This window comes from Bradyrhizobium sp. AS23.2 (assembly GCF_001908185.1).
GTDB lineage: Bacteria > Pseudomonadota > Alphaproteobacteria > Rhizobiales > Xanthobacteraceae > Bradyrhizobium.
In genome coordinates, this window is sequence record NZ_LGHM01000005.1 from 1 (window position 1) to 57,671 (window position 57,671).

47 protein-coding genes and 2 pseudogenes (1 of these 49 running past the window's edge) are annotated in these 57,671 nt (G+C 64.6%); 25 read left to right on the forward strand and 24 right to left on the reverse strand.

Features of this window, described 5'->3' with window-relative positions; all coding sequences use genetic code 11:
- From AC630_RS00405 to AC630_RS00435, 7 genes are all read left to right on the forward strand, one after another.
- The coding region (locus AC630_RS00405) for a cytochrome c-type biogenesis CcmF C-terminal domain-containing protein (RefSeq protein WP_283808373.1) at positions 1–653 on the forward strand (653 nt) is incomplete at its 5' end.
- A 4-nt stretch (positions 654–657) separates the two neighbouring features.
- Positions 658–1,140: a cytochrome c-type biogenesis protein gene (locus AC630_RS00410; RefSeq protein ID WP_074116542.1), complete on the forward strand. Its 483-nt coding sequence runs from the start codon at positions 658–660 to the stop codon at positions 1,138–1,140.
- A gap of 144 nt (positions 1,141–1,284) precedes the next feature.
- Positions 1,285–2,628 (forward strand): methyl-accepting chemotaxis protein, encoded by a 1,344-nt coding sequence (locus AC630_RS00415; protein ID WP_074116543.1) that lies wholly within the window; start codon positions 1,285–1,287, stop codon positions 2,626–2,628.
- Positions 2,629–2,849: 221 nt separating this feature from the next.
- Positions 2,850–4,427 carry a Do family serine endopeptidase gene (locus AC630_RS00420; protein ID WP_074116544.1) on the forward strand — a complete coding sequence of 526 codons (1,578 nt, stop codon included), beginning with the start codon at positions 2,850–2,852 and terminating at the stop codon, positions 4,425–4,427.
- 276 nt (positions 4,428–4,703) lie between these two features.
- Complete coding sequence (locus tag AC630_RS00425) at positions 4,704–5,384, forward strand: response regulator transcription factor (protein ID WP_074116584.1); 681 nt, start codon at positions 4,704–4,706, stop codon at positions 5,382–5,384.
- Positions 5,368–6,828: a sensor histidine kinase gene (locus tag AC630_RS00430; protein ID WP_074116545.1), complete on the forward strand. Its 1,461-nt coding sequence runs from the start codon at positions 5,368–5,370 to the stop codon at positions 6,826–6,828. The genes AC630_RS00425 and AC630_RS00430 overlap by 17 nt, the downstream gene beginning before the upstream one ends.
- Complete coding sequence (locus AC630_RS00435; RefSeq protein WP_074116546.1) at positions 6,825–9,794, forward strand: bifunctional [glutamine synthetase] adenylyltransferase/[glutamine synthetase]-adenylyl-L-tyrosine phosphorylase; 2,970 nt, start codon at positions 6,825–6,827, stop codon at positions 9,792–9,794. The genes AC630_RS00430 and AC630_RS00435 overlap by 4 nt, the downstream gene beginning before the upstream one ends.
- Here the strand turns inward: AC630_RS00435 and AC630_RS00440 are convergent.
- The 5 genes from AC630_RS00440 to AC630_RS00460 are packed head-to-tail and all read right to left on the reverse strand — an operon-like array spanning position 9,769 to position 15,740.
- Complete coding sequence (locus AC630_RS00440; protein WP_074116547.1) at positions 9,769–10,002, reverse strand: formate dehydrogenase subunit delta; 234 nt, start codon at positions 10,000–10,002, stop codon at positions 9,769–9,771. The genes AC630_RS00435 and AC630_RS00440 overlap by 26 nt on opposite strands.
- Positions 9,992–10,822 (reverse strand): formate dehydrogenase accessory sulfurtransferase FdhD, encoded by an 831-nt coding sequence (gene fdhD / locus AC630_RS00445; protein ID WP_074116548.1) that lies wholly within the window; start codon positions 10,820–10,822, stop codon positions 9,992–9,994. Before fdhD ends, AC630_RS00440 begins: the two co-directional genes overlap by 11 nt.
- Before the next feature lie 4 nt (positions 10,823–10,826).
- Complete coding sequence (gene fdhF / locus AC630_RS00450; RefSeq protein WP_074116549.1) at positions 10,827–13,700, reverse strand: formate dehydrogenase subunit alpha; 2,874 nt, start codon at positions 13,698–13,700, stop codon at positions 10,827–10,829.
- Between the two features lie 10 nt (positions 13,701–13,710).
- Positions 13,711–15,267 carry a formate dehydrogenase beta subunit gene (locus tag AC630_RS00455; protein ID WP_074116550.1) on the reverse strand — a complete coding sequence of 519 codons (1,557 nt, stop codon included), beginning with the start codon at positions 15,265–15,267 and terminating at the stop codon, positions 13,711–13,713.
- The gene (locus AC630_RS00460; protein ID WP_074116551.1) at positions 15,264–15,740 is read right to left on the reverse strand and encodes a formate dehydrogenase subunit gamma; all 477 of its coding nucleotides are present in this window, start codon (positions 15,738–15,740) and stop codon (positions 15,264–15,266) included. Before AC630_RS00460 ends, AC630_RS00455 begins: the two co-directional genes overlap by 4 nt.
- Positions 15,741–15,966: 226 nt before the next feature.
- Between AC630_RS00460 and AC630_RS00465 the strand changes: the two genes are divergently transcribed.
- Positions 15,967–16,860 (forward strand): LysR family transcriptional regulator, encoded by an 894-nt coding sequence (locus AC630_RS00465; protein WP_074116552.1) that lies wholly within the window; start codon positions 15,967–15,969, stop codon positions 16,858–16,860.
- A 3-nt stretch (positions 16,861–16,863) separates the two neighbouring features.
- On the opposite strand, the gene AC630_RS00470 is transcribed toward AC630_RS00465, so the two are convergent.
- The 8 genes and pseudogenes from AC630_RS00470 to AC630_RS00505 all read right to left on the reverse strand — a co-directional run bounded on the left by AC630_RS00470 (position 16,864) and on the right by AC630_RS00505 (position 26,528).
- Positions 16,864–19,194, reverse strand: a complete 2,331-nt coding sequence (locus AC630_RS00470) for a PAS domain-containing sensor histidine kinase (RefSeq protein WP_074116553.1) — start codon at positions 19,192–19,194, stop codon at positions 16,864–16,866.
- A gap of 225 nt (positions 19,195–19,419) precedes the next feature.
- Positions 19,420–20,794: pseudogene (locus AC630_RS00475) on the reverse strand (cation-efflux pump).
- A gap of 227 nt (positions 20,795–21,021) precedes the next feature.
- Positions 21,022–21,990, reverse strand: a complete 969-nt coding sequence (locus AC630_RS00480; RefSeq protein WP_074116554.1) for a zinc-binding dehydrogenase — start codon at positions 21,988–21,990, stop codon at positions 21,022–21,024.
- Positions 21,991–22,015: 25 nt separating this feature from the next.
- Positions 22,016–23,012 (reverse strand): annotated as a pseudogene (locus AC630_RS00485) (NAD(P)H-dependent flavin oxidoreductase).
- Between the two features lie 623 nt (positions 23,013–23,635).
- Positions 23,636–24,286 carry a hypothetical protein gene (locus AC630_RS00490; protein ID WP_074116555.1) on the reverse strand — a complete coding sequence of 217 codons (651 nt, stop codon included), beginning with the start codon at positions 24,284–24,286 and terminating at the stop codon, positions 23,636–23,638.
- A gap of 59 nt (positions 24,287–24,345) precedes the next feature.
- Positions 24,346–24,543, reverse strand: a complete 198-nt coding sequence (locus AC630_RS00495; RefSeq protein WP_074116556.1) for a hypothetical protein — start codon at positions 24,541–24,543, stop codon at positions 24,346–24,348.
- 171 nt (positions 24,544–24,714) lie between these two features.
- Positions 24,715–25,470, reverse strand: coding sequence for a hypothetical protein (locus tag AC630_RS00500; RefSeq protein ID WP_245330210.1), 756 nt, complete (start codon positions 25,468–25,470; stop codon positions 24,715–24,717).
- A 59-nt stretch (positions 25,471–25,529) separates the two neighbouring features.
- Entirely contained in the window at positions 25,530–26,528 is a 999-nt protein-coding gene (locus AC630_RS00505; RefSeq protein WP_245330211.1) for a coiled-coil domain-containing protein, read from the reverse strand.
- 106 nt (positions 26,529–26,634) lie between these two features.
- Here AC630_RS00505 and AC630_RS46630 point away from each other — a divergent pair, with 106 nt between their 5' ends.
- Entirely contained in the window at positions 26,635–26,868 is a 234-nt protein-coding gene (locus AC630_RS46630; RefSeq protein ID WP_245330212.1) for a hypothetical protein, read from the forward strand.
- 446 nt (positions 26,869–27,314) lie between these two features.
- Here AC630_RS46630 and AC630_RS00510 read toward each other — a convergent pair whose 3' ends face one another.
- From AC630_RS00510 to AC630_RS45125, 6 genes are all read right to left on the reverse strand, one after another.
- Positions 27,315–28,103, reverse strand: coding sequence for a fumarylacetoacetate hydrolase family protein (locus tag AC630_RS00510; RefSeq protein WP_143197714.1), 789 nt, complete (start codon positions 28,101–28,103; stop codon positions 27,315–27,317).
- Positions 28,100–29,119, reverse strand: coding sequence for a 2-dehydropantoate 2-reductase (locus AC630_RS00515; RefSeq protein WP_074116559.1), 1,020 nt, complete (start codon positions 29,117–29,119; stop codon positions 28,100–28,102). The genes AC630_RS00510 and AC630_RS00515 overlap by 4 nt, the downstream gene beginning before the upstream one ends.
- A gap of 101 nt (positions 29,120–29,220) precedes the next feature.
- Positions 29,221–29,646 (reverse strand): CBS domain-containing protein, encoded by a 426-nt coding sequence (locus AC630_RS00520; RefSeq protein ID WP_074116585.1) that lies wholly within the window; start codon positions 29,644–29,646, stop codon positions 29,221–29,223.
- Positions 29,647–29,822: 176 nt separating this feature from the next.
- The gene (gene oxlT, locus AC630_RS00525) at positions 29,823–31,145 is read right to left on the reverse strand and encodes an oxalate/formate MFS antiporter (RefSeq protein ID WP_074116560.1); all 1,323 of its coding nucleotides are present in this window, start codon (positions 31,143–31,145) and stop codon (positions 29,823–29,825) included.
- Positions 31,146–31,406: 261 nt separating this feature from the next.
- On the reverse strand, positions 31,407–32,693 hold the full coding sequence (oxlT, locus tag AC630_RS00530; protein ID WP_074116561.1) for an oxalate/formate MFS antiporter: 1,287 nt from the start codon (positions 32,691–32,693) through the stop codon (positions 31,407–31,409).
- A gap of 255 nt (positions 32,694–32,948) precedes the next feature.
- A complete protein-coding gene (locus AC630_RS45125) occupies positions 32,949–33,086 on the reverse strand; it encodes a hypothetical protein (RefSeq protein WP_167561105.1) in 138 nt (45 codons plus the stop codon).
- Between the two features lie 376 nt (positions 33,087–33,462).
- Between AC630_RS45125 and AC630_RS00535 the strand changes: the two genes are divergently transcribed.
- Complete coding sequence (locus AC630_RS00535; RefSeq protein WP_074116562.1) at positions 33,463–34,794, forward strand: Hsp70 family protein; 1,332 nt, start codon at positions 33,463–33,465, stop codon at positions 34,792–34,794.
- 35 nt (positions 34,795–34,829) lie between these two features.
- Here the strand turns inward: AC630_RS00535 and AC630_RS00540 are convergent, their stop codons facing one another.
- On the reverse strand, positions 34,830–35,636 hold the full coding sequence (locus tag AC630_RS00540; RefSeq protein WP_245330213.1) for a GntR family transcriptional regulator: 807 nt from the start codon (positions 35,634–35,636) through the stop codon (positions 34,830–34,832).
- A gap of 191 nt (positions 35,637–35,827) precedes the next feature.
- Between AC630_RS00540 and AC630_RS00545 the strand changes: the two genes are divergently transcribed.
- From AC630_RS00545 to AC630_RS00565, 6 genes are read left to right on the forward strand one after another with little or no spacing between them, the layout of a single operon-like run.
- The gene (locus AC630_RS00545) at positions 35,828–36,763 is read left to right on the forward strand and encodes a hydroxymethylglutaryl-CoA lyase (RefSeq protein ID WP_074116563.1); all 936 of its coding nucleotides are present in this window, start codon (positions 35,828–35,830) and stop codon (positions 36,761–36,763) included.
- Positions 36,760–37,974, forward strand: a complete 1,215-nt coding sequence (locus AC630_RS00550) for a CaiB/BaiF CoA transferase family protein (RefSeq protein WP_083636083.1) — start codon at positions 36,760–36,762, stop codon at positions 37,972–37,974. The genes AC630_RS00545 and AC630_RS00550 overlap by 4 nt, the downstream gene beginning before the upstream one ends.
- 40 nt (positions 37,975–38,014) lie before the next feature.
- Positions 38,015–39,058, forward strand: a complete 1,044-nt coding sequence (locus AC630_RS00555; protein WP_074116588.1) for an ABC transporter substrate-binding protein — start codon at positions 38,015–38,017, stop codon at positions 39,056–39,058.
- Positions 39,058–39,309, forward strand: coding sequence for an ATP-binding cassette domain-containing protein (locus AC630_RS47710; RefSeq protein WP_283808374.1), 252 nt, complete (start codon positions 39,058–39,060; stop codon positions 39,307–39,309). The genes AC630_RS00555 and AC630_RS47710 overlap by 1 nt, the downstream gene beginning before the upstream one ends.
- 22 nt (positions 39,310–39,331) lie before the next feature.
- Positions 39,332–39,892 (forward strand): ABC transporter ATP-binding protein, encoded by a 561-nt coding sequence (locus AC630_RS00560; protein WP_283808375.1) that lies wholly within the window; start codon positions 39,332–39,334, stop codon positions 39,890–39,892.
- Positions 39,893–39,894: 2 nt separating this feature from the next.
- Positions 39,895–40,746 (forward strand): ABC transporter permease, encoded by an 852-nt coding sequence (locus tag AC630_RS00565; RefSeq protein WP_074116564.1) that lies wholly within the window; start codon positions 39,895–39,897, stop codon positions 40,744–40,746.
- Positions 40,747–40,978: 232 nt separating this feature from the next.
- Here the strand turns inward: AC630_RS00565 and AC630_RS00570 are convergent, their stop codons facing one another.
- Positions 40,979–41,422, reverse strand: coding sequence for an SRPBCC family protein (locus AC630_RS00570; protein WP_074116565.1), 444 nt, complete (start codon positions 41,420–41,422; stop codon positions 40,979–40,981).
- A gap of 228 nt (positions 41,423–41,650) precedes the next feature.
- On the opposite strand from AC630_RS00570, the gene AC630_RS00575 reads away from it, so the two are divergent.
- Complete coding sequence (locus AC630_RS00575; RefSeq protein ID WP_245330214.1) at positions 41,651–42,640, forward strand: alpha/beta hydrolase family protein; 990 nt, start codon at positions 41,651–41,653, stop codon at positions 42,638–42,640.
- 240 nt (positions 42,641–42,880) lie between these two features.
- Here the strand turns inward: AC630_RS00575 and frc are convergent, their stop codons facing one another.
- The 3 genes from frc to AC630_RS00590 form a co-directional block, all read right to left on the reverse strand.
- The gene (gene frc / locus AC630_RS00580) at positions 42,881–44,158 is read right to left on the reverse strand and encodes a formyl-CoA transferase (RefSeq protein WP_074116589.1); all 1,278 of its coding nucleotides are present in this window, start codon (positions 44,156–44,158) and stop codon (positions 42,881–42,883) included.
- Positions 44,159–44,311: 153 nt separating this feature from the next.
- Entirely contained in the window at positions 44,312–46,045 is a 1,734-nt protein-coding gene (oxc, locus tag AC630_RS00585) for an oxalyl-CoA decarboxylase (RefSeq protein ID WP_074116566.1), read from the reverse strand.
- A gap of 74 nt (positions 46,046–46,119) precedes the next feature.
- Positions 46,120–46,815 carry a GntR family transcriptional regulator gene (locus AC630_RS00590; RefSeq protein WP_162250091.1) on the reverse strand — a complete coding sequence of 232 codons (696 nt, stop codon included), beginning with the start codon at positions 46,813–46,815 and terminating at the stop codon, positions 46,120–46,122.
- Positions 46,816–47,163: 348 nt separating this feature from the next.
- Here AC630_RS00590 and AC630_RS00595 point away from each other — a divergent pair, with 348 nt between their 5' ends.
- From AC630_RS00595 to hyi, 8 genes are all read left to right on the forward strand, one after another.
- Positions 47,164–49,293 (forward strand): acetate--CoA ligase family protein, encoded by a 2,130-nt coding sequence (locus AC630_RS00595; RefSeq protein ID WP_074116567.1) that lies wholly within the window; start codon positions 47,164–47,166, stop codon positions 49,291–49,293.
- Positions 49,294–49,508: 215 nt separating this feature from the next.
- On the forward strand, positions 49,509–50,342 hold the full coding sequence (locus AC630_RS00600; RefSeq protein ID WP_074116568.1) for an IclR family transcriptional regulator: 834 nt from the start codon (positions 49,509–49,511) through the stop codon (positions 50,340–50,342).
- A 103-nt stretch (positions 50,343–50,445) separates the two neighbouring features.
- Complete coding sequence (locus AC630_RS00605; RefSeq protein WP_074116569.1) at positions 50,446–51,417, forward strand: Bug family tripartite tricarboxylate transporter substrate binding protein; 972 nt, start codon at positions 50,446–50,448, stop codon at positions 51,415–51,417.
- Positions 51,414–51,899, forward strand: coding sequence for a tripartite tricarboxylate transporter TctB family protein (locus tag AC630_RS00610; protein WP_074116570.1), 486 nt, complete (start codon positions 51,414–51,416; stop codon positions 51,897–51,899). The genes AC630_RS00605 and AC630_RS00610 overlap by 4 nt, the downstream gene beginning before the upstream one ends.
- Complete coding sequence (locus AC630_RS00615; RefSeq protein ID WP_074116571.1) at positions 51,899–53,398, forward strand: tripartite tricarboxylate transporter permease; 1,500 nt, start codon at positions 51,899–51,901, stop codon at positions 53,396–53,398. Before AC630_RS00610 ends, AC630_RS00615 begins: the two co-directional genes overlap by 1 nt.
- A 122-nt stretch (positions 53,399–53,520) precedes the next feature.
- Positions 53,521–55,323, forward strand: coding sequence for an adenine deaminase C-terminal domain-containing protein (locus AC630_RS00620; RefSeq protein WP_074116572.1), 1,803 nt, complete (start codon positions 53,521–53,523; stop codon positions 55,321–55,323).
- 152 nt (positions 55,324–55,475) lie between these two features.
- Positions 55,476–57,266, forward strand: coding sequence for a glyoxylate carboligase (gene gcl, locus AC630_RS00625; RefSeq protein ID WP_074116573.1), 1,791 nt, complete (start codon positions 55,476–55,478; stop codon positions 57,264–57,266).
- 13 nt (positions 57,267–57,279) lie between these two features.
- Positions 57,280–57,671 carry the start of a hydroxypyruvate isomerase gene (gene hyi / locus AC630_RS00630; RefSeq protein WP_074116574.1) on the forward strand. It continues 394 nt past the right edge of the window, so the window shows 392 of its 786 coding nt (coding positions 1–392); the start codon lies at positions 57,280–57,282; the stop codon falls past the right edge of the window.

The following is a 57,671-nucleotide window of genomic DNA, read 5'->3' on the forward strand; positions in this document are numbered from 1 at the left end:
GCGGCGGCAGCGCGCTGGCGCCGATCGCAATCGGACTTGGCATCTTCGTGATCGCCGGCGCCGTCACCGACGTCGTCGAGCGGACGGGTCTGGTCCGTCTGCCGTTCGCAACAGCGCTGCACCGGGCGCGCGGCCTGCCGCGCTCGGCCTGGGGCACGGCGTTCGCACATGCCGGCCTCGGTATCGCGCTGATCGGGATCGTCTGCGAGACCACCTGGAACAGCGAATACATCGCGACGATGAAGCAGAACGACGTCGCCCATGTCGCCGGCTATGATCTGAAGCTCGACGGACTGTTCCAGCGCCAAGGGCCGAACTACCGCGAGATGATCGCCGAATTCAACATCAGCCGCGACGGCGAGCCACTGAGCGTCATGACGCCGTCCAAACGCAGCTTCACCACGCGCGGCTCGTCGACGACCGAGGCCGCTTTGCTGACCCGCGGCGCGAGCCAGCTCTACATTTCCCTCGGCGACGCCACCGCCGACGGTGCTATCGCCGTGCGCATCTATCACAAGCCACTGGTGCTCCTGATCTGGTGGGGACCCGTGCTGATGGCCTTCGGCGGCGTGTTGTCGCTGTCCGACCGGCGTTTGCGCGTTGGCGCGCCGAAACCGGCGCGGGCCAAGCAACGCCTGCAGCCGGCGGAGTGATCCGATGCGTCGGATGATGACCGTGCTTGTCGCACTGATGCTGCTGGCCGGGCCTGCGGCCTACGCCGTGCAGCCCGACGAGATCATGTCGGACCCCGCGAAGGAAGCGCGCGCGAGAGAACTGTCGCGCGAGCTGCGCTGCATGGTCTGCCAGAACCAGTCGATCGACGATTCCGACGCGCCGCTCGCGCGGGATTTGCGGCTCCTGGTGCGCGAGCGTATCGCCGCCGGCGACAGCAATTCGCAGGTGCTCGACTTTCTGGTCGCCCGCTATGGCGAGTTCGTGCTGCTCAAGCCGCGCTTCGAGCGCCAGACCATGCTGCTGTGGCTGCTCGCACCTCTGCTGCTGATCGGCGGCGGCCTGGCGCTGTGGCTGCAGATCCGGCGGCGCTCGCGGAGCGGTGCAGATGTACCAGCTCCGCCGCTTACGCCCGACGAAGAAGCGCGGCTCGCTGCATTGATGTCGGACGAAGCCAAGTCTTCCTAGCGAAGCCAAGTCTTCCTAGCGACGCCAAGCCGTCCTGGCTACGTAATGATACGTAAGCCGCACCACGCAGCTCGGTTCATGCTCTGTTGACCTTTGTCTGGAAGCTTGTCGCGAGATTCGATTCCAGACTTTGAGTCCTCGGCGATGTTCACGAACAGCAATCTGACGATCCGCTTCCTGGTCGGCGCCGTCGTCGCGGCATTATTGTTCCTGCTGGGGATCGGCGGTGGGACCGGCTTCGTCGCGGTGCTCTATCTCAACAACGAGATCACCAGCCTGTCGTCCGACTTCGCCGCGCTGAGCGGCCCTGCGCGCGACCATGCGATCCAGATCTACCAACAGGCGCAGGCCGCGTACTCCTATTTCCTGGTCGCGTGCGGCGTGATCGCGGTGGTCGCCGTCGCGATCTGCCTCACCACCTGGTTTGCCGTGCGCAACGGCATCCTCAGTCCCTTGGCGGCGATCGTTCATGCCATGCGCGAGGTCGCGGACCAGAAATTCGAGACGCCCGTTCCGGGGCTCGGCGGCACCAACGAGATCGGCCTGCTCGCCGGTGCGCTCGAGGTCTTCAAGACCAATGGCCTCGAGCGGCGCCATCTCACCGAACAGCAGCTGCACGAAGCGCAGCACCAGGCCGAGCGGTCGAAATTCCTCGACGCGCGGATCAAGCGCTTCAACGATCTCGTCGCCAGCGTCGTCGACAGCGTGGCGTCGTCGGCCGTGCATCTGAAGAGCAACGCCGAGACGCTGTCGCGGACCGCCAACGACACCAGCACCAAGGCCAATGCGGTCGCAAGCGCCTCGAGCCAGGCCAGCGCCAGCGTCCAGACGGTCGCGGGCTCCGCCGAGGAGATGACGAATTCAATCGGCACGATCAGCCGCCGCGTCACGGATGCGACCCAGCGCGCGGAAGGCGCAGCGACGCAAGCCGAGAAGAGCCGCGACACCATTCACACGCTGTCGGATGCCGCCGACAAGATCGGCGAAGTCGTGCAGCTCGTGCAGGCGATCGCATCGCAGACCAATCTGCTCGCGCTCAACGCCACCATCGAGGCGGCGCGGGCAGGGGAGGCCGGCAAGGGCTTTGCCGTGGTCGCCTCCGAAGTGAAGAGCCTTGCGCACCAGACCAGCAAGGCGACGGAGGAGATCACCTCCCATGTCGCGAGCATCCAGGGCATCACCGCGGAGACACGCGGTGCGATCGACGGCATCTCGAAGACGCTGTCGGAGATCTCGTCGATCATGTCCGGTATCGAGGTCGACACCGCCCAGCAGCGCAACGCCACGCAGGACATCACCCGCAGCGCGCAGGATGCCGCGCACGGAACGCTGGACGTCTCCAATCACATCGTCCAGATCACCTCGACCTCGGCGGAGACCGGACGCATGGCCGCCGAGGCGCGGGATTCTGCCGTCGACTTGTCGCGGCAGGCCGAGACCCTCAAGCGGGAAGTCGACGAGTTCATTGTCAGCGTCAGGGCAAGCTGAGACCTGCCAAGAGCGTCGTTCCGCGGCCATCACCGGAACTTGATTAAGTTCCTGTAACACCGCGACTTTTGGCGTGTGATAAACTGCCGCATCTGGGCGGCCCTTCATTACAAAAGTTTAACCCCGCCGCCAGCGCACGGTAAGGCGGGAGCCCCCATCTTCAGGTCGTAAGGTGCTGGCATCCAGCACCAAAAGGAATTCAAGGCCCTGGAGATCTCTGCATGACCGACCGTCACGACCTCTCGAATCTTCCGTCCTACCGGCAGCCGCGCCGGTCGGTTTTCTCGGCCCGCAAGATCGCGCTGATGGCTTCGGTCGTCGCCGGTTTCGGCGCCGCCGTCTACGGCTTCAGCCCGTCGATGTCACCGGCCGACCTGTTCTCGAGCCCGGCGCATGCGCAGGTCAACAACGAGGTTCGCAAGGTCGAACGCCCGATCGGTTTCGCTGACATCGTCGAGCGCGTGAAGCCCTCGGTGATCTCGGTGAAGGTCAACATCAAGGAGAAGACGGCCAGCAACGACAGCGGTGACGACGAGTCCTCGCCGTTCCAGCCGGGCTCGCCGATGGAGCGCTTCTTCCGCCGCTTCGGCGGTCCGGATGGTTTTCCGGGCCTGAAGGGTGGTCGTGGCCGCGTCGTGCAGGGCCAGGGCTCCGGCTTCTTCATCTCGGCTGACGGCTTTGCGGTGACCAACAACCACGTGGTCGACGGCGCCGACAAGGTCGAGGTCACGACCGACGACGGCAAGACTTACAGCGCCAAGGTGATCGGCACCGACCAGCGCACCGACCTCGCCTTGATCAAGGTCGAGGGCGGCTCGAACTTCCCGTTTGCCAAGCTCGCCGACAGCAAGCCGCGAATCGGCGACTGGGTGCTGGCGGTCGGCAATCCCTTCGGCCTCGGCGGCACCGTGACCGCGGGCATCGTCTCGGCGAGCGGTCGCGACATCGGCAATGGTCCGTATGACGATTTCATCCAGATCGACGCGCCCGTGAACAAGGGCAATTCCGGCGGTCCGGCCTTCAACACCGACGGTGAAGTGATGGGCGTCAACACCGCGATCTACTCGCCCTCCGGCGGCAGCGTCGGCATCGCGTTCTCGATCCCGGCCAACACCGTGAAGAGCGTTGTGGCGCAGCTCAAGGACAAGGGCTCGGTCAGCCGCGGCTGGATCGGCGTGCAGATTCAGCCGGTGACGTCCGATATCGCCGACAGCCTCGGCATGAAGAAGGCCGAAGGCGCGCTGGTGGCGGAGCCGCAGGCGAATGGTCCGGCTGCGAAGGCCGGCATCGAGTCCGGCGACGTGATCACCTCGGTCAACGGTGAGTCCGTCAAGGACGCCCGCGAGCTTGCCCGTACCATCGGCGGCATGGCACCCGGCGCGACCGTGAAGCTCAACGTGCTCCACAAGGGCCAGGACAAGGTCGTGAACCTCACCCTCGGCCAGCTGCCGAACACGGTCGAGGCCAAGGCGGACACCGATAATGACAGCGGCAAGGGTGCGAACCGGGGTACCGACGTGCCCAAGCTCGGCATGACCGTTGCGCCCGCCAATTCCGTGGCCGGCGCCGGCAAGGAAGGCGTCGTGGTCACCGAAGTCGATCCGAAGAGCGCCGCGGCCGAACGCGGCTTCAAGGAAGGCGACGTGATTCTCGAGGTCGGCGGCAAGAGCGTGAGCACGGCCGGCGACGTCCGCGAAGCCATCAATGCGGCGCGGACCGACAACAAGAACAGCGTCCTGATGCGCGTGAAGAGCGGCGGCCAGTCGCGCTTCGTCGCCGTGCCCATCGCCAAGGGCTAAGGCCTTCAGGAGGCTTACGAGATGAAGGGTGTCGCCGGCATTAGTCGCCCCCGCCGCCGACGCCCTTCGGGGAAGCAGCGCAATGTTCGCTTCCCCCGCCTACCTTCCGGTGGAATTACGCCCCCCTCCGTCGGAAGGACTAGGGCGGTGAGGTCCCCCCAGCTTCACCGCCCGCCTCTTTCTCGTTCCGAGATTCTTCCGCTCGGCTTGCATGCGATTGCTGCTCGCGCCATGTTCAGAGAAGGTTGACCCCCCTTGACCGCCGCCGAACGCACGATGCGCCTCCTCATCATCGAAGACGACCGCGAATCCGCCGATTACCTCGTGAAGGCGTTTCGCGAAGTCGGACACATTGCCGATCACGCCGCCGACGGCGAGGAAGGCCTCGCCATGGCCGAGAACGGCGATTACGACGTGCTGGTGGTCGACCGCATGCTGCCCAAGCGTGACGGCTTGTCGCTGATCGGCGCGCTCCGCGACAAGGACAACGCCACGCCGGTGCTGATTCTCTCCGCGCTCGGGCAGGTCGACGACCGCATCAAGGGCCTGCGCGCCGGCGGCGACGACTATCTGCCAAAACCCTATTCCTTCGCCGAGCTCCTGGCCCGGGTCGAGGTGCTGTCGCGCCGGCGCGGCGGTCCGGCCGAGGACACGCTCTACCGCGTCGGCGATCTCGAGCTCGACCGGCTCTCCCATCGCGTCGCCCGCGGCAAGGACGAGCTGACGCTCCAGCCGCGCGAATTCCGCCTGCTCGAATACCTGATGAAGCATGCCGGCCAGGTGGTGACTCGCACCATGCTTTTGGAAAACGTCTGGGACTATCATTTCGATCCGCAGACCAACGTGATCGACGTGCACATTTCGCGGCTCCGCTCCAAGATCGACAAGGGCTTTGAGCGGCCGCTGTTGCACACGATCCGCGGCGCCGGGTACATGATCCGTGACGGCATTCGGTAAACTCATCCGCACCACGGCGTTCCGGCTGACGCTGGTCTATCTGCTGCTGTTCGCGATATTCGCGGCCTCGCTGCTCGGCTATTTCGCGTGGAATACGCGCCGGCTGATCACCGAAGAGATCACGCAGACGGTGAATGCCGAGACCTCGGAGATCAACGAGATCTACGGCCGCCGCGGCCTGGTCGGCCTCGTGCGCACGATCGAGTATCGGGCCCTGCGGCCGGGCGCCAATCTCTACCTCGTGACCACGCCGACCGGGCAGGCGATCGCCGGCAATGTCGGCTCGCTGGCGCCCGGCGTGATGGCGACGGCAGGCTGGTCGGAGACGGCCTATCGGCGGATCGAGGACACGGACGAACGCGATCACCGTGCATTGGTGCGCGTCACCGAACTCGAGAACGGTTTCCGGCTCCTGATTGGTCGCGACCTCGACGAGCGGCGGCGCCTGTTCGGCATCGTCGCCAAGGCCGCGCAATGGTCGATCCTGATCGTGGTCGTCCTGGGACTGGGCGGCGGTATCTTCGTGGCGCGCCGTGTGCTCACGCGCATCGATGCGATGACCGGCACCGCTCACCGCATCATGACCGGCGACCTCAGCGAGCGCCTGCCCGTGGGGCGCAGCGGCGACGAGCTTGACCGACTCGCCGAGAATCTCAACGCCATGCTGGAGCGGATCGAGGCGCTGATGGTGGGGCTGAAGGAAGTCTCCGACAACATCGCCCACGACCTCAAGACGCCGCTGACGCGCTTGCGCAACCGCGCCGAGGAGGCCTTGGCGAAATCCGGCGGCGAGGCCGATTACCGCGCCGCGCTGGAGCGGACTATCGAGGAGTCCGACGGGCTGATCCGCACCTTCAACGCGCTGCTGATGATCGCGCGCGCCGAGTCCGGACAGGCGCGCGGCAATATGGATGATTTCGACGCCGCCGATGTCGCCAATGGCATCCACGAGCTTTACGAGCCGCTCGCCGAGGACGACGGCATGAGCCTGCAGGTCAAGGCTGAGCCGACGCCGGTTCACGCCAACCGCGAGTTGATCAGTCAGGCGCTCGCCAACCTTGTCGAGAATGCGATCAAATACGGCAAGCCGGTCGCGCAGACGGGCGGAACCGTGGTCAGCATGGACGCCCGGCAGATCATGATCGAAGCGAGGCGCGAGGGCGATCAGGTGTTGCTCAGCGTCACGGATCGAGGTCCCGGCATCCCCGAAGCCGACCGCAAGCATGCCATCGAGCGATTCGTGCGGCTGGAGGCCAGCCGCACGCTGCCGGGCTCCGGCCTCGGCCTCAGCCTGGCCTCGGCAGTTGCAACGCTGCATGGTGGCGAATTGCGGCTGGGTGACGCCCATCCCGGTCTCGTGGTTACGCTGGTGCTCCCGGTGCGCGCCGGTGCCGGCGACAGGGTTGCCCCTCCAATGCAGGATGTGCCACAGAAGGTGGCATGAACCACTCCGCGCCGGGATACGCGGACAAGCATGGTGAGAGACTGGCCGCGCGCTTCGCGGAGGCTCCCCATATTGCCGCGTCCGCAACCGACGAACGACGTTTTGAGACCTGGCTGGCCGAGCTCGAGCCGGCACAATCGGCGCGTCTCGAGGCCCTGCTGGCCCATCCCTTCGCGCGAGATATCCTGGCCGGCATCGCGGAATTCTCGCCCTATCTATTCGATCTGGTGCGCGTCGATGCCCTGCGCCTGATCCGGCTGCTCGAATGCGATCCGGATGCGCATCTGCCGGCGCTGATCGCGGAGGCGAGGGGCGCGGTGCTCGCGGCGGCTGACGAGGCCGAAGTGATGCGGCGGCTCCGCCGCATGAAGGCGGAGGCGGCGCTCCTGACCGCGCTGTGCGACATCGGCGGGGTCTGGCCGGTGATGCGGGTGACCGCGGCGCTGACCGACGTCGCGGTCTCCTCGGTGCAGGCGGCGCTCCAGTACCTGCTGCGGCAGGAAGCCGCACGTGGAAAGCTCGCGCCGCCCAACTCCGAGGCGCCCGAGGAGGGCTGCGGCCTGATCGTGCTCGCGATGGGCAAGATGGGTGCGGGCGAGCTGAACTATTCCAGCGATATCGATCTCATCGTGTTCTTCGATCCCGAGGCCACGACGCTGGCGCCGGATATCGAGCCGCAACCGTTCTTCGTCCGGGTGACGCAGGGGATGGCACGCATCCTCCAGCAGCGCACCTATGACGGCTACGTCTTCCGTGTCGATCTGCGGCTGCGCCCCGATCCATCCTCGACGCAGGTGGCGATCTCCCGGGACGCCGCGCTGAACTACTACGAGCGGGAGGGGCGCACCTGGGAGCGCGCGGCGATGATCAAGGCGCGTGCCTGTGCCGGCGATCCCAGGGCGGGCGAGGCGCTGCTCGCCGAAATCGCGCCCTTCGTCTGGCGCAAGCATCTCGACTTCGCCGCACTTGCCGACGTCCACGACATGAAGCGGCAGATGCAGACCTATCGCGGCCAGAGCGAGATCGCGGTCGAGGGCCACAACGTCAAGGTCGGTCGCGGCGGCATCCGCGAGATCGAGTTCTTCGCGCAGACGCAGCAGTTGATCGCCGGCGGCCGTCATCCGGAATTGCGGGTGCGGCCGACGCTGGCTGCGCTCGACATTCTCGCGTCCAGCAACTGGATCACCTCTGCGGCGCGCGACGAACTGACGACGGCGTATGAATTCCTGCGCCGGGTCGAGCACCGCATCCAGATGATCGCTGACGAGCAGACCCATGCGCTGCCCGAGGAGAAGGAGGCGGTCGAGCGCTTTGCCTGCTTCTTCGGCTATGCAAACCGCGAGGCTTTTGCCCGTGATCTGCTGCGGCAGCTCGAGATCGTCCAGGGACACTACGAAAAGCTGTTCGAGGGCGACGATCCGACCGGGACGGCGAAACTGCCGGCGCTCGATTACAGCGCAGGTCCCGACGATCCGCGCCTGCTGCAATATTTGACGATGCTGGGCTTCAAGAAGCCGGCCGCCGTCGCGCAGACGGTCCGCGACTGGATCACCGGCGAGTACCGTGTGTTCCGTAACGATCAGACGCGAAGTGCTTTCGTCGAATTCGTGCCGGCGCTGATCGACGGTCTTGCGCATGCCGAAGAGCCGGACCGCGCCGTCGTTGCGTTCGATCAATTCCTCCAGGCGTTGCAACGCGGCGGCCGGCTGATCACGCTGCTTGGCCAGAACCGCGATCTCGTCGCGCTCGTGGCGCTGGTGCTGGGCGCGGCGCCGCGGCTCGGTGAGATGCTGGCGCGGAAGCCGCAGCTCATGGACGGCCTGATCGATCCGCGCTTCTTCGGCGCGATGCCCGACAGGCACGAGTTGTCGGCGCGGCTCGCGGCCACCGTGCAGGATGCCGGCTCCTATGAAGAGTTCCTCGATCGCCTGCGCCTGTTCGGGCAGGAGAGCCTGTTCCTGATCGGCACGCGAATCCTCTCCGGCACGGTTTCGGCGCAGCAGGCGAGCACGGCTTTTGCGGACGTCGCCGAAGGCATCGTCCATACGGTGCATGGTCTCGTCGCCGATCGCTTTGCCGCCCAGCACGGCCGGATCAAGGGGCAGGAGACCGCGATCATCGCAATGGGCCGCCTCGGCAGCCGCGAGATGACCGCTTCATCCGATCTCGACCTGATCCTGCTCTACGATTTCGACAGCGAAGATCCGGACTCGGATGGGCCGAAGTCGCTGCAGGGGGCACACTACTTCGCGCGCTTCACCCAGCGCCTGATCAGTGCCTTCACCACGCGCACCAATTACGGCGTGCTCTACGAGATCGACATGCGGCTGCGCCCGTCGGGGCGCGCCGGCCCCGTGGCCTCGAGCCTTGCCTCCTTCGCGGACTACCAGGCCAACGAGGCCTGGACCTGGGAGCACATGGCCCTGACGCGCGCCCGCGTGGTGTCGGCCTCTCCTGAATTCCGCGAGCGGATCGAGGGCATCATCCGCGAGGTCCTGACCCGTCGCCGCGACAAGGGCATCATCGCCAACGATGTCGCCGACATGCGGCGCGCGATCGCACAGGAGAAGGGCGAGAGCGACCATTGGGATCTCAAATATGCCGCCGGCGGCATGGTCGACATCGACTTCATCGCGCAATATCTCCAGCTCGTGCACGCCCATGACAAGCCGGAGATTCTCGACATCAGTACGATGCAGGTGCTGGACAATGCCGCCAAGCTCGGCGTGCTCCCGCATTCGGAGGCCGAGATCCTCCGCGCCGCAGCGCGGCTCTATCACGATCTGACGCAGATCCTGCGGCTCTGCGTCAGCGACCGCTTCAAGCCGGAAACTGCCGGCACCGATCTCCAGCGCGTGATGGCACGCGCCGGCGATGCGCCGGATTTCTCGTCGCTGGAGGCACGTGTGAAGGAGACGCAGGGCGAGGTGCGGCGGGTGTTCAGCGCGCTTCTGGAAGGGACGTAGCCTGCTTCAGCGACGTGAGGGCTTCGAGCACGGGCGCATCCAGGCCCGCGCCGCCCGCGTCAAGATGAGCGAAGATCGCGCGCTTCATCCGGGGATCCCAGAATTTCTTGATGTGCTCGGCAATTCCCGGCACGGCCTTGTCGTGCCCCTGGCTGCGGAAGAACGTGCCGATCTGGTTGGCCATGTAGATCAGGCGGTCAGGCGACATCGGCAACCTCCTCGGCATGGCGGCGGACAACCCGGCTGCCATGCGAAAACACTTCGAACCCGTCCTGGCGGGCAACGGCGATCAGCGTGATTCCGGCGGCTTCCGCCGTGCGGACCGCGAGAGCGGTGGGCGCGGAGACCGCGACCATCACCGGTGCGCCGATCGCTGCGGTCTTCTGAACCATCTCCACCGAGACGCGGCTCGTCAGCAGCACCATGCCGCCGGCTGCATCCGTCCGGTTGCGCGCCAGGGCTCCGGCGACCTTGTCGAGCGCGTTGTGGCGGCCGACATCCTCGCGCAATGTGACGATGCCATCCTTGGCAGGGGACCAGAACGCGGCGGCGTGAACGGCGCGGGTTTGGCGGTTGATCGATTGCAGCGGCGCGATGGCCTGCATCGCCATCATGATCTGCTCGGGCGTGAAGGTCTGCCCCTGCGGCACGACGGCTGCTGGCCGCACGGCTTCGGCAATGGACTCGATGCCGCAGATGCCGCAGCCGGTCGGGCCGGCGATGTGGCGACGGCGCTCGCTGATGCGCGCGGCCTCTTCCGGCGCAAGCCACATGCGCAACTCGATGCCGTCGTCGAGGCGGACTACCTCGAGCGACCGGACGTCGTCGGCCGATTTGACGATACCTTCGCTCAAGCTGAAGCCGACGGCGAAGTCCTCCAGGTTCTGCGGCGTTCCCATCATGACGGCGTAGGTGCCGCCATTATAGGTCAGCGCCAGCGGCGTCTCCTCCGGGATCAGCCGCCTCCCTTCGGACGCGACACCGTCGCGCCAGATCTCGCGGTCGATGGTCTGAACCGGCACATGCATGCTGCTACTCCGCGGCCTCGGCCGGCGCGATGCGGCGGGATTGCCGCGCCTGCGCGTCATAGGCCTTCTGCCAGTCCGACGGGCCGTTCGAGGGCGAGACCTGCACCGCCGTGACCTTGTATTCGGGACAGTTGGTCGCCCAGTCCGAATAGTCGGTGGTGATGACGTTGGCCTGCGTGTCCGGGTGGTGGAAGGTGGTGTAGACGACGCCGGGCGCGACGCGGTCGGTGATCTCCGCGCGGAGTGTGGTCTCGCCGGCGCGGCTCTTCAGCCGCACCCAGTCGCCGTCGCGCACGCCGCGCTGCTCGGCATCGTGCGGATGGATCTCCAGCCGGTCCTCGGCATGCCAGACCACGTTCTCGGTGCGCCGGGTCTGCGCGCCGACATTGTACTGGCTGAGGATGCGGCCCGTGGTCAGCAGCAGCGGATAGCGCGGGCCGGTCCGCTCGTCGGTCGCGATATACTCAGTGACGACGAATTTGCCCTTGCCGCGAACGAAGCCGTCGATGTGCATCACCGGCGTACCCTCGGGCGCCTTCTCGTTGCAGGGCCACTGCACCGAGCCGACCTCTTCGAGCTTGGCGTAGGAGACGCCGGCGAAGGTCGGCGTCAGCGCCGCGATCTCGTCCATGATCTCGGAGGGATGATTGTATTTCATCTCGAAGCCCATGGCCGTGGCGAGCGCGATCGTGACCTCCCAGTCGGCCATGCCGTTCTTCGGCGTCATCACCTTGCGCACGCGCTGGATGCGGCGCTCGGCGTTGGTGAAGGTGCCGTCCTTCTCGAGGAAGCTCGAGCCGGGCAGGAAGACGTGGGCGTAGTTCGCGGTCTCGTTCAGGAAAAGGTCGTGAACGATGACGCATTCCATCGCCGACAGCGCCGCCACGACGTGGGAGGTGTTCGGATCGGACTGGAGGATGTCCTCGCCCTGCACATAAATCCCCATGAACGTGCCGTCGATCGCGGCGTCGAACATGTTGGGAATGCGCAGGCCCGGCTCCGGGTTGAGCTTGACGTCCCACATCGCCTCGAACTGCTCGCGCACGGCATCGTCCGCGATGTGGCGGTAGCCGGGGAGCTCGTGTGGGAAGGAGCCCATGTCGCAGGAGCCCTGCACGTTGTTCTGGCCGCGCAGCGGGTTCACGCCGACGCCGGGGCGGCCGATATTGCCGGTCGCCATCGCGAGGTTGGCGATAGCGATCACGGTCGTGGAGCCCTGGCTGTGCTCGGTGACGCCGAGCCCGTAATAGATCGCGCCGTTGCCGCCGGTGGCGTAGGTGCGCGCTGCCTCGCGCAGCGCCTTGGGATCGACGCCGGTGAGGATAGCGGTGGCCTCCGGGCCGTTGTTCGGCTGGGCGACGAAGGCCGCCCATTCCTCGAACTCGCTCCGGTCGCAGCGCTCGCGCACGAAGGCTTCGTTGACGAGGCCCTCGGTGACGATGACATGCGCCAGCGCCGTCATGACAGCGACGTTGGTGCCGGGCATCAGGGGCAGGTGCAGCGCCTTCACATGGGGTGATTCCACCATCTCGGTGCGGCGCGGATCGATCACGATCAGCTTTGCGCCCTGGCGCAGCCGCTTCTTCAGCCGCGAGGCGAACACCGGGTGCGCCGAGGCTGGGTTGGCGCCGATGATTACGACGACATCGGTCTCCTCGACCGAGTCGAAATCCTGCGTGCCGGCAGAGGTCCCGAAGGTGGTGGCGAGGCCATAGCCGGTCGGCGAGTGGCAGACGCGGGCGCAGGTGTCGACATTGTTGTTGCCGAAGCCGGCGCGGATCAGCTTCTGCACCAGATAGGTTTCCTCGTTGGTGCAGCGGGACGAGGTGATGCCGCCGATGGCATCGCGGCCGTATTTTTTCTGGATGCCGCGCATCTTGGTGGCGGCGAACGAGAACGCCTCATCCCAGGATACCTCGCGCCATGGATCCTCGATCCGCTCGCGGATCATCGGCTTGAGGATACGTTCCTTGTGGTTGGTGTAGCCCCATGCGAAGCGGCCCTTGACACAGGAATGGCCGCGATTGGCCTTGCCGTCCTTCCAGGGCACCATGCGCACGACTTCCTCGCCGCGCATCTCGGCCTTGAAAGCGCAACCGACCCCGCAATAGGCGCAGGTGGTGACGACGGAGTGCTCGGGCTGGCCGATCTCGATCACCGACTTTTCCGTCAGCGTCGCAGTCGGGCAGGCCTGCACGCAGGCGCCGCAGGAGACGCATTCGGAGCCGAGGAAACTCTCGCTCATGCCGGCCGAGACGCGGCTGTCGAAGCCGCGACCTGAAATCGTCAGCGCGAAGGTGCCTTGCACTTCCTCGCAGGCGCGGACGCAGCGCGAGCAGACGATGCACTTGGAGGGATCGTAGGTGAAGTAGGGGTTGGACTCGTCCTTCGGCATCCAGGCGGGATTCACATCGCCGTTGGACTTGGCGAAGACGTGATTCTCGCCCTCATAGCCGTAGCGGACGTCGCGTAGGCCGACGGCACCGGCCATGTCCTGCAATTCGCAATCGCCGTTGGCGCCGCAGGTGAGACAGTCAAGCGGATGGTCGGAGATGTAGAGCCCCATCACGCCCTTGCGCAGCTTCTTCAGCCGCTCGGTCTGGGTGCGCACGACAAGGCCGTTCATCACCGGCGTGGTGCAGGAGGCCGGCGTGCCGGCGCGTCCCTCGATCTCGACGAGGCAGAGGCGGCAGGAGCCGAAGGCGTCGACCATGTCGGTCGCGCAGAGCTTTGGGATCTGGTGGCCGGCGTCCATCGCCGCGCGCATGATCGAGGTCCCCTCGGGCACCGAGACCTGCTTGCCGTCGATGGTCAGCCTCACCATCGTTTCCGATTTGGAGCGGGGCGTGCCGAAGTCGATTTCCTCGATCAGAGACATTTTCGCTCTCCTATTCCGCGGCCTGAAGCGTGGTCGGCGCCGGGACGAAATCCTCCCGGAAATGCTTCAATGCGCTGAGCACCGGGTAGGGCGTGAAGCCGCCGAGTGCGCAGAGCGAGCCGAACTTCATGGTGTTGCAGAGGTCCTCGACGAGCGCGAGGTTTTCGCTCACGCGCTCGCCGTTGATGATCTTCTCGATGGTCTCGACGCCCCGGGTCGAGCCGATGCGGCAGGGCGTGCACTTGCCGCAGGATTCGATCGCGCAGAACTCCATCGCGAAACGCGCCTGCTTGCGCATGTCGACGCTGTCGTCGAACACGACGATACCGCCATGGCCGATCAGGCCGTCACGCGCGGCAAAGGCCTCGTAGTCGAACGGCGTGTCGAACAGCGCGCGCGGGAAGTAGGCGCCGAGTGGACCGCCGACCTGCACCGCACGGACCGGGCGGCCCGTGAACGTTCCGCCACCGATGTCGTCGACGAGCTCGCCGAGCGTCACGCCGAACGCCGTCTCGAACAGTCCGCCATGGCGGATGTTACCGGCGAGCTGGATCGGCATCGTGCCGCGGGAACGGCCCATGCCAAAATCCGCATAGGCCTTGGCGCCTTCGGCGAGGATGAAGGGGATGGCGGCGAACGACAGCACGTTGTTGATGACGGTCGGCTTGCCGAACAGGCCGTGATGCGCGGGCAGCGGCGGCTTCGCGCGTACGATGCCGCGGCGGCCTTCGAGGCTCTCCAGCAGCGAGGTTTCCTCGCCGCAGACATAGGCGCCTGCGCCGACGCGCACTTCGAGGTCGAAGCTGTATGTGGAGCCGCCGATCCTGTCGCCGAGACAGCCGCCGCGCTTCGCAGCCACGATCGCGGCGTTCATCGCCTCGGCAGCGTGCGGATATTCGCTGCGGATGTAAATGTAGCCCTTGGTCGCGCCCACGGTGATGCCGGCGGTCGTCATACCCTCGATGACGAGGAAGGGATCGCCTTCCATAATCATGCGGTCAGCAAACGTACCGCTGTCGCCTTCGTCGGCGTTGCAGACGATGAACTTGCGATCGGCCTTCGCCTGGGCGACCGTTTTCCACTTGATGCCGGTCGGGAAGCCTGCGCCGCCGCGGCCACGCAGGCCTGATGCTGTGACTTCGTCGAGGATCGCGTCCGAGCCCAGCGACAGCGCGCGCTCCAGGCCCTTGTAGCCGCCATGGGCGCGATAGTCCTCGAGCGAGCGCGGGTCGATCACGCCGCAGCGCGCGAAGGTGAGGCGGGTCTGGCGCTTCAGCCAGGGGATCTCGTCAGTCGCTCCTAATCGCAGCAGATGCGGTGTATTGCTGGCGAGCGCATCGAGCAGGGAGGGCACATCGGCCTCGGTGACCGGGCCGAAGGCGATCCGGCCCTGCGGCGTTGCGACCTCGACCAGCGGCTCCAGCCAATACATGCCGCGCGAGCCGGTCCTGACGATCTCGACCGTCACGCCACGCTTGGCCGCAGCCTGTTCGAGCGCCAATGCAACCTCGTCGGCGCCAACAGCAACCGCACCCGCATCGCGTGAGACGAAGAGACGCATGCTCATCGCTGTGCCTCCGCAACCAGTGCATCAAGGCGCTTCTCGTCGAGCCGTCCGATGAGGCGACCATCGAGCATCGCAGACGGCGCGGTCGCGCACAGCCCGAGGCAGTAGATCGGCTCCAGCGTGACGCGATCATCTGCGGTGGTGTTGCCGAGCGATACGCCAAGCCTTGCCTCCGCGCGCGCAGCCAGCGCATCGCCGCCCGCAGCCTGGCAGGCCTCGGCACGGCAAAGCTTCAGCACATGGCGGCCGGCAGGCTTGTGCCTGAAATCATGGTAGAATGTGAACACGCCGTGGACTTCGGCGCGCGACAGGTTCAGCGCCTGCGCGACCATCGGAATGGCCGCCTCCGGCACATATCCGAATGCCTCTTGAAGGGCGTGCAGGACGACGAGCGTTGCACCTTCTTGCTTGGCATGTTCGGCGATGATTTCGGCGCCGCGCGTCTCGTCCCAAGGCTCGTAAACCGCTGTCATTTTTTTCGTTCTCAACCAGAGCGTCCCTTCGCGGCAAACTATTTGGAATCGTTCGAAGATCAATAAAGCTGTCTCATGCTGCGATTGCGAATTCTGATCGATTGACGAGCTCGATCGGTCGATATGAAATCGCAATCAACACTATTCCGTCGGACCGTTTTTACGTGTTGGCGGGGGTGGGGCGTGCTAGCTTGTATGCCACGACAGAATCCGAGGGGATGACCGGTTGATCGACAAGCTTGAACTGCTGCTGGCGCTGGCGAAGGAGCGGCATTTCGGACGCGCGGCCGAGGCTTGCGGCGTGACGCAACCGACGATGTCGACCGGGCTGAAGCAGCTCGAGGAGGTCCTCGGCGTGATGCTGGTTCAGCGCGGCTCCCGCTTCCAGGGCTTCACCCCCGAGGGCGAGCGGGCGCTGGACTGGGCGCGCCGCATCGTCGGCGATGCCCGCGCGATGCGCCAGGAGATCAACTCGCTGAAGGACAAGCTCTCGGGCGAGATCCGCATTGCAGCGATCCCGACCGTGCTCGGCATGGTCGCCGCGCTGACGACGCCATTCCGCGCAAAGCATCCCGAGGTGCGCTTCCGCATTCAGTCCACCACCTCCTCCGAGGTGCTGGGGCTCCTCGAAAATCTCGAGGTTGATGCGGGGCTGACCTATATCGAGAACGAGCCGATCGGCAAGGTGCGCACCATTCCGCTCTACAACGAGAGCTACCGCCTGCTGACCGCGCCCGACGGAATGTTCGGCGACCGCGAGACGGTGACATGGAAGGAGGTCGGGCAGGTGCCGCTGTGCCTTCTGACGCCCGACATGCAGAACCGCCGCATCATCGACCGTGCGTTACGGTCGGTCGGCGCGGAGGCGACGCCGACGCTGACCTCGAACTCACTGCTCGTGCTGTTCACGCATGTGAAGACGGGGCGCTGGGCGAGCGTAATGCCGGCCAAGCTCGCCGAGACGCTCGGCCTTTCCGATACGGTGCGCTCGATCCCGATCACCGATCCCGACGTCAATTACAGCATCGGCATGGTGATCCCGCAGCGCGATCCGATGACGCCGCTGATCGCGGCGCTGGTAAACGTCGCGCGTGAAGTTGCGCCGACGCTGCAATTGTAGGGTTCAAGCCGCAGCCGATATCTTGGCCGCCGCCTTGACCGCATCACGCGGCAGGGTCACGCGGACGACAGTGCCCACATCGATCTTCGAGCGCAGCCGCATCGAGCCGCCATGGAGCTGTGCCAGCGAGCGCGCGATCGCGAGGCCAAGTCCGGAGCCGTGATAGGTCTTGGTAAGCTGGCTCTCGACCTGCTCGAACGGGCGGCCGAGCCGCGCCAGCGAATGTGGCGCGATCCCGATGCCCGTGTCGGCGATCATCAGCACGACGCTGTCGGCGAGCTGCCGGCTGCGCACCACGACACGTCCGCCGTCGGGTGTGAACTTCACCGCGTTCGAAAGCAGGTTGACGATGATCTGCTTGGTGGCGCGGCGATCGGCAACGACGGAGATTGATTTTGCGATATCGGCGTCGAGCGTCAGGTCCTTGTCCTGAGCCCGGCCGCTGACAACCCGCAAGGATTCGGCCAGCGTCTGGGCCAAATCGAGATCTTCCATGTCGAGCTTCATGCGGCCGGCCTCGATCTTGGACATGTCGAGGATGTCGTTGATGACCTCGAGCAGATAGTGGCCGCTGGTCAGGATGTCCTGGCAGTATTCCTGGTACTTTTCCGAGCCGAGCTCGCCGAACATGCCCGAGCCCATGATCTCGGAGAAGCCGATGATCGCGTTGAGCGGCGTGCGCAGCTCGTGGCTCATATTGGCGAGGAACTTCGACTTGGTCTGGTTGGCTTCCTCGGCGCGGGTCTTCTCGCGCTGATACTTCTCGGCGAGATCGGCGAGCTCGATGGTCTGGCACTCCAGCGCAGCCTGTGAGCGCTTCAGATCGATGACGGTGGCGCGCAGGCGCAGATCGTTGTCGACCAGCTTCTGCTCGTGCTCCTTGATACGGGTGATGTCGGTACCGACCGAGACGTAGCCGCCGTCCTTGGTGCGGCGCTCGCTGATGTGCAGCCAGCTGCCGTCGTCGAGCTGCGCCTCGAAGGTGCGCGCGCCTGGGGCCTGGCTTGCGGTCTCGTTGTGGCGCGTGCGCACCTCCGGCATGCGGCCGACTTCGAGTACGGTCTCGTAGGAGGTACCGGGGATGACGGCGCTGTCGGGCAGCTTGTGCAGGCGCTGAAAGTGCGAGTTGCAGAGCACGAGGCGGTCGCTCGCGTCCCACAGCACGAAGGCTTCCGGAATGGTCTCGATCGCGTCGCGCAGGCGCAGATCGGCTTCGACAGTCTTCTGGGCGAGGCTCTTCTGCTCGGTGATGTCGACCGCGATTCCGATCAGGTGCACGCTGGAATCGGTCGCGCCGCGCGTCTTTTCACAGCGGACGCGGAGCCAGATCCAGTGGCCGTCGACATGCTGCATGCGGAAGGTCTGGTCGATGTGGTCGATCTTCTCGGAGATGAGCTGGTCGGCGATCTCGAACAGGTCGATGTCGTCGGACTTCACCAGTGCATTGACCTCGCCGAAGGTGAGGAGCTCGTTGCGGCCGTCGAGGCCGAGCATCGAGAACATCGACTGTGACCAGAATATCCTGCCGCGCGACAGGTCCCAGTCCCACAGCCCGCAGCGGCCGCGGTTGAGTGCGGTATCGATCCGGCCGCGCACGGCGTCGTTGATGAGATCTCCCTCGCGGGCCCGGGTCGACTGCCAGTGGAAGGCGAAGCCCAGAATCAGGACGACGAAGCCTGTGGTGGCCGACAGCGTCACCGAGAGCGCGGCGTCCGAGCCCCAGATCGGCTCGTTGCGCTCCTGGATCACGGTAACGAAGCCAGGCATCGACTTGACCTGCCGCGAGGTCGCAATCGCGGCGTTGCCGTTCGGCAGCGTCATGTCGGAGATGCTGTTGTCCCGCGGCGGTGCCGCGATCAATTGGGCCGTCGTGATCGCATCGAGCAGGCGGTCGTTGCCGGCCGGATCGCTGTCGATGGGAATGCGGGCGAGGATGCGGCGGTCGATGCCGGCCGAGGTGACGATGACGTGGCGGCCCGTAGCCGTGCCCCAGGACGGAATCAGGTCGGGCAGCAGCGTCGGCAGGCGCTCGATGTTCTTCTGCCGCTCCAGCGGCGATGAGGTGAGGCGGTCGATGCGCTCGGCGAGCAGTTCGGCGAGTGCCGAGATGTCGTGCTGGATCACCAGCCGCTTTTGGCGCGTCTGGTCGGTGACCTGGACGAACGCGCCGAGGCAAATCGTGATCAGGAAAGCGATGATGAGAGTCGGCACGGCACGGCGCAGCGCCGGCTCCGCGATCAGGAGCCGGTGATAGGCAGGTTTCGCGATCGATTGCGCCAATCCCTTGATCGAATCGGATTGCACGCACGCGTTCGCTGCGTCTGCGCGCGCCATGCCTTCTGCCCCCTGGAAACCCTGCTGCGACGAGATCCGAAAGCAGCCCCACGTCGCTTTCGAATCACAGCGATTTGAATCCAGTTTTCTCGGGCTGTCGAGAGTCAACGAAACGTTAACGCGAAATAAATCTTATCCAACGGAGAGTTTGAATGCTCCGGGTCCGCAAACCCACCTGCGCGACGAGTCCGAAACGCGAACGTGTGACTCCTCGCACATTCTGCGTCACGCGCGCGGCGGCTCGGCATGACTGATGACGCGCTTCACGCTCGGGAAGGCGCGACGCAGCGCGCGCTCGATCGCGTCGACATGCTCGTGCACCTTGATCACGCTCATCGACGGCGCAGCGCGGCAATGGAAGTTGACGATCTCGCCGGCTTCGGTGTTGCGGACACGGACATTGTGGATGTCGTGGATCTCGCCGCCGGCGGCATAGCCGGTGAGGGCGGCGGCGATGGCCTGCACCCGTTCCGGCGCGGCATCGACCCCGAACGGCAGTTCCGGTTGCAGGGGCTCGATATGGACGTCGACCTCGACGTCCTCGCCGAATTCCTCCTGGATGTTGCGCTCCAGCGTGTTGGCAACGTCGTGGGCGGCGTCGAGCTGCATGTCGGCGTCGACCTCGAGGTCGATGCCGACAATCAGCTTGGCGCCGAGGTCGTGCACCGTGACGTGGTGGACGGCGAGGCCCGAATTGCGGGCGATCACCATGATGCGGTCGCGCACGGTCTCGTTGTTGCGGGCGACAGGAACGGCCGTGAAGCTGAGATCGGCATCGCCGAAGGCCTTGGTTACGGCCGCCTGCGCGTTGCGCTTGATGTCCTCGACGCGGTCGATCGGATAGGTCCGCGGTACATTGGCGATGGTGTCGATGAACGTGGTCGCCCCGACCATGCGCACGCGCAGGCGCTCGACGTCGATCACGCCGGGGGACGCTGCGGATCGCGGCCCTGGCCTTGTCCTGCGCGCCTTCCGGGGCGCGGTCGACCAGCGTCTGCACGGTCGAGCCGGCCATGCGCAGTCCGAGCAGGGCGATCATCACGGCGACCGCGGCGGCGGCTGCCGCGTCGCCCCACCAGAAGCCGAAGCCGGCGAGGATCAGGCCCACGATCACGGCGAAGGAGCCCATGACGTCGGAGGCGAAATGGAGCGCATCGGCGGCGAGTGCCTGGCTCCGCGTCTCCCGCGCGGCACGATGCAGGGCGCGGGCGCGCCACAGGTTGACGACGATGTCGATCACCAGCACGACGAACGGCACGGCCGAGATGGTCGGCGGCGGGGTTCCCTCGCGCAGCCGGCTATAGGCCTCGACAAGGATGCCGCCGGCGAGCACATAGAGCAGGGCGGTGACGCCGAGTGCGGAGATGCTCTCCAGCTTGCCGTGGCCGTAATGGTGCTCATCGTCCGCGGGCTTGTCGGACACCCGCACCACCGCCCAGGTGATGATGGTCGCGACCAGGTCGATCGAGGAGTGCAGGGCCTCGGAGATCAGTGCGAGCGAGCCGATCGCGATGCCGACCACGAATTTGGCCGCTGCCATGCCGCCGCTGGCGAAGATCGAGATCGCTGCGACCGATGTCTTGCTGTGCTGAGAGGTCATGGCCGGGGATTTAGCAGCCCACGGCTGAACATCAAGCGGCAGTCCACACGTGTAGTCGCTAGTGAGTTGCAGGAGCGGGACACCCGCTAGCTCCGTCATGCCCGGGCCTTGTCCCGGGCATCCACGTTCTTCGTACCAAGCCGCAGAGACGTGGGATGGCCGGGGCAAGCCCGGCCATGACGAGAGGAGAGAGGCGTGCTGTGTCGCTCTCGCCCCGCTGCCACCCCTCACACCGTCAGGACGATCTTCCCGAGATGCTTGTTTGCCTCCATGTGCTCGAAGGCCTGATCGATCTCGTCGAACGTGTACACCTTGTCGATCGGCAGCTGCAGCTTGCGCGATTCCACCGCGCCCCAGATGTCCTTGCGGACTTCGTCGAAGATCTCGCGGATCTCCTCGATGCTGCGGGTGCGGAAGGTGACGCCGACGTAGTCGATGCGGCGTGCCGCGTGAAGGTCGAAGTTGAAATCGGCATGGGTGCCGCCGAGCCGGCCGACATTGACGATACGGCCCTTGATCTTCGTCGCGGCAAGGTTCTGGTTGGCGACCTTGCCCGAGACCTGGTCGACGATGAGATCGACGCCTTCGCCCCCGGTCGCCTTCAGCACCTCCTCGACCCATTTGGGATCGGAGGAATCGACGGCGAGGTCGGCGCCGTACTCCTTCAGCCGGCCGCGGCGATAGAGATCGGTCGACGAGCCGATCACGAGCTTCGCGCCCTTGAGCTTGGCGATCTGCATCGCCATCAGGCCGACGCCGGAGCTCGCACCCTGGATCAGCACGGCTTGCCCGGGCTGCACGCCGCCGACCGTGACGACGGCGTTGTGCATGGTCGCGAGCGCGACGGGCAGGGTGGCGGCCTCCTCGAAATTCATGTTCGAGGGCGCGCGGAATAGCCGGCCGTGGTCGGCGAGCGTGTATTCGGCGAAGGCCGCGCCGCCCGAGCCCATGATGCGGTCGCCGACCTTCACGCCCCTGGCATCCGGTCCAAGCTCGGCGATCTCGCCGGCCCATTCCATGCCGAGCACGGTGCCGACGCCCCCGGCCGCGCCATGGGCGTGGCCCTTGCGCATGCCGGTGTCAGCGCGATTCAGCCCGCAGGCGCGGACGCGGACCAGCACCTGGGTGCCTTTAGGCTTTGGTTGAGCGACGTCGGAAATCCGAGCTCCGTCAGGGCCATAGACATAAGCCTTCATGAATTGCTCTCGCTTCTTGAAGTGATTATTCCGCAGCTTGCGCGTTCGGATGAACAATCATGCCTTCGAGCCGGCTCCTGATGATCGCTTCAGCTTCGCGCACGATGCGGGAGACGAGCTCGGCGCAGCTCGGGATGTCCTGGATCAGGCCCTGCACCTGGCCTGCCGACCAGATACCTTCGTCCGAATTGCCTGATACGTAGACCATCTTGCCGCGGGCGCCCGCGACGAGCTCGCGGATGTCCTCGAACTTCGCCCCTTCCTTCTCCATGGCGACGACCTTGGTCGAGATCTCGTTCTTGGCGACGCGCGAGGTGTTGCGCATGGTGCGGAAGATCAGCTCGGTCTCGCGCTCGTCATTGGCGACGATCTTCTCCTTGATGAGCTGGTGGATCGGGCTTTCCTTGGTCGCCATGAAGCGGGTGCCCATGTTGATGCCGTCGGCGCCGAGCGCCAGCGCCGCCACGAGGCCACGCGCGTCGGCAAAGCCGCCGGAGGCGATCATCGGGATCTTGATCTTGTTGGCGGCGGCCGGGATCAGGATCAGGCCGGGGGGTGTCGTCCTCTCCGGGGTGGCCGGCGCATTCGAACCCGTCGATCGAGATGGCGTCGACGCCCATGCGTTCGGCCGAGAGCCCGTGACGGACGCTGGTGCATTTATGCACGACCTTGACGCCGTGCTTTTTGAACTCGTCGACATGCTCCTGCGGCTTGTTGCCGGCGGTCTCGACCACCTTGATGCCGCTCTCGATGATCGCGGCGCGGTATTCGGCGTAAGGCGGCGGCTTGATCGCGGGCAGGATGGTGAGGTTGACGCCGAACGGCTTGTCGGTGAGGTCGCGGCAGCGCGCGATCTCCTTGGTCAGGTCCTCCGGCGTCGGCTGGGTCAACGCCGTGATGAAGCCGAGCGCGCCAGCATTGGCAACGGCGGCAACGAGCTCGGCACGGCCAACCCACTGCATGCCGCCCTGAACGATCGGGTGCTGGACGCCGACGAGTTTCGTGAATCGTGTCTGCAACATATTTGGTTTCCCCCGCCTGCGTGGCGCTCTGTTATCGGTTGATGGCGGGAGGATGCCGCCCGGGTCGGCAAAAGTCTATTGCAGGGTACGTGCGGTGCAGGCAGGGCGTCATGCGGGGGACGAGGGGATTCCGCGGGGCGGATAATTGGGGCGGCCTTCGCCGAGACGACGCTGGGCCCGTTTCGGGGCGGCTCGCGTGTGCTCACCGCCGAGGCCTGCACGAAGACGCTGTCAGCGCCGTGTCGTCGCGCGAGAGCTTTTGCTCACGGAGCGCCATTGAAGGATTGCGGCCCTGCAATGCTCGCCGCGCCCGACGCCGTCGCGTCCATCGCTGCCCGGCCCGCGGTTCGTGACGATCGCGATCCGCCCAGGGTGCCTCGCTTGTACGATAAATCCGAATTTCGGTAAAGAAGAATATATCTGCGCCGAGGGATTGACAGGCGAGGAGGAGAATTTGTGTGGGTGTTTTGCCCGACGGGCAATGTGCTTCCTCAAATTCCGGCGTCATACCCCGCGAAGGCGGGGTATCCAGTACGCCGCGGCGTCTCGGTTCTAGCCTCGCTGTCTCGGAATACTGGATTGCCCGCCTGCGCGGGCAATGACGGCGCGCATGAAGCGGACAGCTACTCCGCCGACAGCCGCACCATCTGGCGCCCGCCGTTCATTTCCTTCAGCCTGTTGACGAAGTTTTCCGGACGCTGCCAGCGGTAGGGGACCTGCAATCCCATGAACTCGGCGATGTCGCCGATGAAGCCGGTGCAGTTGGTGGTCTCTGCGTTCCAGACCGGCGAGCTCGCCTGCAATTTCTTGATATAGGCGAACACGCGTTTGGCGTCGGCTTCGTTCAAATAGACGCGATAGCTGGCGGTCAGGTATTCCGGATCGAGATCGCCGTAGCTCGCGCCAGTCTCGGACGGCACCCAGGTCAGGTGGCCGAGCACATAGGCCAAGGTGTCGCCGGCGGGCGTCAGGCCTGCGACCTCGACGGTGCGCTCGCTGGTCTTGCCGTACCAGACGAAGGCATGGCCCCAGCTCGCGGCCGTCCGGGCACGGAAGTCGACATAGTAGGGACCTTTCTCCGCGCGAACGACGGGGCGCCGCGTCGATTGCGGCGCCGGTCGTGATGTGGTGTCGGTCGAGACAAGCGCATTGGCGTCAGCCATGCGCTTGTTCGCTTCGTGGGCCGAGGCCGACTGCATCGTGCATGCGATTGCGGCCGCAAGGGCGAATCCTGCGAGTGCGCAGGATCCCGATCGATCCGATTTGTTCGTCACGTTATGCCCCCTCGGCTTGTCGGCCGTTCACGCTAATGCAGCGATTGCGGTGCTGCGCGTCAGTAGCGTGAGACGACCGGGCCGGGCGCCTTGCCGATCGGGGCCTTTCCAACCGGGCTCTTGCCAATCGGCATCTTGCCGATCGGAGCCTGTTGCTGGACGTAGACGGGCTGCCGGTGCGGCAAGTCCGCGGCGTTCGCAGCCGTTACCAGAGCAAGCGTAGCACCAAAGACAATTGCAATCTTCTTCACAGTCATACCCCTGAAGGTTCGGTCCGAGCACAGCAGTGCCGTGCCCCCCAGACACGCCTCACAGATGGGCGTCGGAATGCGTCTACAGTGCGGCGAGCGCGGGACATGTTGGCGGCATATGTCGGGCGCGCTGAGATTTGATGTATCAAAACGTTTCGTCGCTGCGCCGCACGCTCGTCAGCGATCGGCACTGAGCCGAAAATGCATCTCGATCTTGGTGGGCGATGGTTCGCTCGCAACACGCCAGGGCGAATAGCCGGGCGTCGGGTCCGGATCGGAGGGGAGATCGACCGGCCAGCTTTGCGTTGGAATGCCCGGGAGCGTCAGGCTGACCGCGCGGTGCCGCGTCTTGTACATCAGCGAGGCGGAGGCAATGATCGCCGGACGGTCGCCGTCATGGGCGCGCCAATTCGCGGGCAACAGGGCGGTCGCATATCCCTGCGCTTCCTCCACTTCGATCCGCACGTCCTCTTCCTTGTCCGGCAGCGTCATGCCGGCGGGAAGGCGGAACTGGAGCTCGAGCGTCATGAAGCCGTGACTGAGATTGGGCGAACGGATGAGTTCGTACCAGGCCCACCAGGCGAGGCTTGCCGCGACGCAGAGAACAGTGACAGCAAAGGGATAGGAGAGCCGTGCCGCCTGGCGAGGCGGGGCATCGGCGCTTTCCGCGGCGGATGGCAGCGCTGCCCTTCGGACCAGGCCGAAACGCATGAACAGCCAGATCCCCGCGATCAGGCCGGCGACGCCGCCGATCGGGCCGATGTTGAAGACCGCGCCCATGGCGATGCCGCCGTCGCGGTCCGGCCCCGCCAGCATGATCACCAGCGCGGCGAGCGCGGACCAGCCGGCGAGCATGCCGAGCAGCGCAGACAGGAGACCGAGGATGAAGCGCATGTGCGGGGAGGCGAGGTCAGCCGGGTAAGTTTGGTGCACGGGTTGGTCGCCCCCAGTTGCGCTCCGGTTCGAGTTCAGCCGGCAGGATGGGTAGAGCCTCACCCGATCCGGTTCAGGCTGTTCCGGATCGTCGAGAAGATGCCGCCGATGTCCTTGCGGAGCGCATCGAGCGCATTGAAATTGTCGAAGATGCGGGCGAGCCGGTCCTCGACCTCGCGTTTGCTGTTGGTCAGAGCGTCGACGCGCGAGGCGAGGGTGACGTCGCCGTTCGCCTCGATCTCGCCGACCGTCTCGGCGAGGAGGTCGCGGGTGGTGCTGACGTCGGCGATCAGCGCCTCGATGCCGAACACCGGGGCTTTCAGCGGGACGAGGTCGGCCTGCGACTTCGACAGCTCCGCCTTGAAGGCGTTCAGCGTCGCCAGCGTCTCCTGCAGCGCGCCGAGGCGCTGGCGGGACTGGATGACGAAGTCGTTCAGTGCGTTTTGGCGATCGACGAGGCTCTTGCCGCTGGAATCGGTCTCGACCTCCGCAATCGAGCGTTCGAGCTGGGCCCGCCGCTGATCGAGCTCCTCGAAATCGAGCCGGATCGCCCTGAGGATGTTGAAGCTGTCGTCGATGCGGGCAAGGCGCTGCTCGATTTCGATCTTGTTCTTCGACAGCGTCTCGACGCGGGTGCCGAGCGGCGCTTCGCCGCCGGTCTCGAGCTCGTCGATGGTCTTGGCGAGGCGGTCATGGCTGAGGCTGAGCTCGCCGATCAGGGCGTTGATGCCGGCGTCCGACGAGCGCAGCGGCACCAGCTCGGCGTGGGATTTCGCCAGATCGTCCTTGTACTGGTTCAGGGTCGCAAACGTGTCCTGGACCGCGTTCACCCGCCCTAGCAGCGACGAGACGTCGCGCGCGATCTCCTTGAGCTTGTCGGCGAGGTTGTTCTTGCGGTCGTCGGTCTCGAGGTCGTGCAGGGACCGTTCCAGCTGGTTCTGGCGGTCGCGGATCTCGGTGAAGACAGGCTCGATCGCCCGGCGCTGCTCGGCGACCTTGCCGACCATCTCGCGCAGCCCCTGCTGGCGGCGGCGGATATCGGCGAGCTGGTCGTGCATGTCGGTGGATTCGTTGCGGCCCTGCTGGAGCAGAGCGCGCTGCTCGGTCTCGCCCAGCTTGTCGTGGAGCGCGGAGACAGCTTCCCCCCGGGGCGCTCTCGATCAGGTGCTGGACGGTGGCATCGAGGTGGTTTTGCAGGGCGTGGGCGGCGACGACGTCTTCCCGGGTCTTCTTGAGCCGGTCGCGCAGCGTGTCGAGGCGCCGGTCCTGGCGCGAGAGCCGCCAGGCGGTTGCGCCGATCAGCGCCAGTGCCACCGCCAGGATCGTACCGCCCGCGATGCGCTGCGGCATGGGCAGGCCCGCGAACAGGGCGGGCAGGTGGCTGACGTCATAATCTAACGCCTGCTGGGCGAAGATCGCGATGGCGGCGAGCAGGACAAACCAGGCAACCAGGAAAAACAGCCACATCGTGAGGTTCTCGCGCCGGCCCACGGTACCCCTGAGTTGCTATTGGAGAGTGGAACCGAGATCAATGGGGCGGGCGGGTTGCTGGCGATTTCCGGTGGCATGATCCACAGCCGGTTGCTTCAGCCGGTACACGCCCCGGCCGTCATTCCGGGGCAGCGCGCAGCGTTGAGCCCGGAATCCATCGGGCGGCAGAGAGTGCGGATAAATGGATTCTCAGATGCGCAATTGCGCATCGTGGCTCGCGACTTCGTCGCGCTCCGGAATGACGGAGAGAGGAGATTTCGTAGCCCGCATGAGCGCAGCGACATGCGAGGTGCCACACGAAGCGCTTTCCCCGATATCGCTTCGCTCATCCGGGCACGGCACCGCGCTTGCAGCTACAGTCTAAACTCGTTGGTCAGCTCGCCGATGCCGTCGATGGCGACCGTGACTGTATTCACCGGCTCCTTCATCACACCGACACCGACCGAAGTGCCCACCGCAATGAGGTCGCCGGGGAGCAGGGTCATGTCGTGTGAAATCCGGCTGACCAGTTCCTGCGCGCTGAAGATCATGTCCGATATCGGATAGTTCTGCCGCTCCGCGCCATTGAGGATGGTTCGCACCACGAGTCCTACGGGATCAAGGCCGGTCGCGATCACCGGGCCGAACGGGCCGTAATCGTCGATGCCCTTGGCGCGCGCCCATTGGGGAAAGGTGGGGTCGCGGGTCAGGATGTCGTTGGCGGTGATGTCGTTGACGCAGGTGTAGCCGAAGATGAAGCTGTCGGCCTCGGCCGGCGAGACGCGCGCGCACGTCCGGCCGATGACGATGCCGAGCTCGCCCTCATAGGTCGTCTTGCCGTCGTAATAAGAGGGGCGGCGGATCACCGCGCCGGGGGCTGCGATGGTGGTGGTGGCCTTCAGAAGATAGAGCGGCTCCGGCGGCTCGGGCTGATTCAGCTTGGCCGCGAGCGCGTGGAAATTATTCCAGAGCGCGACGATCTTGCTGGGCGCGCAGGGCGCGAGCAGTTCGACCTCCGACAGCGCCAGCGTCTTGCCGGTCGCTGCATGGCGGCCGAACATCTCGCCCTCGTGCACGGTGATGCCTGATGGCGTCCGCGTGCCGAAACCGGTCGCACCGCCATGGCGGTAGCGGAGCCATTTGGTGACTTCGCCGGTCATCATGCCACCGCCAATGCGCGAGGATCGGTAGGCGCGGAAACGCCGTCATAGAGGCCGGCGATACGGGCGCGCTGGGTCACCATCGCCAGCACCGAGTCGAGCGCGGGCGTCGCGATCCCGGTGAGGCGGCCCATCTCCTGCACGACCGTGACGAGTGGGTCGATCTCCATCGGGCGGCCGCGCTCGAGATCCTGGAGCATCGAAGTCTTGTGCGCGCCGACCTTGCGGGCGCCCTCGATGCGGCGCTCGACATCGACGCGGAATTTGACGCCGAAGGACTCGGCGATGCCTTGCGTCTCCACCATGATCGCGCGCGACAGCGCCCGCGTTGCCGGATCGGTGCAGATCACGTCGAGGGTTGCATGGGTCAGCGCGCTGATCGGGTTGAAGCAGACATTGCCCCAGAGCTTGAGCCAGATCTCGTCGCGGATGCGATCGAGCACCGGAGCCTTCAGGCCGGCCGCGACGAAGAGATCGGCGAGGCGCTGCACATCCGACGTAATCTCGCCGGAGGGCTCGCCGAGCGGAAAACTGTTGCCGTAGACGTGACGGATCACGCCGGGCGCCTCGATCTCGGTGGCGGGATAGACGATGCAGCCGATAGCGCGCTCGGCGCCGATTTCGCGCCATTGCCGTCCGCCGGGGTCGATGCTCTCCAGCGTCGAGTTCTCGTAATCGCCGCCGTGCCTGTAGAAGTACCAATAGGGGATGCCGTTGACGGCGGTAACGATGCGCGTGTGCGGCCCGAGCAGGGGCTGCATCTTCTCGATCACGCCGGTGATCGAATGTGCCTTCAGCGTGATGATGATGAAGTCCTGCACGCCGAGTTCGGCGGGATCGTCGGTGCAATGCGGATAGACGGTGTGCTTCTCATCGCCCGCGAGCAGCGTCAGGCCGCGCTCGCGCATCGCGGCGAGGTGGGCGCCGCGTGCGACCAGGCTGACGTCGGCGCCAGCGCGCGCGAGCTGAACCCCGAGATATCCGCCGATCGCGCCGGCGCCGTAGATGCAGATTTTCATGAAATCCTCGCGGGAAACCGGAATTTTGGGACGAAAGATCCGGTCCGGCTCGGAGATGTCCGAGCCGGGGCCGGTCGTCGCAGGGGATGAATGTTGCCGCTTTAGGCGGCTTGCGGCGTGCTGTTGGTCATTTCGTCAACGGCAGCGGCTATGTCGCGCATGCTGATGACGGAGACGAGGCTGTACTCGTCGATGACAGGCAGGTGCCGGATGTGGTGCCGGTTCATCAAATGGCGAACGTGCTCGATCGTGTCGCGGGAGGTGCAGGAGACGAGCTGCTGCACCGAGACGAGCTGCGAGACCTTGATGTTGACTGCGCCCGTGCCGTGCTCTGCGACGGCGCGCACCACGTCGCGCTCGGTGAACATGCCGACCGCAGTGTTTCCTTCCGAGCGGACCACGTCCTTGACCACCAGCGCGCTGATGTTGTTGGCGCGCATCAGCTTGGCGGCGATACCCACCGTTTCGTTCATTCGCACCGTGACAACGCGCGGCGCCTTCTTCCGCAGAATGTCTCCGACCAGCATTGCAACCTCCTGTGTGAACGACGAAGGAAGTGTGGTATACATAATGCCAATCGTCAAGCGCTGGATTTGGCTGATCCGAGAAATCTTGCGGCAGGAATGCTGACGTTTGCCCTCGGATAAAAAGCAAAGGGGCGCATCGCTGCGCCCCTTTCGACCGGTGCAAAGGCGTGTGGTGGCTACGCCGTCTCGGTCTTGGCACTTCCCGTCGCGGTGTCGGCGCTCTCCGCTTCCTTGCCGAGGATGAAGGAGCGGCGCAGCGGCTTGATCACGAACAGCGCCATCAGCGCGGCGGTCGCGTTCAATGCCACCGCCACCACGAACACGGCCTTCCAGCCATAGGCGGTCGAGATCACGCTCGCGAGCGGGACGAGCAGGGATGCGGTGCCCTTCGCGGTGTAGAGCATGCCGTTGTTGGTGGTTGCGAACTTCGAGCCGAAGGTGTCACCGCAGGTGGCGGGGAACAGCGAGTAGATTTCGCCGAACACGCCGAAGTAAACCGCGGTCGCGAGCACGAACACGATTGGCACGTGGCCATAAGCCGACAGCGTGAGCAGCATCAACGCGGCAGTGCCGAACGCGATGAACATGGTGTGCTCGCGGCCGATCGTGTCGGAGACAAAGCCGAAGAACGGACGTCCGAAGCCGTCGAAGATGCGGTCGAGCGAGATCGCGAAGGTCAGCGCCGCCATCTGGAAGCCGGCGAGCGTGACCGGGGTGCTCGCGATCTTGAAGTCGTGCGCGATCGGGGCGATCTGCGCCGCGGTCATCAGGCCGCCGGAGGCGACCATGACGAAAACGAGATACATCACCCAGAAAATAGGGCTGCGCAGCACTTGCGGCGGGGTGAAGTCGATCTTGGTCTGCGGCAGGTTGAGCTGCTTCTTCTTTGGCGGGATCGAGATCCGCGGCGGCTGGATGAAGAAGGCGAGTACGAACACGATCAGACCCTGGCCGATACCGAAGGTCAGGAATGCGTGCTGATAGCCGCTCGTTGCGATCATGCTCGCGATCGGCACCACGGTGAGCGCGGCGCCCGCGCCGAAGCCGGCTGCAGTCGCGCCGGCGGCGAGGCCGCGGCGGTCAGGAAACCACTTCAGCGCATTGCCGACGCAGGTGCCGTAAACCGCGCCCGCGCCCATGCCGCCGACAACCGCTGCCGCATAGAGCACGGGAAGGCTATCGGCGTAGGAGTTGAGCACCCAGGAGAGTGCGATCATCACGCCGCCGAACATGATGACGATGCGCGGGCCGTATTTATCGACGAACCACGCCTCGATCGGCACGAGCCAGGTTTCGGTGACGACGAAGATGGTGAAGGCGAGCTGGATCGCCGCGCGGCCCCAATGATACTTGGCGTCAATCGGGTCGACGAACAGCGTCCAGCCATATTGCAGGTTGGCGATCATCGCCATGCAGACGATGCCCATCACGAGTTGGAGCCAACGGAAACCTGTGCGAAGAGGCGCAGCTGTGACGGCGCCGTCCGTGCTGGAAATCATCAACAACCTCCCAAGGCGCCTGTCTGTTGGCAACACCGGATGCCAAGATGACCTAGTGTCGCAAATGTTGTGGCTTATCGTCGCAAGCGCGGCGGGCAGCTTGGTATACCATATCCCAGAAAGCAAGTCCTATCTTGGGCCCAGTTCAACAAAATGCGTGGCTCTTTTCGGATTTCATGAAAACGGAGAAGCCTTGGGCAAAACGAAAACGCCCGGCCGTGAGGCCGGGCGTCGTGCCAGGATCAGCTGTGCTGAAGCGTGTCAGACGGTCGAGTTGGCGACCACCGTCCTGCGCCAGGGCTTGAGCACCACGATCGCAAGCAGCGAAGCCAGGATGTTGGCGCCGGCTGCGATGATGAACACGTTGTCCCAATTGCCTGAGCTCTGCTGCATCAGGTTTGCGACCGGGACGAGCAGCGCGGCGGTGCCCTTTGCGGTGTAGAGCAGGCCCGCATTGGTGGTCGCGAATTTCGCGCCGAACGTGTCGGTACAGGTCGAGGGGAACAGCGAGTAGATCTCGCCCCAGGCGAAGAACACGAAGCCCGACAGGAGCACGAACCAGACCGGATCGTGGCCCCAGAGATAGAGCATCCAGATGCCGAAGCCTTCCATGCCGAAGGCGATGAACATCGTGTTCTCGCGGCCGATCATGTCGGAGATCCAGCCGAAGAACGGACGCGTCAGGCCGTTGAGCACGCGGTCGATCGTTGCCGCAAACGTCACCGCCGTCATGGTCATGCCAATCAGCGTGACCGGAATGGCATCGACCTTCCAGTCGACCGCGATCGGCTTGAGGTTCGCGGTCACCATCAGGCCGCCGGCGCCGACGATCACGAACATGAAGTACATCAGCCAGAAGATCGGCTGACGCAGCACCTCGGTCGGCTGGTAGTTGCGGCGGCTCTGGGCCAGCGCAGCATTCGCCACGACGCTCGGCACCTGGCCGGACTTCGGCGCGAACAGGAAGAAGGCAAGGACACAGATGATGATGCCTTGTCCGAGGCCGAAATAGAGGAAGGTGGTCTGGAAGCCGCTGTCCTTGATCATGGCCTGGATCGGCGCGACGGTGAGGGCGGAGCCTGCACCGAAGCCGGCGGCCGTGATGCCCGCGGCAAGACCGCGCTTGTCGGGAAACCATTTCAGCGCGTTGCCGACGCAGGTGCCGTAGACGGCGCCGGCGCCGATGCCGGCGATGATCATGCCGAGATAGTAGCCGTTGAGCGTCGTCGCCTCTGCGTTCATTACCCAACCGATCGCGCAGAGTACGCCGCCGACCAGCACGACGATGCGCGGACCGTATTTGTCGACGAACCATCCTTCGATCGGCACAAGCCAGGTCTCGAACAAGACGAAGAGCGTAAAGGCCCACTGGATCGATGCGCGGTCCCAGCCGAATTTCTTCTGGATGTCGGGGACGAAGAACGTCCAGCCGTATTGATAGTTGGCAATCATCACCATGGCCGCTACACCGATCGCCAATTGCGCCCAGCGATACGAGTCGCTAACGCGCGCGGCTGTAGGGGCCGTTGCTTGCACCATGTCCGTCATAGAGCCTCCCGTGGCGCCTCTGATTTTTGTTCGAGCGCTGCGCCGGCATTGTTGTATTCATTATGCCAACGTTCAAGCGCTGGTCCGGTCACCGTGCGCAAATGCCGCAGGACCTTTGCCGGTTGCGGCTGTGACTCGGGACAACGCAAATAGAAATGGCCCCGTCGTGCGAGGCCATTCATCAAAAAGTAGTATGTGGACGGTTCTGAAACCGGCGCGTCGGCGATGCGGCAAACGCCTGCTTGAAGCGCCTGCTTACAGGCCGAAGCGGGGCAGGTCGCCGTTGTGATTCGAGATCTCGGCGCTCGCCATCAGGAGACGGTCGATCGCGGCCATCAGGCGGGCGAACAGCGAGGAGGAGGGCGCGAACGCGACGGAAGCGGTCTTGGACATCTGAATTCCCTTTTCTTGAGACGGTCAATATTGCTGTCTCATTTCGTGGGGAAATTTATGTATACCAGATACCAATGTCCATATGCTTGTTTGCATGGCAGCATGCGGGATGTCGCATTGCAGCATAATGTCGCGGTAGTGGGGCCGTCTCGGGCCTAAGGCTGCAAAAAGGGCCCGAAACCGGATGCCAGCCCCCAAAGAAGCCTCTTCGAGCAAAGATAGTCCCGGAATCACGCGCGACGCGTGCGTTCCGTCCGACGCGGACGGAGCAGTCGCGGGGCGGACTGGGGCGCGGCTCAAGGAACCGGCCTTGGCAGGGCAGTTCAAAGCCGGTAGTGGTCTGCCCCCTTTTTCCAATCAACTGTCAGAGTGGTTCATGTCGAGCGCCTCGCCCGCCGTCTCGATCGGCATCGATTTTGGGACCAGCAATACGGTCGTCGCGCTTGCGGCGGACGACCGCCGGGTCGAGGCCATCCGCTTCGACCACGGCGGACAACGGCACAGCGTCTACGTGTCGGCCCTGTGCTTCTGGGAGGACCGGCCCGGCGCCGGGGCGCAGGCCGAAGGCGGCCCGTGGGCGATCGAGCAGTTTCTCGAAGGACGCCACGTCTATCGCTTCCTCCAGTCGTTCAAGACCTTCGCTGCGAGCAGCAGCTTCAACACCACCCAGGTGTTCCGGCAGCGCTACAAGTTCGAGGATATTTTGGCGGCGTTCCTGCGGACGCTGGCGCGCCATGGCGGGGACAGGTTCGGCTTCGAGACGTCGACCATCACGGTCGGCCGCCCGGTGCGCTTCGCCGGCGGCAATCCCGACGAGGCGCTGGCGATGCAGCGCTACCGGGCCGCGTTCGAGCGCCTGGGCGCAGGCCATGCGCGCTATGTCTACGAGCCCGTGGGAGCCGCGTTCTCCTTCGCGCGTCGGCTGGAGCGCGATGCCACCGTGCTGGTTGCGGATTTCGGCGGCGGCACCAGCGATTTCTCCGTGATGCGTTTCTCGCGCGCGGGCGGCCGTTTGCGCGCCGAGCCGCTCGGCCATGCCGGCATCGGGATTGCGGGCGATACGTTCGATTACCGCATCGTCGACCACGTCGTCTCGCCGCGGCTGGGAAAGGGCTCGAGCTTCCGCTCATTCGACAAGGTGCTGCCGATCCCCAACAGCCACTACACCAACCTCGCGCGCTGGCATCAACTCGCGATGATGAAGAGCAACGGCGATCTGCGCGAGCTCAGGGAGCTTTCGCGCTCCGCGCTGAAGCCGGCTCTGCTTGAGGATTTCATCACCATTGTCGATCTCGACCTCGGCTTTTCACTGTACCGCGCGGTGTCCGATGCCAAGGTGGCGCTGTCGGGGCAGGACCAGGTGGACTTCCGCTTCAGGGGAGGCGGGGTCGACATTGGCTCGACCATCACACGGAAAAACTTCGAAGCCTGGATTGCCGACGATATCGCCCGGTTAGGTGCCACCGTCGACAAGGTGCTGGGCGAGGCCTGCATCACCGCCCGCGAGGTGGAGAAGGTGTTCCTGACCGGCGGCACGTCTTTCGTGCCTGCGGTCCGAAAGCTGTTCGCCGAGCGGTTCGGCAACGACCGTTTGATGTCGGGGGACCAGTTCGAGTCGATCGCCTACGGCCTCGCTTTGATCGGCCACAGTCCCGACCCGGATCGATGGACGGCAAGTGGCGGGCTCGAGTCGACGGTGGGCGCGTAGCAGTCGTTCACGACTGGCCGCAAGTTCCAGGCGCTCTACGCAGCGCCAATCGAGAGCGGACGTTGAAGATGACGCGTCATCAGCGCTGCTGCCTCCGCGTACCGGCCGGACTCCAGAACGTCCAGCAGCCGCAAATGCTCCGCAATGTGGCGGCGCATGCCATTCCGATCGGCGAAACTGCGATAAGCGAACAATCGCCGGATTGAATTTACGCGCCGAAGCGATTCCACGAAAAATGGATTGCCGGCGCCGCGCGCGATCTCCTCATGAAACTCACAGCCGAATTGGTAGACTTCACCGACTGTCATCTTCTCGAGCTCGCCGGCAAGAATCCGTTCCTGGCGCTGGCGCAGACGATCGATAACGTCCGATCCTAGTTGGTAGCCCGGCTGCATGATCGCGGCCGGTTCAATCACAGCCCGGAAAGCTGCGACCTGGGCTTGTGCTTCGGGGCTCAAGACGGTCTCGGTGAAACGCCAGCCATAGCCGGGCAGGCGTGCGATCCAGCCTTCGACTGCGATGCGATCGAGCAGACGCTGCAATTCGGTGCGGCTGAGCGAGTAGCGGCGCATCAGCTCGGCCTCGGTGACGTCGGTGGGCAGCCGCCTTGCGAGCAGATCGGCCGCGACGGCGGCGTAGGATTTTTCCGCGCGGTTCCCCGCCGCGATCGCGGATCGCGCAGCGCCGGTGCCGGGGCTTCTGGTCAACACGAAGCCGCGGTTCGGTTCTCCGCGCGCAAATCCAGCAGCCTCAAGCGCCTTCAGGCCCAGCCGGATAGGGGCGCGTGACACGTCGAGCGCGTCAGCGAGCTTTTGCTCGATGAGCCTGTCGCCCGCCTTCATGCCGTCTCGCCGGGCCAAAGCCAGGATGAGGCCCGCCAGATGCTCTCCTCGATCCGAACCATTGCCGGCTGGACGTTGTCGTGAGGATTCAGAAGCGGACATGGTGGCAAGCTCGGAATTTTCTGGCTTGACAGACCGTACCGCGAATTGTTCTTTTATACAATAATATACAATTATGGGAGGGGTGCCGGATGGCCCGGGCGCCCAATGTTCATATCTGCGAGGTCGCCGCGCGCGACGGTTTGCAAAATCTGGACGTCTTCGTTCCGACAGAAGCGAAGTGCGAGCTCATCGACGCGATTGCCGCCGCGGGCATTAGTGAGATCGATGCCGGCTCCTTCGTGCCGCCGAAGGTGGTGCCGCAATTCGCTGACGTCGACGCCGTGATGGCGCATGCGGTCCAGCACAAGAGCGCGACAATCGGTGCTCTGGTGCCCAATTTCAAAGGCGCGGAGCGAGCGATCGCCGCGGGTGTCGGCGCCATCTATTTCGTGATCTCGGCCAGCGAGAGCCACAACCTCGCCAATGTGCGCCGCACGATCGAGGAGCAACTCGAAGGCTTTCGCGCCGTGCGCACGGCGCTGGATGCCCTTCCGATCGCGGGGCGTCCGCGCCTGATGGGGGCCATCGCGACGGCGTTCGGCTGCTCCATCGAGGGCCAGATCAAGGAAGCTGCGGTCGGCCGGCTGGCGCGCGGCTTTGCCGAAGCGGGTGCCGACGAAATCGGCCTCGCCGACACCGTCGGCTATGGAACGCCGGGTCTGATCAAGGACATCGTTCGCGTCGCGCGGGACGAGATCGGCTCACAGATACCGCTCAGGCTGCACCTCCACGATACGCTTGGCATGGGTCTCGCCAACGCCGTCGCGGGCCTCGATGTCGGAATTCGCCGCTTCGATGCTGCCGTATCAGGCCTCGGCGGATGTCCCTTTGCGCCGGGCGCGCGCGGCAATGTCGTTACCGAGGATCTCGTCTTCATGCTCGAGCGAGTGGGGCTTTCGACCGGGATCGATCTCGATCGCTTGATGCAGACCCGCGAAATCCTCGCTCGCCATATCGCGCCCAGGCACCTGACCGGACACCTGCACGAGGCGGGAATCCCGAAGGCGTTGCGGAGCGCCGCATGAGTCCTGTGCTTGACAAAACGCCACTTCGCCCGCTTGAAGGCGTGCGCGTCGTCGAGTTCAGCCAAATGGTCATGGGCCCGAGTTGCGGGCTGATCCTTGCCGATCTCGGCGCCGACGTGATCAAGGTTGAACCGACGAAGGGGGATCGCACTCGCTCTTTCAAAGGGCCGGCATCGGGCTTCTTCAACACCTATTGCCGTAACAAACGGAGCATTGCCCTCGACACGTCGACGCCCCGGGGCCAGCAACTGGCGCGACGGCTCATCGAGAGCTGCGATGTGCTCATCGAGAATTTCCGGCCTGGGCTGCTGAAACGTATCGGGCTCGACTACGATTCTGTTGCGAGCTTTGCGCCCCGGCTCATCTATTGCTCGCTCAAGGGATATCTACCGGGGCCCTACGAGAATCGCCTTGCGCTGGACGAGGTGGTCCAGATGATGGGCGGGCTGGCCTATATGACGGGCCTGCCGGATAGGCCGATGCGTGCGGGCGCCTCCGTCAACGACGTCATGGGCGGCATGTTCGGTGCGATCGCGATCCAGGCCGCTCTTGCCGAGCGGCAACGAACTGGTCGTGGCCGCTACATCCAGAGCGCATTGTACGAAAACAACGTGTTCCTGATGGCGCAGGCCATGATGTACGAAACCGTTACGGGCGAGCCGTCGACCCCGTATTCCGTCAAGCAGAGCCCATGGCCGGTCTATGACCTCTTTGACACGCGCGATGGCTCGAAACTCTTCGTCACCATTGTCGGTGAGGAGCAATGGGGCGCATTTTGCCGCGCGTTCGACCGCGAGGCGTGGTTGAGCGATCCGCGCTTCGTCACCGGCCAGGATCGAGTCGATCACCGGGATTGGTTGATCCCGGAGATCGCCAAGATATTCGCTCAGTGGGACAAATCGGATCTCGCGGCGAAGCTCGATCAACTTGATCTGCCCTATGCGCCGGTCAACAAACCGGGCGATCTGTTCGACGATCCTCATCTCAACGCATCCGGTGGATTGATCGACATCAAGCTGCCGGATGGACGCCTCGCCAAAACACCGCTGCTGCCGGTTTCGATGGATGGGCAGCGCCTGCCGAACCGCTACGATCCGCCACAGATCGGTGAGCATACCCGCGACGTGCTGACGGAAATCGGCTGTACGCCACACGAGATCGCAGAGCTGGCAGCGACGGGAATTGTCACGGCCAGGCCTGAAGCGGCCTGACCGCAGCATCAATGAAAACAATACCTGCGAGGAGGAATGCATGAAGATCACGCGCCGCGAAGCTCTCATTGCGGGCTCGGCCTTCGCCGCTACGGCCTTTCCGCGGGTGCTGAGCGCTGAAGAGAAAGTTGCAAAGCTCGCTTTTGGGCCTGTCTCGCCAGTCTACGCGATCGGCATGATCGCCGAGTTGAAGGGGTACTTCAGGGACGAGGGACTCGATCCAAAGCTGGTCGCCGGCAATTCCGGCACGTTTGGACGCCAGACGCTCGCTGCGGAGCAAGCGATGTTCGCGCATGGCGATGCCAGTCATCCCCTGCAGCTTTCGGCGCGGGGCAAGCCCTGCAAGATACTGCTCGCGACCGAAATGGTGTGCTCCTACGCCAACATCGTCGTTCGAAAGGATCTCTACGACAGCGGCATCACATCCGTTGACAAGCTGGCGGCCTACAAGCGGGCCAACGACGCCAAGCCGATCGTTGCCGCGACCGCAATCGGGTCGGGCACCTGGGTCTACGGCACCTATGTGTTCGAGGCGCGCGGGCTCGGCGACAAGGTGAACTGGGTTGCCGGCGGCGGTCCGAACACCATGTTCCCTTCGCTCGAGACCAAGCAGTTCGATGCCATCATGGCACCGCCGAGCTGGATCGTCGAAATCGAGAAGAAGGGTTTTGGGAAGGTGATTTACGACACCTCGAAGCCCGGGGAATTCGAAAGGGATTTTGGCGGCACGGTGCCGGTGCTGGTCATCTATGCACTCACGGATACGGTCACGCAGGACAAGGCGATGGTGCAGTCCTTCGTCAATGCCATCTACCGGGCCATGAAATGGATCAAGGCGTCCCCGCTCGCCGAGGTGCAGGCACTGGTTGCGCCGAAGTATTTCTCCGGCGTGGATCCCGATGCGGTCACTGCCGAGCTTGGATTCGACACGTCGACCTGGGCGTATGACGGGACCATAGACAAGGCCTCGTTCGAGCGCGGCGCCAAACCCTGGTACCGCAAGGGCACGGACATTCCAGAAGCCAGGTACGAGGACGTCGTCGACATGAGCTTCCTCGACGCGGCCAAGGCGAAATACAAGTGATGTCCGCAGGTCTCAGCCTTGCTCTTGCTCCGCAAGCGGGCAGCGCGGCGATCCGGATTGCGGTGCAGGGCCTGACGAAGAGCTTCAGCGCGGGCAGCGCGCAATTCACCGCGGTGGACAACGTATCCTTTGACGTGCGCCAGGGTGAATTCGTCGCGCTCCTTGGCCCCTCCGGCTGCGGCAAGAGCACAATTCTCAACATGGTCGCAGGTCTGCTGCCTCGTTCGGGGGGGACGTATTCTCATCGATGACGACGAGGTCGAGCCGGGCAGGGTGAACCGGAAGGTTGGTTACGTCTTCCAGCGCGATACGCTGTTTCCCTGGCGAACCGTCGAGCAAAATATCGGCTATGGACTCGAGATCGCGGGGGTCGCGAAGGCTGAGCGCGCCGACCGTGTCGCCAAAGCGGTCGAGCAGGCGGGATTGGACGGTTTCGGCCAGACGTTTCCGCGCATGTTGTCCGGCGGCATGCGCCAGCGGGTGGCCCTCATGCGAACGCTGATCCTGGAGCCGGAAATCCTGCTGATGGATGAGCCGTTCGGGGCCCTCGACACGCACACCAAGCTCGAGATGCACAAGACGTTGCTGGAGATATGGGAACGCGAGCGGCAGACCGTTCTCTTCGTGACCCACGATCTCGGCGAGGCGCTGACGCTTGCAAGCCGGATCATCCTGTTGTCCGCGCGGCCGGGACGATTGAAGGAAGATTTCGACGTCTCGTTCCCGCGCCCGCGCGACCCGGTTGGCCTTCGCGAGACCGCCGAGTTCGGTCGCCTCTATTCCCATATCTGGCATTCGCTTGGCGAAGAGTTTCGCCGAACCAAGGCAGACTGATCATGTCTTCCCGCCGCTCGGTCATCCTGTTCTGGCAGCTCGCGATCCTCGCCTTGACGCTCGTCATCTGGCAGTGGGGTTTCGAGTGGAGCAAGATGCTCCTGCCCAAAGCCTATGTCCCAAAGATCCTTGACCCATACTTCGTCGCCAAGCCGTCGCTGATCTGGGGCAGCTTCCTGCGTCTCGGCTGTTTCAGAGACCCCAGCGGCTTCCTCGCCTGTATTGGGAATAACGACAACAATCTCTGGATAGCCACTCTCGTCACGCTGAAGAACACGTGGTGGGGATTCCTGTTTGGCAGCGCTACGGGTATCGCGGCGGGCCTCGTTCTCGGGCGCTCCGACTTTCTCGCACGCGTGTTCGGTCCCTACGTCGTGGCGCTGAATTCGATTCCGCGCATTGCCCTGGTGCCGCTCGTCATCCTGATCTTCGGCCTCGGCGACCTGTCCAAGGTGGCGACCGCCTGGCTCGTGGTGTTCTTCGTGGTCTTCTTCAACACGTTCGAGGGAACACGCGCGGTCGACCGCGATCAGATCGCGGCAGCCCGTCTGATGGGCGCAAGCGAGTTCGCCGTTTTGCGAACGGTGGTGATTCCGTCTGCGTTGGCGTGGGTGTTCGCGTCGCTGCTTCCCGCGGTGTCGTTTGCGCTCGTCGGCGTCATCGTCGGCGAGTTCATCGGCGCCGAGCGCGGCCTTGGAAAGCTCATTATCGAGGCGGAGGCGCGTGCCAATGCCAGCGAGATGATGGTCGCGATCTTCATCATGATGATCGTCGGTATCGTGCTGGCCATGCTCGTGCAGGCGCTGCAATCATACCTGCTTCGCTGGCAGCCGCAGTTCGAAGGATCGGTGTAGGCAGCCACGAATTCGATATTCTCCGTCATTGCGAGCGCAGCGAAGCAATCCAGAATCGTTCCGAGGAGGGACACTGGATTGCTTCGCTGCGCTCGCAATGACGGCGTGGGTCGATCTGTGGAAACGATCGAACAGATCGACCCGCAGATGCTCCCTTTCACCCGGATCGCATCTCACGAGGCGATCCGGCCTAAGCGAGGCCACGCCGCGGCACGGCACCCGGCAGGACCTGCTACTGATTGATCTCGGGCTCGACGAGCCGGGCCAGGTTGCGCAGCGATTCCTGCCAGCCGAGATAACAGGCCTCCGGCGGAATGACGTCCGGTATGCCCGCCTGCGTGATGTCAAGCTCGGTGCCGACCGAGACCTTCTTCAGCGTCACGGTGACCTGAAGCTCGCCGGGCAGATTGGGGTCGTCGAATTTGTCGGTGTAGCGGAGACGTTCGCCCGGGACGAGCTCGAGATATTCGCCGCCGAAAGCGTGGCTGTCGCCCGTCGTGAAGTTGCGGAACGACATTTTGAACGTGCCCCCGACCTTGGGCTCCAGGTGATGCACGGTGCAGGCAAAGCCGTTAGGCGGAAGCCATTTCGCCAGCGCATCCGCTTCCAGGAAGGCGCGATAGACTTTCTCCGGGCGGGTGGCCAGAACGCGGTGCAGGCGGACAGTGCTGGGCATAATGGTCATCCTCATGAATTGATGGGCCCGACACCAGCGTCTGTTGCCCATTCATGCCCCGAGGACGAACGGAGGGTTGACGATCCGACAGGGCACCTCGGATTTTCTTGCTGAACCTTGTTGAGAGCGCTTGATCGCAAATCGAGGCCGGGTTGGGCGATCAACTGAAGCCACAATTCCGCTACCGTTCTTCGTTCAACTCCTGCGCGAAATCAGGGGGGACTTCCGTTGCGCAGCACGCTTTGGGCTTTCGCTGTCACACTCTGCTGTCTTGGCACACCCGCAGAGGCTGCGGGTATCCAGCTTCTCGAATCCGATCCGGCGCTGTCGGGTGCGATCTGGTATCCGTGCGCGTCGGAGCCGACACATGTGGTGCTCGGCCGCCTTTCGGTCGGGGCCGATTACGATCTGAAGGGCGTGAAGGATTGTCCCGTTACCGGTGCGAAACTCCCGCTCATCATCTTCTCGCACGGCCGGGGCGGATTTTTCGGTCAGCATCACGACACCGCGGAGGCGCTGGCCGATGCCGGCTTCGTCGTCGCCGCCATCAATCATCCCGGCGATACCTATAGCGACTCCTCGCGGCGGGACACGCTGTCCGTCTGGGGATCGCGCCCGGCGGACATGGTGCGCCTGCTCGATTTCATGCTGCAGAACTGGAAGGACAGGGCGGTGATTGATCCCGCCAAAGTCGGCTTCTTCGGTTTCTCGCTCGGCGGCTATACCGGCTTCGCGCTGATGGGGATCAAGCCGGATTTCGGCAGGCTCGCCAGCCTCTGCAAGGAGACCACCGGTAGCTGCGCCCAGCTTCACAACGGAGAGACGCCGCCTGATCCGCCGCATGACGCGCGCATCCGCGCCGCGGTGATCGTCGATCCCGCGCCCGTCGTCCTGACGCGCGAGAATCTCGTCGCCGTCAAGATCCCGTTCCAGTTCTGGCGATCGCAGTTCGGGGGGGCCGGGCGTGGGCGACGGTTCGGGCACGGCGCGCGTCGCGGACGGCCTGCCGGGCAAGCCCGAGGTTCATGTCGTGCCGGCCGGCCACTTTGCCTTCCTCGCGCCTTGCTCGGCCGAACTCGCGGCAGCCATCCCGCGCATCTGCACCGACGTGCCGGCGGGATTCGACAGGGCAGGGTTTCACCGCGAGTTCAACGCGGCGGTGGCGAAGTATTTTCGCGAGCAGCTAGGGGAGCACTGAGCGTCGTGATCGAGGGATAGCTAGAAACCTCGGGTCCGAGTTGCGACCGTTTCTTCGGATGATGGCATAATACCCCTGTTTTGCCCGACGCCTCAACGATTTTTCGGTAGATCAGAAATTCTCTTTGAGACCAAAGAGTTGACTACTGTGCATGGGGTTGTTTTTCAATTTTTTAGTTTGGACCTGCACCCCGTTGGCATTCTGATACAAAAAGGGCCGCCTCGAAGGGCGGCCCTTTCGCCTTAACGTTGCCGTATCGCTTACTCAGCGGCCTGCTTCTGCGGCGGGTCGAGTGCGCCGGACTTGTGGATATCGGCGACCTGATGGTCGCTGAAGCCGAGCACGCTGCGCAGGATCTCGTCGGTGTGCTCGCCGAGCAGCGGGGAGCGCTCCACGTCGCTCGGAGAATCCGACAGCTTGATCGGGTTGCCGACCGAGATGTACTTGCCGCGGGTGGGGTGATCGACCTCGACCACGGTGCCGGTGGCGCGCAGCGACTGGTCCTCGGCGATCTCCTTCATCGACAGGATCGGGCCGCAGGGGATGTCGTCCTTGTTGAGGATCTCCATCGCCTCGAACTTGGTCTTGGTCATCGTCCACTGTTCGATGCGGGCGAAGATCTCGTTGAGGCGCGGCAGGCGGGCCGGCGGCTTGGCGTAGTTCGGGTCGGTCTTCCAGGTCGGCTCGCCGATCACGTCGCAGATCTTCTCCCAGACCGGGGCCTGGGTGATGAAGTAGATGTAGGCGTTGGGATCGGTCTCCCAGCCCTTGCACTTCAGGATGCGGCCGGGCTGGCCGCCGCCAGAATCGTTGCCGGCGCGCGGCACGGCATCGCCGAACGGAATGCCTTCGCCGAACTGGCTGTACTCCTTGAGCGGACCATGGGCGAGGCGCTGCTGGTCGCGCAGCTTGACGCGGGCGAGGTTGAGCACGCCGTCCTGCATCGCAGCCGTGACGCGCTGGCCCCTGCCCGAGTGGGTGCGGTGATAGAGCGCGGTGACGATGCCGAGCGCGAGATGCAGGCCGGTACCGCTGTCGCCGATCTGCGCGCCGGTGACGAGCGGCAGGCCGTCGCGGAAGCCGGTGGTGGAGGCGGCGCCGCCGGTGCACTGCGCGACGTTCTCATACACCTTGCAGTCCTCGTACGGTCCTGGACCAAAGCCCTTGATCGAGGCGACGATCATCTTGGGGTTGATCGCCTGGATCTTCTCCCAGGGGAAGCCCATGCGGTCGAGCACGCCGGGGCCGAAATTCTCGACCAGCACGTCGCACTTCTTGATCAGCTCGGTGAGGACTTCCTTGCCCTTGGGGTTCTTGGTGTCGAGCGTGATCGAACGCTTGTTGTGGTTGAGCATGGTGAAATACAGGCTGTCCACGTTCGGGATGTCCTGCAGCTGGCCGCGGGTGATGTCACCCACGCCCGGGCGTTCCACCTTGATCACGTCGGCGCCGAACCATGCGAGCAGCTGCGTGCAGGTCGGTCCGGACTGGACGTGGGTGAAGTCGAGAATGCGAACGCCCGAGAGCGCTTTGGTCATCATATTGCTCCTGTTACCACTCTGTTTCCGTCATGCCCGCGAAGGCGGGCATCCAGTATTCGTTGTCGTTTCAGTTGGGCTCAGTGCTCGCCACCAAGGATGGTCCGGCGATTACTGGATTCCCGCCTGCGCGGGGAATGACCCGGCGGTTGCTTACTTCTTCTTCTGCAGAACGCTCTGCGGATTGAGGTTGCCGATGCGGCCGCTCTCCGAACCTGCGGCCGGATCGATGACCGCGTTGATGAGCGTCGGCTTGCGTGAAGCCATCGCCTCGTTGACGGCGCGCTTGAGCTCGTCGGGCGAGGTGGCATTCACGCCGACGCCGCCGAAGGCTTCCATCATCTTGTCGTAGCGCGCGCCCTTGACGAACACCGTCGTTGCCGGATCGGCGTTGGCGCTGTTGACGTCGGTGCCGCGATAGATGCCGTCATTGTTGAAGATGACGACGCAGATCGGAAGGTTGTAGCGGCAGATGGTCTCGACCTCCATGCCGGAGAAGCCGAAGGCCGAGTCGCCTTCCACCGCGAGCACGGGGTTGCCGGTCTCGAGCGCGGCCGCGATCGCCTGGCCCATGCCGATGCCCATCACGCCCCACGTGCCGACGTCGAGACGCTTGCGCGGCCTGTACATGTCGATGACGCCGCGGGCGAGGTCGAGCGTGTTGGCGCCCTCGTTGACGAGGATCGCCTCGGGATGGTCCTTGATGACGTTCTTCAGCACGCCGAGTGCGCCGTGATAATCCATCGGCGACTTGTTGTTCATGAGCTTCGGCGCCATCTTGGCGACGTTCTCTTCGCGCTTGGTCGAAACAGCCTTGGTCCATTCGGCCGGCGGCGCGGTCCAGCCCGAAGCCATTGCCTGGTTGAAGGCGGAGACGACCGAGCCGATGTCACCGACGACGGGCGCGACGATCTCGACGTTGGAGTCCATTTCCCTCGGCTCGATGTCGACCTGGATGAACTTCTTGGGTGCTTCGCCCCAGGTCTTGCCCTTGCCGTGCGAGAGCAGCCAGTTCAGGCGGGCGCCGATCAGCAGCACGACGTCGGAGTCTTTCAGCACCGTCGAGCGGGCCGCGCCGGCGCATTGCGGATGCGTGTCGGGGAGGAGGCCCTTGGCCATGCTCATCGGCAGGAATGGCACGCCGCTCTTTTCGACGAAGCTCTTGATCTCTTCATCGGCCTGCGCGTAGGCGGCACCCTTGCCGAGAATGATGAGCGGACGCCTGGCCGCCTTGAGCACGTCGAGCGCACGCTTGACCGAAGCGGGCGAGGGGATCTGCGCGGGCGCGGCATCGATCACCTTGACCAGCGATTTCCGGCCGGCATCGGCGTTCATCACCTGGCCGAACAGTTTTGCCGGCAGGTCGAGATAGACGCCGCCCGGACGGCCCGACACCGCGGCGCGGATGGCGCGGGCGAGACCGATGCCGATGTCCTGAGCGTGCAGCACGCGATAGGCCGCCTTGCACAGCGGCTTTGCGATCGCGAGCTGGTCCATTTCCTCGTAGTCACCCTGCTGGAGGTCGACGATCTCGCGCTCGGAGGATCCCGAGATCAGGATCATCGGGTAGCAGTTGGTGGTGGCGTGCGCGAGCGCGGTGAGACCGTTGAGGAAGCCGGGCGCGGAGACGGTGAGGCAGACGCCGGGCTTCTTGGTGAGGAAGCCGGCGATGCCCGCCGCGTAACCGGCGTTCTGCTCGTGGCGGAAGGAGATCACACGAATGCCGGCGGCCTGCGCCATGCGGCCCAAATCCGTGATCGGGATGCCCGGCACATTATAGATGGTGTTGATGCCGTTCAGCTTGAGCGCGTCGATGACGAGATGAAAACCATCCGTCAATTCCTGCTCGGTGCCCGGTGCTTCGGACTTGGTCGCGGTATTCAGCATGGGCCTTGTCTCCCTGGTCTCAAGGTGCCGTTTTAGGCTTGGGGGCGAGTGGTTCGCCCTTCTGGTGAGCGTTGCTAGGTAAAGAGTTCCTGGCCGTGCGCCTCGACGTAAGCGGCAAGGCCAAGGGTGTGGTCGCGGGCGCGCTTCTCGGCGAGTTCGGTGTCACGCGCCTCTAACGCTTCGATGATGCCGAGATGCTCGGGCAGGGAGGTCGCGGTGCGGTCCTTGCGCCCGATCGTCAGTTGCCGATAGCCGCGCACGTGCAGCAGCAAATCATTGGTGAGGTCGACCAGCACGGGGGATTCCGACAGCGAGATCAGCGCCTGGTGGAAGGCGATGTTGGCGCGCGAATATTCCTCGACGTGATCCTCGGGCAGGCGATCCTTGCCGAAATCCTTGAAGAAATCACGCAGCGCCGTGATGTCCTTCTTGCGTGCAGTGGTGGTGATGAGGCGGGCCGCCATGCTCTCCAGCGCCGCCCAGGCGCGGATCATGTCGACGATCTCGCTCTTGGTCCGGCGCACCACCATGATGCCGCGGCGCGGAACGGTCTTCACGAAACCGTCCTGCTCGAGCATCGCGATCGCTTCGCGGATCGGGGTCCGGCTGACACCCAGGCGTTCGGACAGCGCGCGCTCGTCGAGCATCACCGGCTCGGGCGTCGAATAGATGTCCATCTTGAGGATGGCTTCCTTCAAGGCGTCATACGCCTTGTTCTTGAAGCTGCTCTCCGGGGCAATACGAACGATTGCGATATCTGCCTCGGCCATGTTCGGCAACGCCTTGGTTGGTTTCCGCAGTGACACGACGAATCTCCTCCAGTGGGAGTCGTCTTTTACAGGATTATTGACGGGAAAGTTTTTGGCATACCACATGCCAGAATGTCAAGCCGCCTATTTTTTGCGGCGTTCCAAGACATGCCGTGGCTTGACAAGTTGGCTTCTGGCATACCAAATGCCATCGCCAGCCATTTTTGATCCAAGGCGGCGGAGTAGTCTTGGCTTTATGCCACTCCGTTCCGCGACATGGAACAGAGCGCGGCGAATGGCAAGCATCACGGGCAGCCGCAACACGCGCGCGCTTTGAAAAGAACGAACTGAGGTCAAGGGAGAAGCCACATGTCCAATTCCAAAGATGCCGTCCGCAAGGTGCTCGACCAGGTCAAGGCGGACAACCGTACCAGCCTGACCGCCCCCGAAGGCAAGCTGGTCTGCGACGCCTACGGCATTCCGGTGCCGAAGGAGGGCGTGGCGAAGTCGGCGGGCGAGGCCGGCAAGATGGCGTCCTCGATGGGCTTCCCGGTGGTGATGAAGATCGTCTCGCCGGACATTCTCCACAAGACCGAAGCCGGCGGCGTCATCGTCGGCCTCAAGACGGCTGAAGACGCCGAGAAGGCCTACGAGACCATTCTCGGCAACGCCAAGAAGTACAAGGCCGATGCCAAGATCGAGGGCGTCCAGGTGCAGCAGATGCTGGCTGGCGGCACCGAAGTCATCGTCGGCTCGATCACCGACGGCTCGTTCGGCAAGCTCGTCGCCTTTGGCCTCGGCGGCGTGCTGGTCGAAGTGCTGAAGGACATCACCTTCCGCCTCGCGCCGGCGACCAAGGAAGACGCGCTCTCGATGCTCGACGGCATCCAGGCGCATGAGATTTTGAAGGGTGTTCGCGGCGGCGAGCCGGTGAACCGCAACGCCCTCGCCGACGTCATCGTCAAGGTCTCGCAGCTCGTCACGGATTTCCCTGAAATCGTCGAGCTCGACCTCAACCCTGTCTTCGCGACCCCGAAGGATGCGACGGCCGCCGACGTCCGCATCGTCGTCGACTTCGCCTTCAAGCCGAAGCCGAAGCCGCGCCCGACCGAAGAGATCGTTGCGGCGATGAACCGCATCATGCAGCCAAAGGCGGTCGCCGTGGTCGGCGCCTCGGCCGAGGATGGCAAGATCGGCAATTCCGTGATGAAGAACCTCATCAACGGCGGCTACAAGGGCGACATCTATCCGATCCATCCCAAGGCCGCCGAAATCCTCGGCTACAAGGCGTACAAGAGCGTCAAGGACGTGCCTGGCGTGATCGACGTCGCGGTGTTCGCGATCCCCGCGAAGTTCGTGGCGGCGGCGCTCACCGAATGTGGCGAGAAGAAAATCCCGGGCGCGGTTCTGATCCCGTCGGGCTTCGCCGAGGCCGGCGCGCCGGAGCTTCAGGCCGAGATCGTCGAGGTCGGCAAGAAGTACGATATCCGCCTGATGGGGCCGAACATCTATGGCTTCTACTATACGCCCGCCAATCTCTGCGCGACCTTCTGCACCGCCTACGACGTGAAGGGCCACGCGGCGCTGTCGTCGCAGTCGGGCGGCATCGGCATGGCCATCATCGGCTTCTCGCGCTCGGCCAAGATGGGCGTCTCCGCGATCGTCGGTCTCGGCAACAAGTCCGACATCGACGAAGACGATCTGCTCGCCTTCTTCGAGCAGGACCCGAACACCAATTTGATCGCGCAGCACTGCGAAGACCTCAAGGACGGCCGCGCCTTCGCGGAAGCCGCCAAGCGCGTCTCCAAGAAGAAGCCGGTGGTCGTGCTCAAGGCCGGCCGCACGTCGGCCGGCGCCAAGGCGGCCTCGTCGCACACCGGCGCGCTCGCCGGTAACGACCGGATCTACGAGGACGTGTTCAAGCAGTCCGGCGTGATCCGCGCCCGCTCGCTGCGTCAGCTGCTCGAATTCGCCCGCGGCGTGCCGGTTCTGCCGACGCCGAAAGGCGAGAACGTCCTGATCATCACCGGTGCGGGCGGCTCGGGCGTGCTGCTGTCGGACTCCTGCGTCGACAACGGCCTGTCGCTGATGTCGATGCCGCCGGATCTGGATGCGGCGTTCCGCAAGTTCATTCCGCCGTTCGGCGCGGCCGGAAATCCTGTGGATATCACCGGAGGCGAGCCCCCGATCACCTACGTCAACACGGTGAAGCTTGGCCTCTCCGACGACCGCATCCACGCGCTGATCCTCGGCTACTGGCACACGATCGTCACACCGCCGATGGTGTTCGCCCGCAACATGGTCGAGGTGAAGAAGGAGATGGAGGCCAAGGGCTTTGTGAAGCCGATGGTCGCCTCGCTCGCCGGCGACGTCGAGGTCGAGGAAGCCGCCGAATATCTCTACCAGCACGGAATCCCGGCCTACGCCTATTCGACCGAGCTGCCGGTCGAGGTTCTCGGCGCCAAGTACAAGTGGGCGCGCGGGGCAGGGCTGCTCTGAGCCGACGATGCTGCTTCGGCTCTATCTGGAGCGGATGTTTGTTTACCTCTCCCCGCGTGCGGGGAGAGGTCGAATTGCGAAGCAATTCGGGTGAGGGGGACTCTCCACGAGTCTAACTGTCACCGTCCTTGCGGAGACTCCCCCTCACCCTAACCCTCTCCCCGCAAGCGGGGAGAGGGAAAAGAGATAGGGCGAGGGAGAACGGTCAGGTCGCGATGAGCAAGAACGTGATCCGGCGCAAATCGATCGAGCCTCGATCGACATCGGAGGCGGACCGCGATGGCGGCGTGCAGTCCGTGGACCGCGCGCTGTCGATCCTCGAGACCCTCGCCGAAGACGACGAAGGCTATCGCCTCAGCGATCTCGCCGTCCGCACCGGCCTGTCGGTCTCCACCGTGCACCGCTTGCTGGCAACGCTGGAAAGCAGGCGCTTCGTGCAGTTCGACCGCGCCGAATCCAAATGGCATGTCGGCGTGCGAAGCTTCACGGTCGGCGCGAGCTTTGCGAGGCGGCGCAATTTCAGTGCGCAGGCGATTCCTTACTTGCGCAAGCTGCGTGATCTCACCCGCGAAACCGCCAATCTCGCCGTCGTCGACGACGAGTTCATCATCGTTCTGACCCGCATGGAGAGCCGCGAGATCATGCGCTCGCTGACCAAGGTCGGCGGCCGTGTCGCGATGGTGACGTCGGGCGTCGGCAAGGCGGTGCTCGCGACTTATTCGGACGAGGACGTCGGCGCTGTCATCCGCCATCACGGCATGCCCCGCCTGACCGAGAAGTCGCTCGTGCGGCCGAGCGACCTGTTCAAGGAGCTCGAAAAAATCCGCAAGCAAGGCTACGCGCTCGACGATGAAGAGGCCTGCATGGGCCTGCGCTGTATTGCCGCAGTTGTCTACAACGACTGCGCCGAGCCGCTCGCGGCGATCTCTGTCTCCGGCATGACCAGCCGTCTGACCGATGAGAGGTTGCCGGAAATCGGGCAAATTGTGCGCGATGTCGCTGGTGAGCTAACGATCGCGCTCGGCGGGGTGATGCCGACGTCCTGCTAACGAGGAGCCCGGGCTGTCGCTGGACAGCATCTGTCATTTTGGTTGATATGCGACCAAACGACACAATGCGGCAAACGTCCGCACGAGCCTGGAGAATGCCCTCATGTTTCAATTTTCCGCGCGCCTTGTCGGCGCAGCCGTCGCGCTGACCCTTGCGCTGGGCACGCCGACCTTTGCCGAGCAGCAGCTCGAGCTCAAGCTGATGGCGCCCGCGGCACCGGGCGGTGGCTGGGACCAGACTGCGCGCTCGATGCAGCAGGCGCTGGTCGCTTCCGGCGTTGCGCGCAGCGTGCAAGTCACCAACGTTCCCGGCGCAGGTGGCAGCGTCGGCATCGCGCAGTTCGTCAACGGCGCGAAGGGCGATGGCAACCAGATGATGGTCAACGGCTTCGTCATGGTGGGCGCACTAGCCATGAACAAGTCGCCAGTGACGCTCGAGCAGGTGACGCCGATCGCGCGGCTCACTGAGGAGATCCAGGTGATCGTGGTGCCGGCGAATTCGCCGATCAAGACTGCACAGGATCTGGCCGCCGCGGTGAAGGCCGATATCGCCAAGGTGACCTTCGCCGGCGGCTCGGCCGGCGGCGTCGACCATGTGATGGCGGCGTTGTTCGCGGGCGCCGTCGGCGCCGACGCGAAGAAGATCAACTACATCCCGTTCTCCGGCGGCGGCGAGTCACTGGCGGCGATCCTCGGCGGCAAGGTCACCGCGGGCATTTCGGGGCTGAGCGAATATGAAGGACAGATCAAGTCCGGCAAGCTGCGCGCGATCGGCGTGACTTCGGAGAAGCGCATCGCAGGTAGCGACATCCCGACGTTTAGGGAGCAGGGCATCGACCTCGTGATCGCCAACTGGCGTTCGGTGGTCGCGCCTCCCGGCGTCACGCCGGAGCAGCGCAAGACGCTCAGCGATGCGGTCGAGAAGATGGTGAAGTCGGATGCCTGGAAGGAGATCCTCAAGCAGAAGGGCTGGGAGGACGCCTATCTCGGCGGCGACGCTTTCGCCGACTTCCTGAAGAAGGAAACAGTGCGCGTCACTGACGTGCTGAGGTCGGTCGGCCTCGTCAAGTCATGACCTCAGGCGATCCCGTCCAGCCGCCGCGGCGCGTCGATCGCGCCGGCATCGTCATCGCTGCATTGCTCGCGGCCACCGCTGCGGTGCTGGTCTGGGACGCGCGCGGCCTGCAATCCACCGCGATGTACGGGATGGGGCCGGAGGCGATGCCAGTCGTGGTCGCCAGCGGCTTGGCGCTGCTCGCGATCGGCAATTTCGTCGATGCGCTGCGCGGTAGCCTGCCGGCGCGCGAGAGCGCCGATCCCGTGCCGGTGGTTCTGATTCTCGTTGGCCTCGCGCTGCTGATCGCCATCATCGGGTTCGGCGGCGGCTTCATCCTGGCGACCTCGGCCCTGTTCGTCACGACGTCCGCGGCATTTGGGCGTCGCGCCATCCTAGTCGACAGCGTCATTGCCATCGTGATGTCGACCCTCATCTATCTCGCGTTCGACCGCCTGTTGACGCTGAGCCTTCCGACCGGCCCCCTGGAGCGACTGCTGTGATGGACACCTTTGCCGCGCTGGCCCACGGCATGGCGGTCGCCGTCCAGCCGATGAACTTGCTTTATGCGCTGATCGGCGTGTTCCTCGGCACAGCCGTTGGCGTGCTGCCCGGCATCGGCCCGGCGCTGACGGTCGCGCTACTGCTGCCGGTGACGTACAAGCTCGACCCCGGCGGCTCGCTGATCATGTTTGCTGGCATCTACTATGGCGGCATGTATGGCGGATCGACCACGGCGATCCTGATCAACACGCCCGGCGAGAGCGCGTCGATGGCGACAGCGCTCGAAGGCAACAAGATGGCCAAGGCCGGCCGCGGCGGGCCGGCGCTTGCGACATCCGCGATCGGCTCCTTCGTCGCCGGCACCATCGCGACCATCGGACTCGCCTTTCTTGCGCCGTGGCTGGTCGATTTCGCCGTGCGCTTCGGCCCTGAGGATTATTTTGCGCTGATGTGCGTCGCCTTCGTCACGGTGTCGGCGACCTTCGGAGATTCCCCGATCCGCGGCCTGACCAGCCTGTTCATTGGCCTGACGCTCGGCCTCGTCGGCATCGACAAGCTGACCGGCCAGGCGCGGCTCGCGTTCGGTGTTCCTGAGCTGCTCGACGGCGTTGAGGTGACGACGCTTGCGGTCGGCCTGTTCGCGGTGGGCGAGGCGCTCTACGTCGCATCGCGCCGCCACCACACCGAGGAGAAGCTCGAGCCGGTGCGCGGCTCGCTGTGGATGACCAAGGAAGACTGGAAGCGGTCGTGGAAGCCATGGCTGCGCGGCACCATGTTCGGCTTCCCGATCGGCGCGCTGCCCGCGGGCGGCGCAGAGATCCCGACCTTCCTGTCGTATTCCACCGAGAAGCGGCTCACCAAACATCCGGAAGAGTTCGGCAAGGGTGCGATCGAAGGCGTCGCGGGACCGGAAGCCGCCAACAACGCCTCCGCCGCCGGCACGCTGGTGCCGCTCCTGACGCTCGGGCTGCCGACCTCGGCGACGGCCGCGATGATGCTGGCGGGATTCCAGCAGTACGGCCTCAACCCGGGGCCGCTGCTGTTCGCCGAGCGGCCCGATCTCGTGTGGGGCCTGATCGCGAGCCTGTTCATCGCCAATTGCATGCTGCTCGTGCTCAACCTCCCGCTGGTTGGCCTGTGGGTGCGGCTGCTCGCGATCCCGCAGCCGTGGCTCTATGCCGGCATCCTCGTCTTTGCGACGATGGGCACCATCGCCGCAAAACCGTCGATGGTCGAATTGTCGATGCTGGCCGGCTTCGGCGTGCTCGGCTTCCTGATGCGGCGGTTCGATTTTCCGATCGCGCCAGTCGTCGTTGGCCTGATCCTCGGCCCGATCGCCGAGAGCCAGTTGCGTCGCGCGCTCGCGATCAGTCTCGGTGATCCCGTGACGCTGGTCCAGAGCCCGATCTCAGCCACGCTGCTTGCAGTGGCGCTGATCGCGCTGCTGGCACCCTTCATGTTGAAGGGGCTCGGGCGGTTCAAGGCGAACGAGGATTAGCGGAACCCTTGATCCGGCGCGCTTGCCCAATGCGTAAGCAGGAGTGCCGTTTTATTTGAGTTGCCCGTGACGCTCGCCGGGCGCAACCATCGCTGGGCTGTTCCCGTCAAACGAGAGCTCCCATGACAAAACTCACCCGCTTTGCCGTCGCGCCGCTGCACAGTATGACGCGGCGCCTTGCTGATGTCGCCTCAGCGCGCGTCGCTCCGGATCTCGTCGTCACGGGGGCACGGGCGCTCTCGACCTATTCGGAGCGCATCCACACAAACCGCGAGGTCTGGATCGCCGGCGGCCGCATCGCGGCGGTCAAGCCGGCCGGGACGGCGAAGAAGGTCTGGAGCGGCGTCCCGCTTTACGACGCGGCCGGCGGCATCATCGCGCCGGGCCTCGTCGATCCGCACATCCATATCGAATCCTCGATGGTGACGGCCTGTGCCTATGCCGAGGCCGCGCTGCTCAACGGCACCACGACGATCTTCTGCGACAGCCACGAGATCGGCAACGTCATGGACGTTGCCGGCGTCGAGGCGATGCTGGAGGACGCGCGTGAGGCGCCGCTCTCGATCTTCTTGACGGTGCCGTCGACTGTCCCTGCGACCTCGGCCGAACTCGAGACTGCGGGCGGCGACCTCACGCCGGACAAGATCGCCGCCCTGTTCGACCGCTGGCCGGAGGCTGTCGCGCTCGGTGAGAAGATGGATTTTGTGCCGGTGACGATGGGCGACGAGCGCAGCCACGCGATCCTTGCCGCCGCCTTGAAGCGCGGGCGGCCGGTGTCCGGCCATGTCTACGGCCGCGAATTCGTCGCGGCCTATGCGGCGAGCGGCGTCACCGACACGCACGAGGCGATCGACCGTGACATCGCCGACGACCTGCTCGATGCCGGCGTCTGGGTTTTCCTGCGCGGCGGTCCGCCCACGACGCCCTGGCATTCTCTACCGCAGGCGATCCGCACCATCACCGAGCTCGGTGCCTCGCACAAGCGCACGGCTGTGTGCACCGACGACCGCGACGCCGACGATCTCCTGCTGTTCGGCCTCGACTGGGTGGTGCGCGAGGCGGTGAAGGCGGGGGTGTCGCCGGAGCAGGCGTGGTCGATGGGCTCGTTGCATGGCGCCACTCGCTTCGGCATGGAGGGCGATATCGGCGGGCTCGGCGGTGGCCGCCGCGCCGATCTCGTGCTGATGGACGATCAGCTCAAGCCGCAATGCACCTGGTATGGCGGCGAGCTCGTCGTCGAGCACGGCAGGATCACGCCGCGGCTCGATCAGGCGCTGTCGCAGCGCTATCAGTATCCGAAGGCGGCCTATGCGACCGTGAAGCTGCCGGAGAAGGTGAGGCTGACGCCGGAGCTGCCGGCGAAAGCCTGCACCGTCAACGCGATCAAGACCGCGCTGCCGGGTATCACGCTGATCCATGAGAAGGTCGCGATCGAACCCGCAAATGATTGGCCATCGTTGTTTGAGCGCTACGGCCTGTGCTTTGTCACGGTGGTCGAGCGCCACGGCAAGTCGGCGGGCAACGTCGCCCATGGCCTGCTGAAAGATTTTGGCCTGAAGCGCGGCGCCGTCGCCTCCAGCGTCGGACATGACAGCCACAACATCATCGTCGCCGGGACCAATGAGGCCGACATGCACGTCGCAATCGCTGCGATCAAGGCGCAGCAGGGCGGTGTCTGCGTCGTCGCCGAGGGTGAGGTGAGGGCGCTGGTTCCGCTGCCAATTGCAGGCCTGCTTTCCGACAAGCGCGTCACCGACGTGGCCGAAGAGGTCAAGGCGCTGAAGAAGGAATGGGCGGACGCCGGCTGCACCATCCCCTACATGGGCTTCAATTTGATTCCGCTATCGGTCATTCCGGAAATTCGCATCACAGACAAGGGCCTCGTGCTGGTGCCGCAGATGGAGCTGACTCCGCTGTTCGAGTGATCCGCTTTCACGCATCTCTCGATCTAACCGATTGAGACCGCCGCGATTTTTTCGCGGCTGCCGCATCGTGGAAAATAATATCGATCTCGTTGAGATCGTATCTTTGGCGCCCGATGATCTCGCTCGCTGACGCAACTTAAGCGAGGTCCGATATGGCGAAGATGCGAGCCGTCGATGCAGCTGTGCGAATCCTGGAGAAAGAAGGCATCTCGACCGCCTTCGGCGTTCCCGGGGCCGCGATCAATCCGCTTTACTCGGCGCTGAAGAAGCGCGGCTCGATCCGCCACATCCTCGCGCGCCATGTCGAGGGCGCCTCGCACATGGCCGAAGGCTATACGCGGGCGAAGGCTGGCAATATCGGCGTCTGTATCGGCACGTCGGGGCCGGCCGGCACCGACATGATCACCGGGCTCTATTCGGCGATCGCCGATTCCATTCCGATCCTCTGCATCACCGGCCAGGCGCCGCGCGCGAGGCTCTACAAGGAGGATTTCCAGGCCATCGACATCGAGTCGATCGCAAAGCCCGTGACGAAGTGGGCGGTGACCGTGCGCGAGCCGGCACTGGTGCCGCGGGTGTTCAGCCAGGCGTTCCACGTCATGCGCTCGGGCCGGCCGGGCCCGGTGCTGATCGACATGCCGCTCGATGTGCAGCTCGCCGAGATCGAGTTCGACGACGAGACCTATGAGCCGCTGCCGGTCTACAAGCCGGTCGCGACGCGCAAGCAGGTCGAAAAGGCGCTGGAGATGCTCAATGCGGCCGAGCGCCCGCTGATCGTCGCGGGCGGCGGCATCATCAATGCCGACGCTTCGGACCTGCTGGTCGAATTCGCCGAAATCGCCAACGTGCCTGTCGTGCCGACGCTGATGGGGTGGGGCGCGATTCCCGACGATCACGTGCTGATGGCCGGCATGGTCGGGCTTCAGACCAGTCACCGCTATGGTAACGCGACGCTGCTCGAGTCCGATTTCGTGCTCGGCATCGGCAATCGCTGGGCCAACCGCCACACGGGCTCGGTGGAGACCTACACCAAGGGCCGAACCTTCGTGCATGTCGACATCGAGCCGACCCAGATCGGTCGCGTGTTCAATCCTGATCTCGGCATTGTCTCGGACGCGAAGGCCGCGCTCGAGCTCTTCGTCGCCGTCGCCAGGGAGTGGCGCCGGACAGGCAGGTTGCGCGAGCGCCAGGCGTGGCCCGCGGCCTGCCGCGAGCGCAAGCGGACGATGCTGCGCAAAAGCCATTTCGACAGCGTCCCGATCAAGCCGCAGCGCGTCTATGAGGAGATGAACAAGGCCTTCGGCCGCGATACCGCCTATGTCACCGTGATCGGCCTGTCGCAGATCGCCGGCGCGCAATTCCTTGGCGTCTACAAGCCGCGCAACTGGATCAATGCCGGGCAGGCCGGGCCGCTCGGCTGGACCTTGCCGGCGGCGCTCGGCGTGCGCGCGGCGTGCCCTGAGCGCGAGATCGTCGCGCTCTCCGGCGACTACGATTTCCAGTTCCTGATCGAGGAGCTCGCGGTCGGGGCGCAATTCAATCTGCCTTACATCCACGTCGTCGTGAACAATTCCTATCTCGGCCTGATCCGGCAGGCCCAGCGCGGTTTCGACATGGACTATCACGTTCAGCTCTCCTTCGAGAACATCAACGCGCCCGAGATCGGCGTCTACGGCGTCGATCATGTCGCCGTCGCCGAAGGCCTCGGTTGCAAGGCGATCCGCGTCACTGATCCCAAGGACACACAGGCGGCGTTTGCCACGGCGCGCGAATTGATGGCGAAGCACCGCGTGCCCGTCGTTGTCGAGTTCATCCTCGAACGCGTCACCAACATCGCGATGGGCACGGAAATCGACAACATCGTCGAGTTCGAGGAGGTGCTGGACCTCCCGCTCGACGAGGTCGAGCGCGCGCACTCCGGCCTGTTGCAGCCGGCTGAATAGGGAGGACGGCATCATGCCGAAATTCGCCGCCAACCTCACCATGCTCTTCAACGAGATGCCGTTTCCCGAGCGCTTCGCCGCGGCGAAGGCGGCCGGCTTCAGCGGGGTCGAATATCTCTTTCCCTACGATTTCGACAAGGCGCTGTTGCGCGAGCAGCTTGAAGCCCACGGGCTGACGCAGGTGCTGCACAATCTACCGGCCGGAAACTGGACGGCGGGCGAGCGCGGCATCGCGATCCTTCCCGACCGCACGGCCGAATTCCGCGACGGCGTGTTCCGCGCCATCGATTATGCTAAGGCGCTCGATTGCGAGCAGCTCAACTGCCTCGTCGGCATCGCGCCCGTTGATGCCGATCCGCGCGAGCTCAACGAGACGCTGCTGGGTAACCTGCGTTTCGCGGCCTC

Excerpts from the sequence above, each read along its gene's own strand:
- AC630_RS00410 (WP_074116542.1), top strand. The coding sequence starts at position 658 with ATGCGTCGGATGATGACCGTGCTTGTCGCACTGATGCTGCTGGCCGGG.
- AC630_RS00415 (WP_074116543.1), top strand. The coding sequence starts at position 1,285 with ATGTTCACGAACAGCAATCTGACGATCCGCTTCCTGGTCGGCGCCGTC.
- AC630_RS00420 (WP_074116544.1), top strand. The coding sequence starts at position 2,850 with ATGACCGACCGTCACGACCTCTCGAATCTTCCGTCCTACCGGCAGCCG.
- AC630_RS00425 (WP_074116584.1), top strand. The coding sequence starts at position 4,704 with ATGCGCCTCCTCATCATCGAAGACGACCGCGAATCCGCCGATTACCTC.
- AC630_RS00435 (WP_074116546.1), top strand. The coding sequence starts at position 6,825 with ATGAACCACTCCGCGCCGGGATACGCGGACAAGCATGGTGAGAGACTG.
- AC630_RS00440 (WP_074116547.1), bottom strand. The coding sequence starts at position 10,002 with ATGTCGCCTGACCGCCTGATCTACATGGCCAACCAGATCGGCACGTTC.
- fdhD (WP_074116548.1), bottom strand. The coding sequence starts at position 10,822 with ATGCATGTGCCGGTTCAGACCATCGACCGCGAGATCTGGCGCGACGGT.
- fdhF (WP_074116549.1), bottom strand. The coding sequence starts at position 13,700 with ATGTCTCTGATCGAGGAAATCGACTTCGGCACGCCCCGCTCCAAATCG.
- AC630_RS00455 (WP_074116550.1), bottom strand. The coding sequence starts at position 15,267 with ATGAGCATGCGTCTCTTCGTCTCACGCGATGCGGGTGCGGTTGCTGTT.
- AC630_RS00460 (WP_074116551.1), bottom strand. The coding sequence starts at position 15,740 with ATGACAGCGGTTTACGAGCCTTGGGACGAGACGCGCGGCGCCGAAATC.
- AC630_RS00470 (WP_074116553.1), bottom strand. The coding sequence starts at position 19,194 with ATGGCGCGCGCAGACGCAGCGAACGCGTGCGTGCAATCCGATTCGATC.
- AC630_RS00480 (WP_074116554.1), bottom strand. The coding sequence starts at position 21,990 with ATGAAGGCTTATGTCTATGGCCCTGACGGAGCTCGGATTTCCGACGTC.
- AC630_RS00495 (WP_074116556.1), bottom strand. The coding sequence starts at position 24,543 with ATGACTGTGAAGAAGATTGCAATTGTCTTTGGTGCTACGCTTGCTCTG.
- AC630_RS00505 (WP_245330211.1), bottom strand. The coding sequence starts at position 26,528 with ATGCACGACCAGCTCGCCGATATCCGCCGCCGCCAGCAGGGGCTGCGC.
- AC630_RS00510 (WP_143197714.1), bottom strand. The coding sequence starts at position 28,103 with ATGATGACCGGCGAAGTCACCAAATGGCTCCGCTACCGCCATGGCGGT.
- AC630_RS00515 (WP_074116559.1), bottom strand. The coding sequence starts at position 29,119 with ATGAAAATCTGCATCTACGGCGCCGGCGCGATCGGCGGATATCTCGGG.
- AC630_RS00520 (WP_074116585.1), bottom strand. The coding sequence starts at position 29,646 with ATGCTGGTCGGAGACATTCTGCGGAAGAAGGCGCCGCGCGTTGTCACG.
- oxlT (WP_074116560.1), bottom strand. The coding sequence starts at position 31,145 with ATGATTTCCAGCACGGACGGCGCCGTCACAGCTGCGCCTCTTCGCACA.
- oxlT (WP_074116561.1), bottom strand. The coding sequence starts at position 32,693 with ATGACGGACATGGTGCAAGCAACGGCCCCTACAGCCGCGCGCGTTAGC.
- AC630_RS45125 (WP_167561105.1), bottom strand. The coding sequence starts at position 33,086 with ATGTCCAAGACCGCTTCCGTCGCGTTCGCGCCCTCCTCCTCGCTGTTC.
- AC630_RS00535 (WP_074116562.1), top strand. The coding sequence starts at position 33,463 with ATGTCGAGCGCCTCGCCCGCCGTCTCGATCGGCATCGATTTTGGGACC.
- AC630_RS00540 (WP_245330213.1), bottom strand. The coding sequence starts at position 35,636 with ATGAAGGCGGGCGACAGGCTCATCGAGCAAAAGCTCGCTGACGCGCTC.
- AC630_RS00545 (WP_074116563.1), top strand. The coding sequence starts at position 35,828 with ATGGCCCGGGCGCCCAATGTTCATATCTGCGAGGTCGCCGCGCGCGAC.
- AC630_RS00550 (WP_083636083.1), top strand. The coding sequence starts at position 36,760 with ATGAGTCCTGTGCTTGACAAAACGCCACTTCGCCCGCTTGAAGGCGTG.
- AC630_RS00555 (WP_074116588.1), top strand. The coding sequence starts at position 38,015 with ATGAAGATCACGCGCCGCGAAGCTCTCATTGCGGGCTCGGCCTTCGCC.
- AC630_RS47710 (WP_283808374.1), top strand. The coding sequence starts at position 39,058 with ATGTCCGCAGGTCTCAGCCTTGCTCTTGCTCCGCAAGCGGGCAGCGCG.
- AC630_RS00565 (WP_074116564.1), top strand. The coding sequence starts at position 39,895 with ATGTCTTCCCGCCGCTCGGTCATCCTGTTCTGGCAGCTCGCGATCCTC.
- AC630_RS00570 (WP_074116565.1), bottom strand. The coding sequence starts at position 41,422 with ATGCCCAGCACTGTCCGCCTGCACCGCGTTCTGGCCACCCGCCCGGAG.
- frc (WP_074116589.1), bottom strand. The coding sequence starts at position 44,158 with ATGACCAAAGCGCTCTCGGGCGTTCGCATTCTCGACTTCACCCACGTC.
- oxc (WP_074116566.1), bottom strand. The coding sequence starts at position 46,045 with ATGCTGAATACCGCGACCAAGTCCGAAGCACCGGGCACCGAGCAGGAA.
- AC630_RS00590 (WP_162250091.1), bottom strand. The coding sequence starts at position 46,815 with ATGGCCGAGGCAGATATCGCAATCGTTCGTATTGCCCCGGAGAGCAGC.
- AC630_RS00595 (WP_074116567.1), top strand. The coding sequence starts at position 47,164 with ATGTCCAATTCCAAAGATGCCGTCCGCAAGGTGCTCGACCAGGTCAAG.
- AC630_RS00600 (WP_074116568.1), top strand. The coding sequence starts at position 49,509 with ATGAGCAAGAACGTGATCCGGCGCAAATCGATCGAGCCTCGATCGACA.
- AC630_RS00605 (WP_074116569.1), top strand. The coding sequence starts at position 50,446 with ATGTTTCAATTTTCCGCGCGCCTTGTCGGCGCAGCCGTCGCGCTGACC.
- AC630_RS00610 (WP_074116570.1), top strand. The coding sequence starts at position 51,414 with ATGACCTCAGGCGATCCCGTCCAGCCGCCGCGGCGCGTCGATCGCGCC.
- AC630_RS00615 (WP_074116571.1), top strand. The coding sequence starts at position 51,899 with ATGGACACCTTTGCCGCGCTGGCCCACGGCATGGCGGTCGCCGTCCAG.
- AC630_RS00620 (WP_074116572.1), top strand. The coding sequence starts at position 53,521 with ATGACAAAACTCACCCGCTTTGCCGTCGCGCCGCTGCACAGTATGACG.
- gcl (WP_074116573.1), top strand. The coding sequence starts at position 55,476 with ATGGCGAAGATGCGAGCCGTCGATGCAGCTGTGCGAATCCTGGAGAAA.